This is a genomic window from Leptospira ognonensis (assembly GCF_004770745.1).
Taxonomy (GTDB): Bacteria; Spirochaetota; Leptospiria; order Leptospirales; family Leptospiraceae; genus Leptospira_A; species Leptospira_A ognonensis.
The window spans coordinates 1-57,671 of the sequence record NZ_RQGD01000009.1; the positions used below are offsets into that span (position 1 = coordinate 1).

Here is a 57,671-nt window from a genome sequence, read left to right on the forward strand (position 1 = left end):
CCCTAGCGAGGGCGACAGTCCCGAAGAGCAGCGATAATGCGTAGTTATGCGCCGTAATATTTACTCAAATTTATTCAATATTTTATCTAATTCAGCTTTTGTTAAAAGTTCAGATGGATCAATATTTTTAATTGATTTGGTAAGATTTAAATTTATTAAATCTGGTCCACATTCTTTTTCAAGTTCTTCGAACCATTCATTTTTCGGTATTTCATATTTGATCGACAGATTTTCTTTTACGAGGTACGGTAGTAAAAATGCTTTTACATTGATAATAGAGCAAGAGATCAATAGTATTTCAATGCTGTTTCTAAATGGATTCCAATGACTTGATGCAAAGTCTGTGTAGAAATTCAATTTTAAATCTTTATTATTGTTAAATGGTTTTACAACGGAATAATTTAGACCATATTTTCCTGGCTCAATTTCTTTATTTCCTATTTTAAGTTTAGTTGATCCAAACTTAGTTCTGTATCCATGTTTTAGAGAATTATATTCTAATATTGAATTTTTGTCTGTATGGAAAATTGCCCATTTTTTCCAAAACTCGAGCATTTTATCGATTTTAAGTGTATCTTCTTCTGAATGATATTCAATTCGGTGAATCAAATGACCTATTTTAGTCCAATCGATTTCATTTAGTTTATGAAAATTAAAGATTTTCTCTTTATCATTAATTTTGTTTATAAATGATCTCAATTCTTGGTTGGTATATTTTAATATCCACCCAATCGGATATTCGGTTGCTTGTAGTGCAGATGCAAGTAGTGATAAAAATGTTTCTAAGGCATGAAAGTATGTTTGTCTGATAGATATTGCTGCATTTAAATTTTCCGGATCTTTACGTAATTCTGCTAAAATGTACTCCATTTGATAGCGAAAGAGGTCTGTTTCTATATTTTCAATATAATTTAAACTTTCTTTTTTTAAATCATCTATGTCTCCCCAGACAGCAAATGGCATTTCATTTATTTTGAATGAATAATATCCTATTGGCATAAATTTATATTATGGCGCATAACTCTTTGTCTGCGTATTGCGTGATAATTGCTTTTTCCGATGACGTATAAATGTAATATAGCTAGTAGTTAACTCTGGGCAATCCCTTTTATCAACCATAAACAGGAGTTGATACGAATTGCGTATAAATCGTCATTCCAATCCGATTGGCGCATTTGTACTCCGAGTGTCTGTCCAGACTGCCAATTTCAATTCTTCAGGATTCGATCGAGAGGACTTTGAATTCTCTCCAATCGAGAAGTTGCGACTTTGGTGTAGATCTGTGTGGTTCTCACGTTCGTATGACCCAAAAGAGTTTGAATCATACGAAGATCGGTACCCTGCTCAAGTAGATGGGTTGCAAAAGCATGGCGAAGCGAGTGGAAAGAAACTTTTTTAAGAATCCCAGATTTTTGTTTTGCGATTTCAAAAATTTTTTCTGCCGTTCGAATGCTGATATGAGATTGGTCTCGACCAGGGAAAAGCCATGTATCGGTTACCTTCCCAAGATTTTGCGAGGACAGTCCAGCCAAAAGATTCACCTTACATTGAACGTCATATTGAAATTGAATCGATTCTAAAAGAGAATCCGCAAGCAAAGAATACCGATCTTTTTTACCTTTTCCTTGCTGGATGCGGATCATCTTACGATCAAAGTCTATATTTGCATATTTTAATTTGACAACTTCGCTCACTCGGAGACCGGAGGAATAGGCGAGTTTGAGCATAAGTTGGTGTTTGAGATTTGTGAGGCTTTCAAACAATTGCACTACTTCCTTTTCGGAGAGCACTTCTGGGAGATGGGCAGCCTTTTTCATTTTTGGAAACCGCAAAGTAGGCAATTGTTTCCGAATTTCTTTAAAGTAAAACAGATAGGCCTGTCTCAGCGTACGGATGCTAGATGCCTGCAGATTTCTTTCGGTTTGGCTGTTTTTTAAGAAGGAGTGAATGTCCTCTTCTACAATATCCTTGGGTAGCTTTCGAGAATGTATGCAAAGCCTTAAGATTGACGAGTAATAGGTTTTAGTGGTTTGAAGGGAATAATTGCGGCTTCGAGTTGCATCAAAAAAATCGGTAAACAGACTTACCTTTCGTGGAAAATCCGCAATGTTTAAGCGCAACTGCTCGCTTCCAAAGGAGTTAAGAATGAGTTCAATTGATTCCGCCTTAGGTGGGTAAGACCAAGCTCTCAACTTCCGATCAAAAAAGCCGCCAGGGATCTCACGCGCCTTTGCAATCAATCTTTCGTTATAGGGAAAAGACAAAATGTAGCGTTTCTCGTGCAGGTTAAATTCTAGAAAAAGCATCCAAGACACCTTCTTTCGATCTAAGTAGATCGAGGTTTGGTGCAAGTTTAATGCAATACTAAACAAATGTAAAGTAAAATATAGCTTCGCCCCTTCAGTCCCATCCCGAAAAATTAAGCTAATTCCAGTTATTCTTACAAATTGGGCAACGCTTTTTTCTGTTAAATTAAGGGGAGGGGGCGCCTCGCACTCGTTTCAAAGCCTCTATCTCCCTCAAGCACAATCGACCGGGCTCTCCGTTTCAATCTTCGCTTCGCTACGATTTCCTCTACGATCCCTGGCGCATGACGCATGATAAGCGTATTGCGTTATTTATAATCAAATGGTTGAAAAGGCGAACGGATTTACAGGTTACTTCTAAAAAGGGGAGGTAACGCGCAAATAGGCGAAGGTACGCAAGTGTTTGAGATCGTACATTCGATTTTGATCATTCGTTTCGATTCGTGCGGTGTGTTAGGTCTAAAAAAGATGGAGATTTGGGAATCGCCCTCTCTGCTGGTTCGCCATCCTGGCTCACCTGCGCTCCGAGGCACGGCTTTGTTAGACAACTCCCATTCGCAGCGACCATAGGAGCGAGAATGCTACCCCAGTGGAAACTGGGAGTAGATGACATCGCGTAGCGAAGTCAAAGGTCGGCTAGTCCAACGATTACTCCATACACCCTCTCGACTGATAGTCGAGCCGACGCTTCAACACCTCCCGCCGTTGGCTTCGGTGTTTCACGGGGTCGCGATATTTTGGCTCACACTGCTGTTCGATTCCGATTTGTTTGTGTTAGCTGGATATTGCCCCAGGAGGGAATCGCCCTCTCCGTTGGTTCGCCATCCTGGCTCACCGCACTCCGAGGCACGGTTTTGTTAGACAACTCCCATTCGCAGCGACCATAGGAGCGAGAACGCTACCCCAGTGGAAACTGGGAGTAGATGACATCGCGTAGCGAAGTCAAAGGTCGGCTTGTCAAATGATTGCTCCATCCACCCTCTCGACTGATAGTCGAGCCGACGCTTCAACACCTCCCGCCGTTGGCTTCGGTGTTTCACGGGGTCGCGATATTTTGGCTCACACTGCTGTTCGATTCCGATTTGTTTGTGTTAGCTGGATATTGCCCCAGGAGGGAATCGCCCTCTCCGTTGGTTCGCCATCCTGGCTCACCGCACTCCGAGGCACGGTTTTGTTCGTCGCCTCCCATCCGGGTCGGCTTGTCCAAAAATCGCTCCCTATTGGTCGCGATATTTTGGCTCACAAAACTGTTCGATTCCGATTTGTTTGTGTTAGCTGGATATTGCCCCAGGAGGGAATCGAACCCCCACTGTCGGTTCCGAAGACCGATGTTCTATCCGTTGAACTACCAGGGCAAAGAAGGTAAGGTCAGTTTGGAGGAAGGGATGCTTTCAGCAATTTCTTTTTTAGGAAGGGAAAGGTTGCCGTCAGAAACAGGTAGGACAAATAGACGGCCCAAAAATAGAGAAATACCCGTAAGCCGAATAGGGCATAATACAGCGGACGTGGAGTTCCTGGTATGAGAAAAAGTGTGAGATCGTTGATAGGTATCGTTTCGATATGAGGGATTTTTCGTTTGATGCTCTCGAATATCTTACGAAACTCTGTTGTCCGCATCGAGTGGTCCATAAGTGGATCATTGGTATAGCGGAGGGACCCATCATCACCAAACGCGAAGAATGTGGTTTCCCAGCCTAGGAATTGAAAATCAACGGGAAAATACCCACTCATATTCTTGATAAAAAAATAGAATTTGTCCTTTTCAAAGGAAAAATTAGAAATTTGACCCTCCTTTCGAATTTTCGAAACGCTGAGTCCATCTTCATAAAAATCACTCCAATCTCCCCATGAGAAGTATACCTGATCATTGGAATACCATAGAAATCCCCCCAAATTAGGAATCCCTTCCAATAGGGAAATGAGGTTAATTTTGCTCGATATTTCTCCTTTTTTAATCCTCGAGAAGGATTTTTCATTTTGCAAATGGAACTTTAAAGTGGTACGAATCCTTGCGATATCTTCTTGATTTTTTTCTTCGACTCTTTTCCGGATTTCGGAGATTTCTTTCTGGTGCGGTGAGAGAAAAACTTCCTCGGCAATCTGGTCAAAGAACGATGAGATCATTTCATTGGGATGGGCAGAGGCAGCCACTGGTAGTAAAAATAGAAAAAGAAAAAAAGGTAGTTTCAAAAAGTGGTTTCCTCTAGTCCTTAAAGTATCGGAGCATATCAATCAGATGATTACCTGTCCCATATGCGAAGCACATAAAATTGGCAAGGATATCATTGCCCAGACAGAACACTGGATCCTCCGCAAAGCCCCAGAAGACAAAAATCTAAACGGATACTGTTATTTAGAATCGAAAAAGCATGTGGAAAATTGGCAGCTACTTTCTCTTGAAGAATGCCAAGATTTTGGAAACATTTTACATAAAGGCCTAGAAGCCTCACTCGTTTTGCCATCCTCTCCCGATAAAGTTTACTTTGCTGCCATTGCGGAAGCCGTTCCTCATCTTCATATGCATTTAGTACCAAGGTATCAGAATCATTCGAAGGGCATTGGCCATTTGGAACAAGCACTTGGCCCAGGATTTTTAAAGGCTCTTTAAAAAATTCTTTTCAAGCCGTCTCCGATTCGATTTACTTTTGTGCATGATTCGTCTGAAAGATATTCAACCCTTGCCAAAAAGAGAATCGAGTGAAGATGAAATTGCCACATTACAAGAACAGATTTTCATACTTCAAAAAGAATCTTACGACAAACAGATTGGCCATATTTTCTTATTAGAAGGATGGTCCTCTAGCGGACGAGGTGAATTACTAAAGGCACTGACTGTCCGTTTAGATCCTAGAAAATTCAAAGTGTATTCACCTTTTGTTCACAAATCCGAAGATCGAGGCTACCCCTTTCTTTGGAATTTTTGGCAGTACTTACCTCGCTTTGGTGAATCCTTATTTTATTTAAATACTTATTATGGAAGGTTGATCTATTTATTGGCATTTGAAGGTTTGGATCCGAAAGAATACAGCCATCGCATGCTTTCGATTTTGAATACCGAACGAATTCTAACACGCGATAAAATTAGATTTCATAAATTTTTCCTGCATATTTCTGAAAAGGAACTGTCCAAGCGAATTGAAAAATCGAGAAAAGAAAAGAGAGATTGGGAACTTTCAGATATTGATAAAGACCAATCTAAGCACTATCACAAATATAGAAAACGATTCGAGGTTGTGCTTAACGAATCAAATACAGCTTCCTCGTCCTGGGAAATCATACCCTGCGATGATGTCGCAAGTGCAAAAATATATTTATTGAAATGCATCATCGAGAGAATGGAAGCGGAACTCAAAATAGATTCTGCCAAAGAACTAAGTCTCCTTGCAAAAGGCGGAGAATTATTGCCATGAAAAAAGTGAATCTATCCGACCGCATTCTGAAACTCGAAGAGGTAAACGTTTTTCCTGCAGTAGAAAGAAATGTATATAAAGCCGAAATGAAAAAACTCAAAACGCGCATCAATCGAGCCACTTTGTATGCTAAATACTTAGGCAGGCCGATTGTCTTTGTATTTGAAGGTTGGGACGCGGCAGGAAAGGGCGGTGCGATACGCAGATTGACACAAGAAATTGATCCGCGACTTTATGAGGTTCATAATATTGCCGCCCCTGATCCTCAGGAAAAGGTTAGACATTATTTATGGCGGTTCTGGAATCGAATCCCAAACAAGGGTTATGTGGGAATTTTTGACAGATCTTGGTATGGAAGGGTTCTTGTCGAAAGGGTGGAAGGTTTTTGTTCGGAAGAAGAGTGGTCCAGATCCTATGAGGAGATCGTACTTTTTGAAGAGCAGCTCGCAAACTTTGGAACGATCATCATTAAATTTTGGCTTCACATCACCTCGGAAGAACAATTGGCGCGATTCGAAGCCAGAAAAAATGACCCCCTGCGCAGATGGAAACTAACTGATGAAGATTGGCGCAATCGTGAAAAATGGGGAGAGTATGTCGAGGCGGCAAATGAAATGTTTTTGAGAACCGATACTCCTTTTGCACCCTGGAAGATTGTGCCTGCTCGAGATAAATACTTCGCACGCATTGACATTCTCTCGAAAGTAGTAGACACCTTAGAACGTGAATTAGCGATTCCAAAAAAGTTTCGTTAATCGACAGAATTTTAATTTGAGATTCGATACGGTTTTTGTTTGATTTGGAATATCTTTCGATCGGAGGATGTTGTGATTATCATTTGTGTTTGGAAACTTAAGGAAAGATATCTGAATTTGGATCGAAATATACTATAATCTTCATCAAATATTTCTTTTTTACAATTCGGATCTAAAGCTTGCAAACGGGATAGCTGAAGCGAGTGGTATAAAAAACCTTTAGAGTTCGCAGGAAACTTTTTTTCCTCCCATAAAAGAGGCTCTGAATAACAGAGAATCCCATCTTGTGTCAAAAGACGAAATTCTCCGCTCCATGTTTTGGCAGGAAGTTTTACATCCTCACTCGTATTGTTTTCTATAAATAGAAAATACCCTTGGTATTTTTCGTCCGGTTCCCTAGACAGAGAGAGATACATTGGGTATCCATCTACGATCTGTTTTGTGGAGATTGTGGGATCTTGGAAACTACCCGGATTTAAACTCCGAAATACCAGATAGGCGACAATAATGAGAAGAAAAATATCAATAAGAATGATGAACTGTCTCCACTTCTTTTTGGATTTTTCTTTTCCTATTGTTTTGAGATACTCTCGAAATTCCTCCGGTGACCTGGAGTGATAGCCCTTTGACACGATCAAACCTTCCCAACGAGAAATTGTAAGATAGCAGAAGCAGAAGGATATGTTTCGGGCATCTCACGAGTCCCTTCCAAAAACGAGAGAGTGTAGTAAACGGATTGGGGGATGGTATACCCAATCGATAAAAATCTGGCAAGAATTCCAACCAATAGATCGCCAGATCCCATCGTGGCAAGGGCTGCATTGGGTGCCTCCCAAACATAACATGCTCCCGTATCTGTCATAAGCATACTCACATGAGATTTAAACAGGACATGTACTTTCTGGTCTAAACAAAATTGCAAGCAGGCATCATAGGCGGACTGAACAGAGTTGCATTTGATTCCCGTAAGTCTTTGGAATTCTCCCGCATGCGGTGTCAGGATGAGATTCCCCTTTGGAAGTGGAGTGCCCTTTTCAGGAATGGCACCCGCATCCAAAACCAAGGTTTGGTCTGGTCTCAAAGTAAGTTGGGTTAGAAACTCAGGATACTTGGAGAGTCCGGGTCCCACTGCGATCACTTTTGCTTTTTGAAAGAAAGGATCAGAAGCAATCGCTTTCCCGGAATCCACCTGAATCATTCGGGACGGATCTGATTGTAAAATGAGGTCTCTGGTACTTGTGACAGGAGTAAAGAGTTTTGAAATTCCTCCGCCTAAACTATGAAATGCGGAACTAGAAAGCATAAGAGCTCCTGCCATCGACTCATCGCCACCAAAAAAAATCGCAGAACCAGCACTGTACTTATGATCCGTATGTTTGCGTTTTACCAGTGGCAGGACTTCCTCAAATTCCATTTTTTCAAAATAATAACGATTCGAAAAAGAATCTTTGCTCTTATGCGACCGGGTCGGGAAGCCGATGCTTTCATAGTATCTGGGAACGATTTTGTCACCTAACGTAAATCCCACATTTTCCCATTTTCGGGTTCCCAATTCTTCGATGGAGTCGGCTTCCACATAATTGGTCGGCTGATCGATTACAAAGCCAGAGGCGCTATCCAAGGATAGTTTATAAAAAAATAAGTTAGAAGCATTGATCCATTGGATGAGCTTCGTTAGCTCTATGGATAGCTCATCTTTAAACCCAGTTCCGAGTATAGCATCCACAAGCAGAAGAGAACCCGACTCTGCATGCTTTCCGAACTCATCGATTTCCGAAAGGGAATGCATTGGGATTTCCGCTGTTTCGCACAGAGTGGCAAAAAATAGGGCATCGTTTCGTTTCGGTCTGCCTGTTTGAAAGACTCTTACAGGCACTCCTTCTTCAAAAAGGATATTGGCGAGTGCGTATCCATCTCCGCCATTTCCTCCCGTTCCTGCAAAGATCCAGATCTCCTCGGCTGTAGACCAAAGGTCTTCGTTAGCATGAAACACGGCAAGTGCTGCCATACCCATGAGAGTTGTCTCCGGATAGCCAAGTTTTTCATGAGCAAGCAGGTCGAGGGCTCTTGCTTCTTCATTCGTATAGAGTGGGTAAACTTTCATCTAAATCCAGCGGTACACTTCGAGTGCACCCGCACGAATGCGAATCGAATAGATATTATCATCAGCGTCAGTATAGGTTTCACGCCACTGCCCACGAGGAGGTTCAAACGGAAGGCGTTTGTTGTTGATGTGATTTCCTTCGCGATCGTGAACTTGTAACCGAATCGAAGTGCCTTGGTCTTCTGTTTCCCAAACATAAAATTCGTTATTGGATCTTATCGAAAATAAAATCTCCGAAGGGTCCTGGATTTCTTTGACAAATTCATCCTCAGGGCCACCAAACGTATAACGAAAGATCTTTCGGTATTTGAATCGTTTGTCTTTTTTGGAAAAGAAACTAAAAGAGGCGAGCACATACTCTCCTTCTGGATGTGGCAGGATGCGATCGAGTGTAATGTCAAAGTCCTTTGCTTCAGGGCTTGTGAATACAGGCAGAGCTGATTCACGGATGTTTCCTTTCAATTCCCCTTCATCAAAATACGATAGTCGCATTTCCTCTGCAATACGATGGTAAACAAACAACTTATCACCTTCGCCTGCAATGATGGATTCAATATAACGGAAAGGCTCCGAATTTTTCCCCGAAGCCCCGAGCATAAATTTAACCACACCTTTCTGTGAAATTTGGACCAGAAAGGAGGGCAGGACCGCTGCACCCGAAGTGGAAAAGGTGCCGCTATAAGATTTATACAAGTTTTCCTGTCCTGGGGGGACTTCGAGTCCCTTGGAGGAGATTCGATTTTGTACAACCAAATCTCCATCTTCCGTGAGTGCCACAATCCCAATCCCGCCAAAACGAAATGGGTAATGCGGAATCCCAGAAATCGACTTAAAATCTGGATTCCCAAGGCTTGCTTCGAGTCGTCCATTGCGGTCAAAGAGTTTGATGATGGATTGTCTGGTATCTGCCAGGGCAATCACATTGCCTGTGACAGGAAGGGTGAGGGGAACATTGGTCAAGACCTGATTGACAACGACTCCTTCCCAGGTATCGGGTGTGGAACCTAGGGGGATTCGAAAAAGGAGATCATTTTTTAGGTTGTCCACGCGGAACCGGAGACAGGCAGTGAGGGTGAGAGGCAGTAAAAGGAGGATGATGAGTCGCATAGACAACCTTCCATTCCCTATTTTTTTATTTACAGCACAACTCGGTTTTCCTAACTTGACAGGTGTCGTGTTATTTTTTAACATGAGTTGGGTCTCTCACTAAGAATCCTGCACAGGGATACTTTTGGATATGGTTTGGTATACACCGAGGAAAACATCAGAGAAGTTTTAAATAAAATTCTCGAACCACCTCTTGCGCTTTTTTCGCTCCAAGTACAGAATCGGAAAAACCACGCCCTCATTGAGATTTCACTGGATCACCTTGAACAGAAAACTGGCGCTGTCAGTTTGTTTGATTGCGAGGAAGTATCCAAGAGACTCAAAGAGGAGTTGGACAATTGGGGAGAAGAGTTTGACTTCACTCTCCAAGTCTCATCTAGTGGGGCTGAGCGTATGCTTCGCCTACCTGAGGACTTTGGTCGTTTTCAGGGACTTTTAGCAAAACTAGAAGTTCTCTTGGATAACGGAACATGGGACAAGCGAGTCTATCGTCTTGGGCCACGAACGGGGGACACTATCGAGCTTACACCTTATGAAAAACGAGGTCCGAGACGAAAGGTAGTGAAACCCATTCAAAAACCTTTAAGTGAAATTCGAAAAGGAAATCTATTTTTAGAATTATAAACCTATGGCTACAAAACAAGTAACGAAAGAAATCGGCCTCTTTGAAGCCATCCAACAATTTTGCGCAGACAAATCGTTGGATCGCGATCTCGTACTCGGTGTGATTCGAGACTCCCTTCTTACCGCTTACCGTAAAAAAGTAGGTTTAGAGGTCGACGCAGAAGAGCGTTGCCAAGTAGAGTTCGGACAAGAAAACAAGAACGAGATTGTCGTCAGTGTCCTGAAAGATGTGGTGGCGGGTGAACCTCAGTCCCTTGTCGAAATTTCTTTGGCAGACGCAAAGGCACTCGATCCCAATGCCGAGGCCGGCGAAAAGATTCGCATCTTTGAAAAGCCGCAAGACCTCTCCCGAGTCCTTTCCAGCCAAGCCAAGCAGATGGTCTTCCAAAGACTCCGCGACATTGAAAAAGAAATTTTATTCGAAGAATATAAATCCAAAGAAGGGGAGTTAACACATGGTTACTTCCAACGATGGAAAAAAGATGCGATGAGCATCGATCTGGGTAAGGTTGAGGGCATTATGCTCAAAAAAGACCAGAACCCCGGCGAAAAATACCGCCAAGGGGATCGTTTGAAAGCGATCATTTCCCGCGTGGAAATACGTCCGAGAGAGCCGATGCCGGTCATCACGCTTTCCCGCGCCTCAGGTGATTTTGTGAAAAAATTATTCGAAATGGAAATCCCAGAAGTATATGATGGGATTGTGGAAATTCGGGATGTCGCACGCATTCCTTCTTTTCGGACCAAAGTGGTCGTCTTCACCACGAAACAAGATGTGGATCCAGTCGGAGCTTGTGTAGGGATGAAAGGGGTTCGGATCCAAGCCATCGTCAGAGAGCTTGGAAATGAAAGGATCGATATTGTTTTACATTCTGAAGAACCTAGTGTTTTTATTGCCAACGCGATTTCGCCGGCAAAACCGGTTGAGGTGCATGTTGACAGAAAACGGGGAGATGCCTTGGTCATTGTCCCTGACGAATCCTTATCGCTCGCGATCGGGATCAATGGGTCCAACGTAAAGCTTGTCTCCCAACTTTCTGGTTACAAGATTGACATAAAGACAGTTTCGCAATACAATCAAGAACTAGCTTCCCCTGAAGCAAGAGAGAAATTGGATCGTCTCTTCAATGCCCAACAAGAGGCAATGGAAGGCGAAGAAGAAACACAAACGAGTGAAGTAGAAGAGGAAGACGATGCACTGACCCCTCTCACAGAAATTCCTGGTCTCACACCAAGGATCGTTGGCCTCCTAGAAGCCGGCGGAGTCAAAAACGTCGAGACTCTTTTGGATTTCAGTCCAGAAGAATTGTCAGCCATCTCCGGAATTGGCCGAACAACAGCAGATCAAATTTTAAGGTTACTGCGCGAGTCGATTGAATGGGTGGAAGAGGGCTAGGTTAAGCAAGTAATATATGGAAGAACAAAAATCGATCAAAGAAACGCTCCAACAAGGAGCAGCTGGTGACAAGTCCAAGAAAAAGCTTGTCATCAAGAAAAAACCTGGTTCCCCCGAACCGAAAACGACCGCTTCGGCACCAGAGGTAAAAGCGAGTTCTTCTCCCTCTTCTGAAAAGAAAAAAGATTTAAATGAACTAATCCGCGAGGAAGCAAAACGCCAGGGCGGCCTTGGAGCTGGCTCAGGCTCAGGCCCACAAGCACCATCTCAAGCATCGCCGATTGTTTCTCGTCCCGAACGAAAACGGGATGAGTCCATCGAGCAGGCAAGACCGATCGATCGGAAACCAGAATCGATCCTCTCTGGAGATACAGCATCTCCGGGGTATAGAAGCGCAGAAAATAAAAACCAAGCACAAACAGTTCCTGGCTTTTTCCGTAAGGAAGACAGAAACCCGATCGTTTCCAGACCTATTTCCAGACCTCCAGAAAACCGAGGACCAGGACAGGGTGGCGGCGGTGGTGGTTACCAGGGCAATCGCGGTCCAGGACAGGGCGGTGGTGGGTACCAAGGCAACCGAGGTCCAGGACAAGGCGGTGGTGGGTACCAAGGCAATCGTGGCCCAGGACAAGGCGGACCGGGTGGATACCAAGGCAATCGTGGCCCAGGACAAGGCGGACCGGGTGGATACCAAGGCAATCGTGGCCCGGGTGGACCGGGACAAGGTGGTCCTGGTGGGTACCAAGGTGGCCAAAGACCTGCGGGAAGTCGCGGCGCTCGGCCGATTGGTCAGGGTGGTCCAGGACAAGGTGGTGGTGGCCAAGGCGGCGGGATGGGAGGATCTCCTTTCGGAGGGGCTCCTGGAGCTGGTGGCGGAAATGCTTCTGGTAAAAAGAAGGCTTTTGAAAAAGACAAAGGCGGCAGAGAAGAGAAAGACGAGAACACTAAGTTTTTCAAGCAGAGCTTTCGTAAACAAAAAGCTCAGGCCGCGGCACTTGCAGCGGTTCCTAAAGAAATCTCCATTTTGGAAAACATCCAAGTGGGAGAGATTGCAAAGAAATTAAATTTAAAACCTGGTGAGATCATTTCAAAACTCATGAAAATGGGTATGATGGTAACCATTAACAATGTGATTGATGCCGAAACGGCTTCGATTCTTGCAGATGATTACGGCTGTAAGGTGAAAATTGTTTCGCTTTATGACGAAACCGTCATCGAAGAAGAAAAAGACGCACCAGAAGATTATATCACAAGGCCACCTGTAGTTACCATCATGGGTCACGTTGACCATGGTAAAACAAAACTCCTTGATACGATCCGCGTTTCGCGTGTCGCAGAAGGCGAGTCAGGCGGAATCACACAGCACATTGGTGCCTACCAAGTTGAGACGAGCCGCGGCCGTATCGCATTCTTGGATACACCAGGTCACGAAGCGTTTACCTCTATGAGAGCACGTGGTGCCTCAGTAACAGACATCGTAGTTCTTGTGGTAGCAGCAGATGATGGTGTGATGCCTCAAACGATAGAAGCGATCAATCACGCCAAAGAAGCGGAAGTTCCGATCATTGTGGCAATAAACAAAATTGATTTACCCGCAGCAAACGCTGAAAAGGTGAGACAAGAACTTTCAAATTATGGTCTGCAACCAGAAGAGTGGGGTGGAACGACCATTTTCTGTGAGATTTCAGCCAAAAACAATATCGGTATCGATAAATTACTTGAGATGATTCTCATCCAAGCAGAACTTCTAGACCACAAAGCCAATCCGAAACGCCGTGCCAAAGGAACCATTGTGGAAGCCAAACTCGATCCAGGTCGTGGTCCTGTGGCAACGGTCCTCATCCAAAACGGAACCCTCCGTGTGGGAGATGCCTTTGTCGCAGGTGTACACTCTGGTCGCGTAAGAGCACTTTATAACGATCTTGGCCAGGCCATTCGCGAAGCAGGTCCATCCTTTCCAGCCCTTGTGACTGGTCTTGATGGGGTTCCTGATGCAGGAGCACCGTTTGATGTGGTGATGGAAGACAAAGAGGCTCGGGAGATTTCTCATAGCCGTCAGGAATACGAAAGGCTAGGACAGTCGAAAAATGCGGCAACTCGCGTAACACTTGATAATATGAGTGAGATCATCAAACAAGGTGCACTCAAAGAGCTCAAGGTCATCATCAAAGCTGACGTTCGGGGATCTACGGAAGCAGTCAAAGAAGCGCTTGAAAAACTTTCTACTGCTGATGTTAGATTGCACGTAATCCATGCAGGAACAGGTGCGATTGTTGATTCTGATATCATTCTAGCATCTGCTTCGAATGCGATAGTCATCGGGTTTCATACTCGTGCCAATCCGAAGACCGTTCAACTTGCTGAAAAAGAAAAAGTAGAAATCAAATACTATAGCATCATCTACGATGTAGTGAATGAAGTGAAAGCTTCTATGGAAGGTATGCTCGAACCAGAAAAGGTCGAAAATATCATCGGTAAGGTGGAAATTCGCGATGTATTCAAAATCTCCAAAGTGGGTAACATTGCAGGATGTATGGTTAAGTCTGGTAAGGTGACAAAAGTCGCTAGCGTTCGTGTGATCTCAAGCAAATCGGGAGAGATTATGTGGGAAGGGAAACTCAAAAACCTCAAACGCGTGAAAGACGATGTGGCTGATGTGCTTACAGGTTTCGAGTGCGGGATCTTACTCGATGGTTTCAATGATTTTGAAGTCGGAGATGAGATCGAAGTATTCGAGATTCGCGAGATTGCTCGTAAGCTCTAGGATTAGATACCAATGAATCCGATTCGAAAAAAAAAGCTCGAAGCGGAAATCCTTCGCATCCTTTCCATGGCGATCCTGGAAGGTAAAGTAAAAGACCCAAGGGTGTTTTTACCAACCTTCCATCGCATCGAAATTACAGACGATTTAAAGAAAGCTGATATTTATTTTACGGCTCTTTGCAATAACAACGAACGTAAAAAACTGATGGCAGGACTATCAAGTTCTGCTGGTTTTTTGTCTTCCCTTGTTGGCAAACAACTCCATTTGCACACCAACCCCAGATTCTTTTTTGCTTGGGACAATAACTACATCAAATCCCTGGAAGTGATTCAGCTCATTGAAGAAGCAAAGCCAAAAACGTTATATGAGGAACTTCATCCAGGCGAAGGACAGGTCAGTTCCGCAAACGCAGAAGTGGCTTCCGATCAAGCCGCCAATGAAGAACCTGAAGATGAGCCGCCCGCTTCTTAGAAAAGTTTAAATCTTAATCGTATATCCGATCGAAAAAAAATAGATCGCATGTACGATGTGTTGTTGTTGGTAGTGTTGCGTAAGAGTCCGTTTCACAAATTCATTGGGAGAATTCGCGGCAATCTGATTTAGAATGAAAGCGTTTTCATACCCGAATACCTTAGAAGGATCAGTGACCCTTCCATCATTGGCATTCGTATCTGCGTAAACTCCATCGCTTGGAGTGTAAGTAACATTGTCCACGAGAGCAGGTGTGGCGCGGTACATCATATTGGCCGCGAAAAAAAACTTCGTATAATCAAATTGGAGTCTCGGACTAATATCACTAATTCCTTTTCTTCGATCCACATTATCGTTCACATCCGCGTAGCCCATCACAATGCTCGGTGTGATTCGAAAAGCCTCTCCTTTAAAAAACTCATGACTGAGTGATAAACGGTAGTTATGTCCACCTTGGAATGCTCCATTATATTCACTAAGCATGCGATTGTTTATCGAGAACTGGGGGTTTAACCAAGAGAGAAACGGAGGTCTCCACGCAATGACCCAAAGTCCTCGCATTACATAATTTGGGTCATTGGTGTTGATAAAAATAAATCCTGCTGAAAAGGTTCCCATTCTCGTTTCATGGTCGTACATTGCCCTCGAGAATAAGTAGTCATTTAAACCGTTTTTTTCTTTCCGCAGTTTCACGGAATTGGGATCAAATGCGAGAGTACCACTTGCGAGTGTTGCATTCACGACATTACTTTGATCCGCACCTCCAGCAGCTGTTTGAAATCTAAAATCTGCATCTGTATTAGATCTGTCAACTAACGGATTCATTACGGTAAGACCAAATTTAAAGGCTTTTGGTAAACCCAAAAGTTCAATACTCGTGGACATAAAATAAGCTTCGTATGTATCCTTATAGGCAGTCTTATTTCGTCTTGCTTGGCGTTCTCCGAATAGATCCGAACCTTGAAATGCTCCGTCGTTAGAAACAGATTGAGATAATAAAAAAGAATCCTGCGGGACTGCACTTTTTTCGGTTGGATTTTTCATCGCACCCGTAGGTATACTTTCATCCAGCGTCAGTTCGAGAGTAGGCTCACCAGGATCAGAGACAATTTTTAAAACCTTGTCTTTTTTGATGCGTGTATAGATGCCATTTTCATCTACGAATTCGATATCGAGTTCTGTACTCCTTTCAATTGATACTTTTTCAAAAGACTTTCCGGTTTTTGTAATTACAGTAACAGAAAAAAGAGCTGAATTCGTTAGAAGCAGAAAGAAAGCTCCGATGAGAAACCGAACCAGTTTGGGAATCATTACCATCATTACCCTTTAGACAGTTTTTTTGGCAAGTTGCATTGGGCAATTGTGGGGAATGCGATTTCTTAAGGTTGCTTTTTTGGCTTTCAAATTCTAGCATTCTTTTATACTCAATCGACTGTATGCCCTCACAAAAGCCCAGCTCAGGATATCTGTTTGTCAATAAAACACCCGGACTCACTTCTTCGGATGTGGTCATTCGTTTGAAGAAGAAATTTCATTTAGATTCCATCGGGCATACAGGAACTTTGGACCGGTTTGCCGAAGGTTTACTCATACTCCCATTTGGTGATTATACCGCCTTTTCTCAGTTATTCCTTGGAGAAGACAAGACCTATTATGCAGAAGTAGAGCTGGGAAAAAAAACGGATTCGGGAGACCTCGATGGAGTAGTGAGTGAGAAGTGGACAGAAGAGCAAACTAGCAATCGGAAAAAAGAACTCCACTGGTCGGCACAATTTTTGGTTCAGGAACTTGCAGAGCTTTTAGGCTGGAAAGTCCAAAAAGCTCCAAAGATCTCCGCGTTAAAAGTCGACGGAAAACGCCAATCTGACCAAGTGCGTAGCGGTAAGGATGTAAAGGAAAAAGAAAGACCGATACGCATCGAGAGGGTTTGGGATGTGAGTTTCAGCGAAGATCGGTTTTGCTTCCGCATCCATGTCAGCTCGGGCACGTACATTCGAAAAATCGTTCTCGATTTGGCAGAAAAATGGGGACTGCCGCTGGTCTTAACCAGACTTGTCCGAGAATCGATAGGAAAGTGGACCCTTCTCGGTGCAAAGACGTATATGGAAACAGAGATCCAGGATGCAAAGAGATGGCAGGATGTGCTTGTACTTCCCGCCAGGCGGGTGAACGCTGATGAGAAAAAGGCAGTGATCCATGGAGGGTATGTTTGGGATAAGCTGCCGAAAGCCGATGAAACAGGGTTTTACTTTTTGGAAGAAGGAACAGACGAAATCGTTGCTTGGTGTGTCTACCAGGGTAGGTCGTCTCATTTGCCTTACCGGTACAGCAAAGTATTTTTTAATCCTACCGCAAAAATTATGTTTTCTATTTGAAGCCTTCACAGATTTTGGAAGAAATATGGTCACAAAAGAACAAAAACAGCAGATCATTGCTACTTACGGTAGCAAGCCAAACGATACTGGATCTGCAGAAGTACAAATTGCTATCCTTGACACTCGCATCAAGGACCTTACTGAACATTTTAAAGTCAATAAAAAAGATTTCCATTCTCGCAGAGGTCTCATAGCGCTTGTTAACGCAAGGAAACGTATGCTTGAGTATCTTAAAAAAAGTAATATCGACAGTTATAGAAAGCTAATAGAAAAACTCGGTCTTAGGAAGTAACTCCTATGGCTACAGAGTTTACTGGTTCTTGGGGTAGAGATTCTATCACCATCGAAACAGGCAAGTGGGCGAAACAAGCCCACGGTTCTGTTGTCTATAAGACGGGGAACCTTGTTCTCCTAGCAACTGTTTGCGCTACAGATGAACCGAAAGAAGGACAAGACTTCTTTCCTCTTACCTGTGAATACTCTGAGAAAATGTATTCTGTTGGTCGTTTCCCAGGTGGATACTTCAAACGTGAATCCAAACCTCCAGAACACGAAGTTCTACTCTCTCGTATCATCGATAGACCCATTCGCCCTATGTTTCCAGAAGGTTACTTCTCGGAAGTTCAGCTCATGGTACAAGTTTTATCTGCGGATAAACAAGTCTCTGTTGCTGGTCACGCTATCAGTGCAGCTTCTGCCGCTCTAGCAGTGTCTCCGATTCCATTTGCAGGCCCAATTGCAGGGGCACGCATCGGACGTATTGGTTCCGAATTCATTCTCAATCCGACAAACGAAGAAATGACGAGATCAGACTTAGATCTCATTGTTGCGGGAACCAAAGATGCGATCGTGATGATCGAAGGTGAAGCCTCTGAAATCTCGAAAGACGATATGATGGCCGCTCTTCGTTTTGCTCAGGATGCTTTAAAAGTTGCGGTTGAGATGCAAGAAGCTCTTGCGGCAAAACATGGTATGCCCAAAAAACAAGTCGTTTTGAAGGCTCCTGACAAAGATCTTCATGCAAAAATCCGAGAGTTTGCTTTCAGTAGGTTGACGGCTGCGAATAAAAATGCGGACAAAGCGAAACGAAATGAAGACATCAAACTCATTAATAGTGAAACCGTAGCACATTTTAAAGAGTTACTGGCACCTGTTGATAAAACAAAAGACATCAAACATTACTTACACGAATTGGAATATGAAGTCGTCCGTGAACTTGTACTTGGTGAAGGCATTCGTTTTGATGGGCGTAAAACCGATGAAATCCGTCAAATTTCTTGTGAGATTGACGTGCTTCCTGGTCCTCACGGATCTGCGGTTTTCACACGTGGCCAAACTCAAAGTTTAGGTGTTATGACTCTGGGAACCACAAATGATAACCAGCGTTATGAGACACTCGAAGGCCAAAAAGAAAAGAACTTCATGTTGCATTATAATTTTCCCGCATTTTCTGTGGGGGAAGTCAGACGGAATTCAGGTCCTGGCCGTCGTGAGATTGGACATGGTAACTTAGCGGAAAGAGCGATCAAAAAGGTACTCCCGTCACAGACAGAATTTCCTTATGTGATCAGGCTCGTTTCCGAAATCTTAGAATCTAACGGCTCATCTTCTATGGCATCTGTTTGTTCGGGCACTCTGGCACTTATGGCAGGCGGTGTTCCGATCAAGGCTCCTGTTTCTGGGATTGCCATGGGTCTTTTCAGTGATGAAAAGGGTAGGTTTGCAGTTCTTTCTGACATCGCAGGAATCGAAGATCACTTTGGTGATATGGACTTTAAACTCGCAGGGACCAAAAAAGGCATCACAGCTTTCCAAATGGATCTAAAAGTCAACGGTCTTGGTTTAGAAGTTTTACAAAAAGCCATCGAACAGGCGCAAGTCGGCAGGGACCACATCCTTGGAGAAATGAACAAAGCCATTTCTTCTGTGAAGGGTGACCTTTCTGCTACGGCTCCACGGATCACACAAAAACAAATTCCAAAAGATCGGATTGGCGAGCTCATTGGTCCTGGCGGTAAAATGATCCGCGCCATCACAGAACAATCTGGTGCTGAAATTTCTGTGGATGACACAGGTAAGGTGACGATTGCCTCTCCAAGTGAAGAATCCAAACAAAAAGCCATTGCCATGATTGATGGAATCTTTGAAGAAATCGAGATCGGTCGGGTCTATGATGGCGTTGTCAAACGCATTGCTGATTTTGGAGCTTTCGTTGAGATTTTGCCAGGGAAAGAAGGCCTTTGCCATATCTCCAAACTCGACGTGAAACGTGTCCAATCTGTAAGAGACGTGGTGACAGAAGGCCAAAAGGTCCAAGTCAAAGTGATTTCCGTAGATAAAACGGGAAAGATTGATCTATCCAGAAAAGACGTCCTTACTGACAATTAAGACATTACCCTCGGGACCTAATGGGTTCAGAGGGGAGGTAGAGCTCTTTGCCATCTGATGAATTCAAACGTATTGTCCTTGCAAACGGACTCACCATCTTATTCCAACCTATGAAACATGCTGCCTCTATGGCAGTAGGTTTGTTTTTAAAAGAAGGATCACTTGCTGAATCTAACCGTGAGCTAGGATATTTCCACTTCCTTGAGCATATGCTCTTTAAAGACTCGGAAACAAGAACCTCCAAGGAAATAGCATCCGAAATCGAAAGAGTTGGCGGAGTGCTCAATGGTTCTACCAGTAGAGAGTATACACAGTATTATGTAGTAGCTATTAAAGACAAGGCAGAGCTTGCCTTTGACATCCTATCTGATATGATCTTTCGTCCTCTTTTTCGTGAGGAAGACATCAAAATCGAAAAGGGTGTGGTCATCGAGGAGATGCGATCGTATGAAGATGCACCCGATGATTTTGTTTACGATTATTATTTTAGAAATATTTTCAAAAAATCGCCTTACGGTCGTGATATCATCGGCACCAAGGAATCGGTAACAGGTATTACACGAAAGTCGATCCGAAAATTTTACGAAAAACACTATTTCCCTGCAAATATGGTTTTATCGGTCTCAGGAAATTTGAAATGGGAAGAAGTGATCAAACTTGCAGAGAAGTATTTTTTCTTTGAGAATCCTAAAGGCAAAGTCAGCAGTCCTGTCGTCATCAAAGCTCCTAAAAAAAGTTTTACGAAACATTTAGAAAAAAGGAAAATCGAGCAGTTTAATGTCATGCTCGGTGCGAGCGGAGTTCCGCGTGACTTCCGTTCGGTGACAGTAATTCAATTGCTCTCAACAATCCTTGGTGGGGGAATGGCTTCTAGGCTTTTCCAAAACATACGTGAAAAAGAGGGTCTTTGTTATTCTATCTATTGTTTTCCTTCCTTCTATCGCACGACAGGCCTTTTTTCCATTTCCTGCGCCACCTCTCGCGAAAAAGCCAATCGGTGTATCACTCTGGTCCTAGAAGAACTCCGTGCCATAGTTCGTGACGGTTTTCTAGCAAAAGAGCTCGAAGACGCCAAGTCAAATCAGTTAGGTGGGATGGCAATTGGCTATGAATTGCCGGAAAATCGCATGAACAACATCGGCCTCCAAGACATTTACTTTGGTAAATACTACCCCTTGCAAGCGCGTATGGATGCCCTCAAAAGTGTGACTCTTCCTGAACTGAATGCCATGGCAAAAAAGATCTTTAGCGTTCCCAACCTACATCTTTCTTGTGTAGGCGATATGAAGGACTCCGAATTTCAAAAAATTCCGACGAAACTATGATCCAGGTCCAAATCCAGAAGACGCGGGAGGGCGCTGAGCTCCCCGAGAGAAAGACGAATGGGGCCGCCGGCTACGACCTTTCTGCCTGTCTAGAGGCAGACCTCATCCTACCCTTGGGAAAAGTTACTTTTGTTCCGACGGGGCTTTCCTTGGCGATTCCTTTGGGATTTGAAGGACAAATTCGGCCTAGGTCTGGCTTTTCTACCAAACACAGGATTCTCATGCCAAATGCGCCGGGGACCATCGACTCTGATTACAGGGGGGAGATCCTTGTGCCGCTTCTCAATTTAGGAGAAGAGGATTTTGTTCTGAGTCATGGAACCCGCATTGCCCAAATCCTCATCAAACGCTACGAGGTCGTAAATTTCCAACTCGTTGACGTCCTGGATGAAACGGAGCGAGGAAGTGGTGGATTTGGGAGCACCGGGAAATAAGACATAAAACAGAAAAAAGACACTTCAGCACTTTTTAAATCTAACCGATAGGTTTCAAAAGAGGTGCATTTATATGATGAGGTCACTTTGGACCGGCGCTACCGGAATGATTGCTCAGCAATTTCATATTGATACAGTTGCCAACAACCTAGCAAACGTAAATACAACAGGTTTCAAAAAGAACCGTGTCGATTTCGAAGATTTGGTATACCAACACCAAGTCCTTGCGGGCACACCTGCATCCTCTGTTTCTGAAATTCCAACCGGAGTCAACGTGGGTCATGGGGTTAAAACTGCCGCCACACAGAAGTTATTCGAAATCGGATCTTTTCAAGCCACTGGAAATAAATTAGACCTAGCGCTTACTGGTGAAATGGGATTTTTCAAAATCCAAATGCCTGATGGCACTTTCTCCTATAGCAGGGATGGATCTTTTAAAATCGATTCCAACCAGCAAGTGGTAACCTCCAATGGATATCTTTTAGAACCACCAATCATCCTCCCTGAAAATGCGATATTAAATACGCTTATGGTTGCCGAAGAAGGCGAAGTCACAGTAAAGATTGGTAATGACATCCGACCTACGACGATTGGACAGATCGAACTTTATCGTTTTGTGAACCCGGCTGGACTTCAGGCAGTGGGGAAAAACTTATTTCGTGAGACAGTGGCCTCCGGACCCGAGATTCCAGGAATGCCTGGACAAGAAGGTTATGGTGGGGTTTTGCAAGGTTTCTTAGAAATGAGTAACGTAAAGATCGTAGAGGAAATGGTAAATATGATCGTTGCCCAAAGAGCTTACGAATCAAATTCAAAAACGATCCAAACCTCAGATAACATGCTATCGACGGCGATTGGGTTAAAACGTTAATTCGGGGATATTAGATTAACTTAAAAAAATGAAAGCACTTGCACTCCTACTCATTATGTTTGTTTCGATCCCGTATGATGCGGAACAAAACCAAAAAGGAATCTCACTCTATTTGAAACCTCGCGCAGTTTTGAAGTCGGGAGAGGTGAGAGCAAGTGACATTCTAAATTGGAAATCAAACACGGATCCGATTTTATATTCCGACTTAAAATCTCCTATGGTTGTAAGTGCCATTGAGATTGCAGAGCGCCTTTTAGAGGTAACCAAAAAATCTGGCGGGGACGATGCAACATATGAAATTGGTGGTACCACTTCTAATATCGTCCCTCTGACTTCTGTTTGGGGAAAAGAAAAACTCGAAAACTTTTTACGTAACGAACTCGGCAAAAATATCTATTTTACTCCTGAGAATTTTAAAATCTACTACGAAGGTCCCGGTGTCGCATTACCAGAAAAGAATGTAACCTTTGTTTGGAGAAAATTTGGTCAGAATATCCACGGCGGGAAACGAATTTTTCCTTTAGATGTAATGTACGAAGATAAACTCATTTACTCGACACCTGTGAGTTTTATCATCGAAGAAAAAAAAGAAGCCTGGTTTACGAAACGAAATATTGAACCAAAGGAAATTTTACAATCTTATGATATAGAAAAACGTTCTTTTTTCACCTCTGATCACAATACGGAATACGACCTGGAAAATCCTGTTGGAAAAACGGCACTCAATGCAATTCCAGAAGGAATGCCATTGCAGAGAAAACAAACTAGAAGGTTGCATCTTGTCGAACGCGGGAGTGAAGTAAGTCTTATCTATACATCTGGTAACATCATGGTGAAGGTAAGAACCCGTGCTCTTGTATCGGGCAATGAAGGTGAAATGATAGATCTACTCAATCTATCTTCCAATAAAAAATTAAAAGGAAAAATCCAATCAGCAGGCATATGTTTGCTAGGTGGTGTATAAATGATCGGATTCCTTAGATACTTTTTTCGGATTAAGCTTTCTTTTCTAATTCTTGCAAGTCTTGTTACGTTTTTCCCAGATCTATTTGATGGATTTCGTTTAAAAAAGACATCGGATCATAGTTCTAACTTATCAGCCGAATCACTTTGGCGAGATAAGGATCCCTATTCCTATCCGCGAGTTGTTTCTCCAGGCACAGTCGTGAAGGTAATTCTCAAATCAAGTTTGAAAATTGAATATGAGTCAGAATATAAAGCGACCTTCGAGAATGATATTCGCACAGTACCTGACAAAAAAATAATTTCAGATCTTCCGAGTTTCACGACCAATAATACGTATATGCGATCCAAAGTCGGAAAATCCAAGACAAACGGTAAAATTTTAGGAACGATGGCAGTTATTGTGACTAGTATTGATCCAGGATCTGGAAACTTGGAACTAGAGGGGTCGAAGACTTACTCTTATGGTGAAGAGCGCATTAATCTACGTTTGTCGGGAACCATCTCTCCTGGTGACTTAGACAAAAATAAGAATATTTCCAGTGATAGTGTGGCCAATTTGAGAGTGGAATTCCAGGGAACACTCAGCCCGAAAGAGCTATCGGATCCAAATGTTCAATTGAAAACAATCACTAATCCCGACGGAACCGTAACAAGAAAAGCAGAACTTTCTGATACAGAAAAGCAGGAATTGATCATGAAGAACATAAAACGAGTTCTAGGTGAGAGCAACCAATGAAATTACTATACCACAATTTAAAGTCGTTTTGTGTTCTATTACTATTCTTTCTCATCTATTTGTTGCTATCTGCGGATGCAATCTTTGCCGTAGAAATCCGATTGAAAGATGTAGCCCGAATCAATGCCATCCGTGAAAACCAGGTCACTGGTTTTGGGCTCGTTGTTGGACTGAATGGAACCGGTGATACAAAAAATCCGCTTACCGAAGAAGCCTTACAGAATTATCTCTCAGGTCTTGGAGTAAATACCAAACGTTCCATGCGCGAAGCCAGAAATACGGCAAGTGTAATGATCTCTGCTAACGTACCTGTCAATTTAAAGGAAGGAGACAGAATTGATGTGCTGGTTTCCTCACTCGGAGATGCTCGTTCACTGGAGGGTGGTGTACTACTCCAATCTCCCTTAAAGGCAGGGAATGGTGACACCATCGCCGTTGCCTCCGGTGTGATGGTGTTTGGTGGAAAGGATAAAAAGGGCAGAGGTTTATCTGAAAAGAAAGGCGGTTCCAATACAGGACTTATACCTGGTGGTGCCATTTTAGAGCGGGCACTTGTTAGTCCACCGATTGTAAAGTCGGTAAAGGTATCCTTACTTGAGCGTGATTATTCTACGTTAAATAGCATTGTCGAGGCAATTACGACAACATTGGGTGTGACTCCTGAAGTGGTTTCGGGAACAGAGATCTTGGTTCCCGTCCCGCAATCGTTGCCGGAGGGTGCGGAAGTGCAAAATGCTCCGAAGCTCGATTTAGCGTTTTTGGCAAAATTGGAAAATCTAACCATTACGCCTGAAGTGTCAGCGAGAGTGGTCATCAATGAAAGGACAGGTACCATTGTTATGGGTGCCAATATTGCCATTGATGAGGTGGCAATTTCTCAAACCGGACTGACCATACAAGTTGCAAACAACAGTAAGATGAGGTATTTTTTTCCGATGCCTGAACAAGAAAAAGGAGAATCAGCCTTTGTTCTAAAGGAAGCGACACAAGTGTCCGATGTTGTAGATGCATTGAATAAAGTAGGGGCATCCACGAAAGATATTATCTCGATTTTGGAAGCCTTAAAAAAACAAGGCGCTTTAAGAGCTGAGCTCATCATTCAATAAGGTAAAGACATGGATATTTTTTCTGTACAAGATTATAGCTCTAGAATTTCAAGATCGAGAGATGAACAAGTCCTCGGAAAGATGGAAGCGTTAAAAAAGGCTGAGAGAGAAAGCGGGTCAGAGAAAAAACAATCTGATTTTGAGAAGTTGATGTCAGACCGACCAGAGCTGCAAGGAAAGGTGAGTAGTTCTGGCTTAAGTGTTCCGCAAAATATAAAGGCTGAAATCGCCGCGGATCCTTACCGAAAAAAACTATTTGATGCAAGTGTGGAATTTGAATCCGTTTTCGTTAAAATGATGCTCAAAGAAATGAAAAATTCCGTACATAAAGAAAAGCTTATTGATGGCGGTTATGCGGAAGAAATTTTCGAAGATATGTTATACGATGAGTACTCGAAAGATATTTCAAAAAATGAATCACTAGGTATGGCGGAGCAAATTTACAAACAAATGTCTGCACTGCTTCCGCCAGTAAAATCAAATTTCTATCAATAATTAAGCAATCAAGTCACTCATTTTGAGCACCTTTAGTTGTGCTTTAAACTTAGCCTCAATCTCCTGCAATTCTAAGACTGTTTTATCAGATGTTTTACCTAGTTCCGTTGGTGCACCAAAGGAAGATTTTGACGTTTTTTCATAAATTTCCAGTAGGGTGACTTGATCCTTTAATTTAAACGGTGATATATTCCCCTTTTCAGAAACGGAGATTAAGTCTGCAGACTCCAGGTTTGTCTGGATTTGGTTGATATCTTTTTCTGGGATCAATAATTTTTCCTTAATTTCCCCAACAGTAATTAGCTTTCCATTTTTAATCTGGCTTTCATACACCGTCGATAGAAACTGAATCGTATAATAAAATTCATGTTTCACGTAACTATCAATATCTTCAAACGGGTGGCGCGGCAGAAGGTATCTATCTGGAAATTGTAAAGTTGCTGTGACTTCGGCTCCAAATAAGACGATCGCTCCAACTGAGTAGATCGTTAACAAAAAGATCGGAATGGCCGCGAGTGCTTTGTAGATGATCATCGTTTTTTCAGTGAAGGAAGTTAGATAAATATTTAAAAATCCCCAGAAAAAAAGAATAAGAATAACTCCTGTTATGGCAGATCCAATCACGGCAGCTCGAACTGGAACTTTAGTGTTCGGTATAATGGTGTAGAGTAAAACGAAAAAGATCCAAACTGATAATAGGGGCAGTATTAAATGTAAAATCATATAGAGAGAAATGATTTTTAGTCCACCTTGGTATTTTTTCCAGGTAGGCTTGCCTTGCTCATCATTTTCGATCCGGATGACTTTATTGTACTCACCGACTCCCAATATACCTAACATATCAGAGTTTAATTTATTTACAGTACCCTCTTCTTTATGCTCTAGATCTTGGGTTTCAGGAATGTCGCTAGTTGAGCCTACGCCAGTTAAGGATTGGCTAGGATTTAAATGAATCAAATCTAAAATGGCTCCACCTCTGGGTTTGTAAGTGATAGACCAGGTTTCTCCTTCGTCTTCGGAAAGAAGGATCTCACCTAATCCATTTAGCACGAAAAGATCAAAATCTTGTTTTTTGGGTGATAAGAATGCCCAAACTTTTTCGTAAGAGAATTTTTTATGGCTGATATCTTTCCAAGAAACCCCTCCATCTTTTGAAATAAAGATGGAACCGTTATCCCCAACAATAAAACCTAAATTCTCAGAGAGGAAATAGATATCATTTAAGGCTTTCGTAGAAATGACCTGGTAATTAAAATTTACTCCTCCATCTTTCGTTTTCCACAATCTTCCTTCTCGATCTAAAATAAAACCTACTTTTTCACCGAAAAAACGTACTTTAATGGGAGTTATACCTTTTTCGCTAAATCGTTTCATCTCAAAGAGGGGTTTACCAAGTTCATATTTTAATGTTCGCGTATCAGTGGTTAGGATAAAGACAGTAGAGTCATTTGATACACCGAAGTCAGTAACCGAGATATTTTTTAGACTATGTACTTTCCATGAATTCCCTTCATCGTTTGAATGGAGTAGAGTGCCTTCTTCTGAAATGGCAAAGAGAGTTTCCCCATTGGCACGGATACGGAAAAAGTTTTCTTTAGAAATATTTGGATTTTTACACGTGCCTGTTTCTACAATCGTCAGATCGACACAAAGCATATTCTCAAAGTCGATCGATTCTTTGGGAATGAATTTTACCTTCGATTTGAGATCGGTGAGAATTCCAATGTTTCCATTTTCACCTGCTACCCAAATTTGACCTGCGCTGGTTTTGACAATGGATTTCAGATGGGGGATTCGCACGGCATCGATTAACTTATCAGAAATGCCTTTGCCTACGACAAAGAGTAAAGGACCAAACGTGATTAAAAAGAAGTAAAAAACAAATTTATTGATAAAAGTTCTATGGAGATCGATTTTCCATATGGAGTGAAACGTTTTTTCAAGCGATCTCAAAACTGCTGTCGCAGAAAAAATAAATACGATAAAACCCACGCCACCGATTTGGGAGGCAGTATTTATGATATCACTCAAGGTTTCCCAATACGGAGTGATATCGAATTGGATGTTGTTTTTTAAGAGAAAACTGTTTACCTCTTGGTAAATCTCATCCTGTCTACCTTGTATACCAGATGCAACTGTTAACAAGGCAAAGGCTACCGTTAGAGTAGGAACTAGAGTTACTATGGTCGTGTATGCAAGCCCAGAAGCTTTCATCAGGCAATCATCTGCATTAAATCTATGGATAGAAACAAGGAGGACGCGCAGGGCTAAAATCAATTTTCGTTTCCAGCCAGGAGATTCTGGGATTTGTGTGAGTCTGATCATAAGGGAATTGTTGGTTTCTGAGATCATAAATACCTACCTAGATTTAAAAGCATATAGAACATAACTTGATGTTAGCGGAAAACCGGCTTTCGAGAGCTTAGATTTAAAATGATAATAGGAGATTCGAAACCAGTGTCTATAATCATACCAATGTTTGAAATTTCCTCTGGACTTTCTTAGTTTTGAGAGTAAAGAAAAGTCCACACCAAAGTAGCAAATAAATCTATTAAATCCGAGCGGGGTCAATATCTTTTTTAAAACGGAATCAGAATAGTAATACACGTGCCCTGGCATATAATAATGGTATTTTTCTCTTTCCTCTTTTGCCTGCCAACCTTCAAAATTTGCAGTCTGGAGAAGGAGGAGCCCACCTGGTTTAAGAATTCTTCCCAATTCAGAAAAGATGATTTTTGGATTTTCTAAGTGTTCTATGACTTCGACAAGTGTAATGACATCAAAAGAAGCATCTGGGAAGTGCGCATCTAAGAGAGAGCCCTGAAAGGTTGGAATCTCGTTTTCATTGGCATGTTTGCTTGCATAACTCGAAATTTCGACACCTTGGACAGCAAAACCTTTTTCTTTTGCTGATTTTAAGAATCCACCGAATGAGGATCCTACATCAAGTAACTTTCCGCTAGAAATGTATTTTTGAATGTTATCTAGGCGTGCATTCCATACATAACGATGAAACGTTTCTGTTTCCCTTTCATCTATATAAGTATATTCTGCTTTTCCTTTATAGTAGTCTGCATCATACAGGTTAGTTTGGTTTTGGCGCGGATACTGAGATTGTAAACCGCAAGTTTTACATTCATAAATGGAAATACCCTTGTAGATACCTTGTGATGTATATAGGAATTGCCAGTCGCATTCGGGAGGATCCGAATTGAGAGGACACTCACGTCTAAGTTGGTCCATCGGTTTATGTTTTTTTAGCGAGAAAGAACCAGTGACAGATCCTTTCCTCAAGAGACCCCAGCGGAGTCCGTTCCGTATATCCGATTTGGACATCGGAAAAAACTCGCAAGAGATCTTGTAACTCTTCCAGAGAGTAAGTCTCTGCATACCCACCTTTTAGGTCACTTAAGTTCATCTGGCCTGCTTGAATGCCAAGGTGTGTGTCCCGATCTGCTCGGATCGATCCAAGCAAATATCCACCAGGTGCGATTGCCTGGTGAAGTTCTACGACAATGGAACGGGCGATATCCCTTTCATTATAATGAAATACTCCCCAAGAGACAATGAGTCCAAAGTGGTTTTTGGGAAAAGAATAGGGCAATTCGTTGGTCAAGTAAATGGGAATATTCAAATCTAACGTCTGCAATTGGCTCACCGATTCGGAGGAAGAATCAGATGCCGAAACTGCAAAGCCTCGTTCTATCAATAATTGGATATGGCGGCCGCTCCCGCTTCCAAAATCCAGAGAGCGATTGTTTGGCGGCGAAATTCGAGAAAGCAACCGAACTAAATTTTCATCGGGATACTGTAATTTTGATTTTTCTTTTTTGTAATGGGAATCCCAGACATTGGACATACGTTTTAGGATGGAAGTCTCTCGAGTAGAGAAACAATCCAGTCCTCCCTGGATATCTTTGAGGTGGTAGAGATACCATAGACGAAAGTCCTTCTGGCATTTCCTTCTCTTCCAACTAAGTTGGTTCCAACCGGTAACAGTTCTTCATTAAAAAAGAGAGTTTCGTTTGGTAGTAGTGTAAACTGGGTATGTTCAGTTACCACCTTTTCTCTGTCAGATGGAAGGGCAAATAGAATTGCACTCATTTTACCAGGAATCGTCTCTTTCAAGAGGAATTTGGGTTTTGGTTTGTCGCCGATGTAAAGAGAAAGAAGATCAGGGAAATATGGATAGGAATATAATTCTTTTAGAAGCGAGTCTGCTAAGTATTCACCTCCAACTTCAGGCGATGCTTCCAGTAGATAACATTCGCCGCGTTCATTGATTTTAAACTCAGCAACAAAAGGGCCATTTTCTAAACCCGAAGCATGAACTACTGCCTGGCAAATCATTTTGATTTCCCCAGTCATTTCGAGGTTTGCCGATGGAACGATGTGAATTCTTTCGATAAAAGGTGGTTCTGTCGTGGTGATCTTGTCTGAGACGGAAATGATATGAAATTTTTTCGAAATCACCATGCCAAGGACCGTCACTTCTTTTCCCTCTATCACAGGTTCAACGATCCATGAATCAAGTTTTAACCCTTTGGACCATTTTTTCCAATCCGCTTCGTCTTTGATGATCCGAATCCCTTTTTTTGCATAACCGGCAGCTGGTTTCACAAGCACAGGAAACGGAAGGGATTTTTTAGTTTTTGATTTTTCAGACGGAAGGTTGAGAATCCCTGGTACAAGGATTCCATGTTTCTCTAACATCTGTTTCATTTTCTTTTTGTTAGAGAAAAGGGCAATGGAAGCAGCCGAATTTCCGACTAGTTTATACTTTTCTGCTAGATAGGCGGCAGAATGAACAGCACTGCCAAACGACCGTGAGCCAACACCCTTAAGGATGTGGGTATAAGGAACTCGGCTCATCGCATGCAATATCTTTCGGTATTCACTGGTCGATTCGAGAATGCGGATGTCACTATCCTTAAACCCGGGTGCACTCGAGTTCTTATCCACAGAGATTACATGTAATCCTCGTGCTTTCGCCGCCTGGATCAATGGGAGTTGGTTTTTGCCTGCTCCGATCGAAAGAAAGCACCCTTCTACAGATTTCATCTAGGAGCCGCGCTGTCCGCCTCGTCTCTGTACGCCAGTGCTTGCCCCAGACGTAGAGGGAGCCTTACCAAATGGACTTTTCTGGTTCATAGGCGACGACTTAGCCGTGTTTGCATTAGAATGTTGGTTTGCGAGATCTTCTTGTTTTACGAGAACGATTTTTTTGCCTTCAATCTCTTTCCCATTAATGGCTTCGATCGCTTTGAGTGCGGATGCCTCATCCATTTCGGCACTTCCAAATCCGAGAGATACCTTCGTGATTTTATCACGTTTGATGGTCACGGAACTAACCGTTCCAAAAGGAGAGAGCAAGGCCTTAAGCTGGTCTTCTGTTTGTGTTTGCGGTAGATTGCCTATAGATATCTTCATAGATAGAATATCGTCCGTTTTACAAAAAAAAACTTCAACTCTTTTTTGACTATGTCACATTTTCTATATTGGAATTTCCTTTCTTTGCCGAAAGGAAATGTAGGGGAACTGCATATGATACGAGGACTTTATACTGGCGCAAATGGAATGATCTCACAACAGGTTCGAATGGATGTCATTGCCAATAACTTAGCAAACGTCGATAAGACTGCCTTTAAAAGAGATACCACTGTCTTCAAGACATTCCCAGAAATGCTCTTACATAGATTCTCGGAAGATGGCATTGGCAAAACTCCGATGGGATCATTTGATACGGCTCCTGTTGTCGGTAAACTCGGGTTTGGTGCCGAGGTAAATGAAGTATACACTCGTTTTGAGCAAGGGTCTGTAAAAAAAACGGACAATCATTTTGATATGATGATCCAGGATCAGCCAGGTAGTGAAAATCCAGCATTTTTTACAGTGCTTACCAACAGAGGGGAGCGATTGACCCGAAGTGGAAATTTTGTTTTAGATAAAAATGGTTTTGTTGTGACGCCGCAAGGTTTTCCCTTGCTTGGCGAAAAAGGACCTATCCGAGTCAACCAAGGTAATTTCCTTGTCAAAGAAAATGGAGAAGTTTATATCAATGGTCGAATTGGAACTGAACCAAAAAATGGAACCAATATCAGTGAAAATAGATACGACGAACCGCAGTTTGTTGATAAGCTTAAGATTCGTACAGTTGAAAACCCTCGTCATTTAGATAAGGAAGGTGATTCCTTTTATTCCGATACGCCAGAATCTGGTGAACCCACTGCGTTTCCGGAATTGAAATCCCCTCAAATATTACAAGGTTTTTTAGAAGCCTCCAATGTTTCTGTCGTGACAGAAATGGTAGACATGATTGAAGTCAACAGGGCGTATGAGGCAAATTCAAAAACAATGCAAACACAAGATAGTTTACTTGGCCGATTGTTTGAAGTGATTCGTTAATTTGAATATCCAAGATACATTTAGCTGATATCAATCGTCTTATCAGGTGGTCTTTTTTTGAAGCGAAAGACTAGGTAAAGTTTGGCGCTCTAGTTTGTTCTGTCTTTATATCTAAGTCAAATTCTTGCTTTCGAAAACTTTTCTTAAAGAGTCTTTTTGTAGTTACAAAATATTCTCCAATGAATTTATGGAAGGAGAATATTTGTATATTGAGGAGTATTGATGAACTTAGAACAGATTCACATTGAACAGGCAGGAGTTGATAAGCTTGATGCAATGGTTGATTTATTTAATGAGTACCGCATTTTTTACGGAAAGACATCTGACCTAGATGGCTGTCGCAGTTTTTTATTTGATCGGATAGTAAACCGTCAATCCATCATCTTCCTTGCAAAAACAATTGACCACAGCTATATTGGCTTTACACAACTCTATCCTATTTTCTCCTCAGTTTCAATGCAAAGAACTCTTATCCTGAACGATTTGTACGTAAAGGAAAATGCGAGACGGAAGGGAGTCGCAGAGAAATTAATGCAAACGGTGATAGGGTATGGTAAAGCCACGGGAAATAAAGGACTCCAATTAGAGACGGCAAAGGAAAATGCCACGGCCCAGGCTTTGTATCAAAAATTTGGTTTTCAAATTGAAGATACTTACCTAAGCATGCATCTCACTTTTTGAATCATTCCATTTTGTTCTATTTATAATTTGGAAATATTTCTTTCACGAAAAAAAAAGCGCTAGTAAAGCAGAAAATTTATTTTCGAATCAAACGCATTCCCAAGATAACAAATCAATTGTATATACTTCAGTGAATGACAATCATGCAAAATAAAACTTTGCTTTTAGTGGAAGATGAAATGCTCCTTGCAGCCAGCCAAAAAAGAGGTTTGGAAGCGTTTGGATATCAAGTTTTACATGCCCCCACTGGAGAAATCGCCATTCATATGGCTCGGACCATACCTGAAATCAATTTGATCCTAATGGACATTGATTTAGGAAATGGCATCGATGGCACGGTTGCGGCAGAAATCATTCTAAAAGAGAACCAGATTCCGATTGTTTTTCTCTCAAGCCATGTGGAACCAGAAATCGTCGCAAAAACGGAAAAGATCACCTCGTATGGTTACGTTGTGAAACATACAATGAATACGGTTTTGGATGCCTCAATCAAAATGGCATTCAAATTATTCGAATCCAAGCGCATGCTCGAGAAGACCACTCAACTGCTCGAATCTACTGGAAAATTGGCAAAAGTGGGAGGCTGGCAGGTAGATTTAGCGACTATGAAATTGTCTTGGACCTTACAGACATTTGAGATTGCCGAAATGGAGCCACCGATAGAACCTCCTCTCGATGAAGGCATCAATTTATTTGCACCCATTGCTAGACCTGTCATTACACAAGCATTAGATGAAGCAATCAAAAATGGAACTTCTTATGACTTAGAACTTCCCATCATCACAGCAAAGGGTCGAAATGCTTGGGTACAAACCCAAGGTTTTGTCGAAATGAAGCAGGGAAAAGCGGTTAGACTCTTCGGAACATTTCAAGACATTACCGAACGCAAAACCATCGAATTGGAATTAGACATTGTTCGAAAAAATAGCGAAACCATCATCAATAGTAGCAAAGATACGATGTGGAGCTTAAATCCAGATTATTCTCTGATACTCGCCAATTCTATCTTTATCGAAGGTTTTTTGAATACAACGGGTGTTCGACTGAATGCAGGCGATAGTCTTCTCATGCAGGATCTATTTCCGGCAGAGTATTTGGCATTCTGGAAATCGCAGTATGACAGGGGCTTATCGGGGGAAACGTTTGAAATAGAGATCGAAATTCCAACGCCAGTAGAAGATGTTAAGGATATTTTTCTTGTTAGTTTTCGACCTATAGTTTCAGGAGAAAAGACCGTAGGACTCTGTTGTTACGGAAGGAATATTACAGAAAAAAGACAGACAGAAGAACGGATAAAGTCGTTGTTACGTGAGAAAGAATTGATTTTACGTGAGGTACATCATAGAATCAAAAACAATTTTGCAATGATTACTTCTTTTCTTAAATTACAAGCTCTGTCCCTTACGGAAAAAACAGGTAGAGATGCTCTTGAGGATGCGAGTGGTCGTGTGCAAAGTATGGCATTGCTTTATAATAAATTGTATAAGTCTGATGACTATGGGAAGCTTTCCTTTAAAGACTATTTAGAGCAATTGGTAACCGAAATCCTCTCGAATTTTTACACCCAAGATTTTTTGCACTCAGAGATAATAGTTGATGATTTTATGCTCGATACGAAAAAAATTCAAATTCTCGGTATCATCACAAATGAAATACTTACGAATATTATGAAATACGCATTTGTTGGCAGAGATCATGGACAGGTTTCTATATGTGCTGGTTTGAAAAATGGATGGGCCTATTTTGAGGTCAAAGACAATGGGGTTGGCATATCTGAAAGCGCTTTAAATGGTGGTGACAATACTTTTGGACTGATGCTCATTCGCGAACTTACGGTTCAGCTAAAAGGAACAGTAAGTATCAAAAATGAAAATGGAACGTCTGTCCAGATCAATTTTCCGCTTTAGGGTTTTCATTTTTTAACGCTGCTTCTGCCTGTTCGTAATGTTCCTCTTTTAGTTGCGTTTTAATCAAAAGGAGCGTCGTTGCGATGATTCCTATATCGTCAGTAAAACCAAGTGCAGCAATAAAATCAGGAATGGCATCTATCGGAGAAATAAAATATACGAGTGCCAAGGTTATGGACGCTTTTGCTTTGAGTGGGGTTTTTTCATCCAGAAGGCAATAGTACATCGCCACTACATCTTTTAAAAAAGGGATCTTCTCCCCAAATTTTTTTACTTTTCCCCAAAAGTTTTCTTTCACAAACGAATCTTTCTCGGCTGGTTCCATATGTAGAAAACTAACATATATTACAGAAAAGTCAAGTTCATTAAACTTGACTTTTCAATTGTAGGGAATCTTAGTTGTTTATCAAATCTTCTCGCTATGGCAAAAGTATTTCAAAATGACAAATCGTTCCGAAATTGAATCCCAAGTAAAAAAGTATCTTCAAAATCCAGCTTTAATTCAGAAATCACACGAAAGCCTGATCTTTTATTTGTTTCATACTCCTATGGGTTCACTTATCCCCAAATTCACGGAGCTACCTCCTTCCACGGTGTATCAAATCCTTAGTAAAAAGAATGATCGAGTAAAGACAGCCATGGAATTCGATTTGGGATCCGCGTTTCCTTATGCGACACTGGCGGAGGGAATGGAAAAGGAGACTGGTGAGGCCATTGCAAATTTTGTTTCCTCAATTGAAGTCTATCCGTCCAAAAAATTGTTAGTTGATCTTTTGGGTCAAAAAGCCATCCAAGATATCATCGCAAACATTATAGAAAGCGGAATCATCGAGTTCAATAAAAAGACAAATCCTCTTTTTGGAATGATACAGGCAACAGGCCTCGACAAACAAATCAAATCTTTTATCAATCTCTTCTTGCCAAATTTTTTGCCAAAGATTGCTGATTTTCTCCATACAACAAGTTTTGGTCCGAGTAGTACGCTTTCAAAAGATATTGCATACATCATCTTAAACGCCCCCTTTTCGGAATTGTGTCTTCCCGATGAAGTTCAATTGCAAATAGCGGAAGATAAGTTAGGTGAGCTCTTAGATCAGGCTAATCAAGATAAAAAATTGGACGAGACAATTAAGAATTTTTCCAATCAATTGCATTCAAAATTCATTGAAAAATATGGAAGTATCACATTGATAGATTTTTTGAATGCAACCGAATCCGATTTTTCGCAGTTTAATTCGACCCTTTCTCAATATTTAACAACTGAGTTTATGAATTATAACAAAAACAATGCGATTGATGGCATCTTGACTGAAATCGTTTCGGATATCATGAATGCCTGAGCTAAATGATTCGACTCTCGCCGTTGTATCTTTGCTTTACTTTACGATTCTATTTGTAGTCTACTACTTTCATAAGGTAGTAAGCAAACCTGCGGTTCATTTTCAACGTAATGAAATAAATTGTTCTCTGTTATCGAATTTTTCTATATTAAAGGAAAACTATTTTCCGACTCTTTGGTGCTTCAATCGGCATCTGATGTTGATCCTACTTCTTTATCGTGATTACCGATCGAAACCATATATCTACGACAAAATCGAAGAGTTGCGGATGAAAGATGGAGGAATAACGGGGCTTGTTTGGACAGGGCTAGCTCCCGAGGATTCAAAACTTGCGAAACCGATTGTTGTCATATTTCATACAATCAGCGGAGATGAGCAAGATGTGAAAAATACCTTACATCATATTAAAACAACTCTCGATTGCATCGTAGTTGTTTGTATTAGAAGGGGACATGGTCATCTTCCGTTATCCACACCCGTGATCAATACAATGGGTTCTACCTCCGATTTGAAAGAACAACTTGCACATATCCGAAAGAGATTTCCAAATTCGATTCTTTTTGGCGTCGGGATTTCGGCGGGATCTGGACTCCTTGCCCGTTACTTAGGAGAGTCCGGAAGCAGTAGCGTTTTTCGTGCAGCGGTGGCCATTTCTCCAGCCTACGATATAGAAAAGGCATTTCATCGAATCCATCCTATGTACAGCAAGCTCATGGGACAAAGGTTGATTGATTATTTTCTGGAAAGACATTATGAAAGTCTCTCTCAGCTTCCAGGTTACTTACATGTTTCCGAATCAAAATCGATAGGCGAATTTCAGGACCGACTGCACTTATTAGCTGGGTTTGAATCTCGAAAAGAATATTATGCGGAGAGTAACCCTATCAATGTGGTTAAAAATATCGAAACATCTCTTTTGATATTAAATTCTAAAGATGATCCCATATGTGTGGATTTGAATGTCATTGAAAACTTACATTGGTTGGAAAGTTTGCCAAACACAATTTTAGTAAGAACGAAAAGGGGCAGCCACATTGCCTTTTATGAAGGAATCAAAGCAAGATCCTGGTCAGACCGCCTAATCTGTGAATACTTCTCACTCTTTCTTGCTTAAATCAATTTTCCAAATTCTGTTATAATTGTTTGATCAAAGCCTTTAGGTCACTGATGAGTGAAAAGGGAACGGGTTTGATGTCTTCGGCGAGTTTTATCGCGTCCTCAATGGTTCTTGTTAAAACTTGCTTTTCTGCAGTGTAATTGGTCGTATGCATGCGACTTTTGTTCTGTTTAAAGGTAGTTACTTTGGTATCAATGATTTCAATGATTTGATTTAAATACTGAACTTTATTATCCATTTGCTAAAATTTTTTCATAGTTTTAATATGCATCAACCAATTTTCTGTATTCCAAAAATCAAATCAGAAAGAATTTAGAAATTAAAGGAAACGAGTGAAAAAGAGAAATCACAAAAAATTCTGGATTTTTGATATGGATGGAACGCTTACCAATGCCTTGCATGATTTTCCTGCGATCAAACGTGAGTTAGGACTTCCATTAGATTTAGATATACTTTCAGGCATAGACCTGTTAGAAGATGGAGCGCGCAGGGATAAGCATAAAAAGCTGAATGAGATCGAAATGGAGATCGCAAGGAAGGCAACTCCGGCACCAGGCGTGACTAAACTGCTCCACATCTTGACAGAAAACCAAATTCGAATGGGAATTCTCACCCGAAACAATCTTCAAAATACGCTCGCAACGCTAGAAGCGTCAGGGCTATTGCATTTTTTTAATCGTGATCATATCATAACACGTGATAGTGCGGCACCTAAACCTGATCCCGAAGGCCTATTCATTTTACAGTCGACTTGGCGTTGTCCCTCAGAAGAAATGATTATGATAGGCGATTATATTTACGATCTCCAAGTAGGAAAAGCAGCCAATACGGAAACAATCTATATCGATCCATCAGGCGAGTTTATTTATAGGGAACAGGCTACCTACTGTGTACAGCAAATGGATCACATCCTTGCACTTGATCTCCATTGATCTAAGAATCAAACTATGAGTTTATTCTCAAAGAAGAAGGAAGAATCTTTTAACTCCCTTAGTATTGATACTCTAACCTATAAAATTCAAAAAAAAATACAGATTACTGATGCTGACTTCGATTCTTTGTATCCAGAAAAGATCCAACAGTTATCGGCCGTTCAATGGACTCCTGTGGATGTAATTCTACAGATCCATAGGCATATGAAGTTTACAAAGCAGGATCGCATACTAGATATCGGTTCTGGAGTTGGCAAATTTTGTCTTGTCTCTAGTTTGCTATCTGATGCTCTTTTTTTCGGTATTGAAAGAAGGAAACATTTATTCGAAATTGCGGAATCGGTTCAGAAGGATTTGAAGACGAAAAATGTAAAATTCAAATTAGGAGAGATGATTTCTTTAGATTGGTCAAATTACAATGTTTTATATTTTTATAATCCATTCTACGAGAGCCTCACGGCAAAAAACGAAATCGATGACCAAATGGAAAAAGGACTCCAGAAATTCACTCTGGATTTGATTCGCGTTAAGAACCGACTGTCCTTGCTTCCAAGGGGGACAAAAGTAATCACCTACCATTCCTTTGGTGGAAAAATGCCAAACAGTTTCCAGCAAACAAAAAAGATTTCCCTGGTGACGGGAGATATTGAGTTCTATGAAAAAATAGAATAAATCCCCTCGATTTGAAGCTGGTTTTTAAAACTCCGTAGTAAATTTAGCAAATGAGCTATTGGCTCCTCCGTTCGTTTTCGCAAGTACACCATAGATAACTGCTTGTTTTACGGCATGGAAATCCTCGTTTTTACAAAATAGATAAAGGGAAATTTTAAGTTGTTTTTTATCTCCGATCAGCAACAATTCATGATCGTTCAAAATGATTTCTTCTAGGTCACTATAGGAAATAAATTCCTTTCTCTCAAAAATACCCTCATTTGTCATTAGGATGCTTTTGTGACGGTGTCCATGATAGTAGACAAATCCAAAAGGAATCAAGGATAGGATTGTGACGACACCAAAGAAAATGATCTCTGCGATTGTTGGCGGAAAGGTTTCCCAACAAAAGATACCTAAATTTGTGGCCTCACCGAGCGCCAGATGGAGGAATAAGAAAAGTGCCACTGAGAGACAGATGCCCACAATTCTAAAAAGCAAGGGATTATAACTTGAGATGATTTCGTAGGCAGTCCCACTGTCCTTCCAAACTAGATCACTTTCGGATGTAAAGTTAGGTTGGGTAAATTGATCATATTCTGGATGAGACCGCTTATGGAAAGGTAAGTCTAATTCATGAAATTCCCGTTTTTCCCCTTGCTCACTAAGGATTGGAATTTCAAGTAATTTGGCAATGGATTCTCCCTGTATACGAGCAAGATAAAAATCAGTCGATTCGGCTATTATATGTTCAGGTAGCTGTGGTGAGATGATTGTAAAGACGACAACGGTTCTTGATCCATTTTTAGTTTTTACCGTGTAGGAATAGCGAGATTGGTTGAGTGAGGCAATGCCTCCAAAGTCATATTCTGTGATTAGTTTTTTCCCTTCAAAAAATTGAACTTTATTTTCTTTAGGAAGGAATATAGTTTGTTTTGATTTACCAAGTGTTAGCTTAACGAGGAGAAGCGGAAGTAGTGCAAACGCAAGAAATACAGGTATCAGAATGAAAGTTACAATTGGTTCCCCGTTTTCTTCGGTGTACAAGGAATACACGAAAGGAATAAAAATCGCAATCGAAACAAGTGAGAAGAATACCAGTATGAATCTTGCGACCTGGCTACTTTTTTGTTTATGGTCCTGAAACTCTAATTTTTCGTTCATTTGGCCTTTCTTTTGTTACGTTGACGATTGCACTTCGCTGTTTGCCGAATCGAATGTTTTTGTCGTTTTGGCTTTTTGCAAGAAATATTTGCAGTTGACATATTTTCAAAATCGGTTTTACTCTAGCCGTTCCATTCTGAAAGGGAAGTGGAATTTTATTTACGAGGCTCGGATGATTTCTAAAAAAATTTATGTAGGTAATCTTAAATTTACCCTAAAAGAAGAAAATATACGACAGATATTCTCTGTTTATGGCGCGATACAAGATCTAAAAATGATCCATGACCGTGAAACGGGTAATTTCCGAGGATTTGCCTTCATAACCTATGCGACAGACGAGGCTGCCTCGGACGCCGTAACCCAAATGAATGGCCAAGAAGTGGATGGTCGCAGCCTTAAAGTAACCTTTGCCGAGGACAAAAGAAAAGAAAGGCAACAGTAAAATTCTCTTTTCTGATTTCACTCCTATGAGATAGAGGGAGGATGAATTCTTCCGATATCTCTTCCAAGGTCCATCGCCTAGAGGATTATGCTCCCCCTGTTTGGACCACTCCTGAAATAGCCCTTCGGTTTGACCTGGATATAGAGAGAACACTTGTTAGAGCAGAATACAAGGTGCATTTCAATGAGATTGGTTTTGTTCCAGAACTCCCGTCTCTTTTTTTAAATGGCGTATCCCTTCATCTCATTTCTGTTCGCGTGAATGGTCTACTTTGTGAGCCAAATCAATACCGAATTACCAGTCTGGGTTTGGAACTTTTTAAACCTCCCGCTAAGGATTTTACTCTTCTCATCGAAAATTCCATATCCCCAAAATCGAATACAGCCTTGGAAGGATTGTATCATTCAGGTAAAATGTTATGTACGCAGAATGAGCCCGAGGGATTTCGTAAGATCATCTATTGCATCGACCGACCAGACAATCTTTCGATCTTTACTGTGACGTTATGTGGTGATCAGTCAAGCTATCCAATCCTGTTGTCCAATGGAAATTTGATCTCAACAAGGGTATTAGAAAATGGAAAACATGAGGCGGTTTGGTTTGATCCATTCCCTAAACCAAGTTATCTATTTGCCTTGGTCGCTGGAAATTTAGCGCATGTCAGTGATAGGTTTGTAACATCATCAGGAAGAGCAATTGAGCTACGTATCTTTGTAGATGAAAAGAATATTGAAAAGACCGAATTTGCGATGACTTCCTTGAAAGAAGCCATGCGTTGGGATGAAGAAACCTTTGGACTTGAGTATGATCTCGATCTTTTTATGATCGTCGCCGTTGATGATTTTAATATGGGGGCCATGGAAAATAAAGGCTTAAACTTATTTAATTCAAAACTCGTCTTGGCGGATAAAAAATCCGCAACCGATGAGACATTTGAATCCATTCTCGGTGTTGTTGCGCATGAATATTTTCATAATTGGACAGGCAATCGTGTAACACTTAGAAACTGGTTCAATCTAACGCTTAAAGAAGGACTCACAGTTTTTCGGGATCAGTGGTTTACAGAGGATAAAACAGATGCCAGTGTAAAGAGAATTGCAGACGTTTTGTTTTTAAAAGAGCATCAATTTGCTGAAGATGCGGGGCCGATTTCTCATCCAATCCTTCCAAAATTTTATGTAGAAATGAATAATTTTTATACGGTCACTGTATACGAAAAAGGGGCTGAGGTGATTCGGATGCTTAGCCTTCTCATCGGAAGAGAAACTTTTAAAAAAGGGCTAAGCCATTATTTAAAAGAATACGATGGCCAGGGTGTTACTTATGAAGAGTTCATCTCTGCAATGGAATTCGTGAGCAAAAAAAATCTAGATTTGTTTCGAAACTGGTACCATCGCAAAGGTACTCCAAATTTTAAAATCAATGAAATCTGGAATGATACGACAGGTGATTATTCTCTAGAATTTATTGATATGGATGCTGAGGCATTGAGTCTCAGCTTTCCGATGTCCGTGGCACTTTTCACGGAAGAAGGGAAAATAAAACACGAAGAAATACTTGAAGTAAAAGGAAAATCATTCCAAAGGAATTGGAAAAATTTTAGTTCAAAACCAATCATTTCTTTGCAAAGAAGTTTTTCTGCACCCATTAAGATCCACATTGATCGCAACATTCGTGAATATAGTTTTTTAGCCAAGTATGAATCAGAGGGTGTTTCCCGTTTTTTCGCCTTACAAGAAGTTATATTTGAAACCCTCAGGAAACAATTTCAAAATGACTCTCCTGGTGCTACCCTGGATCTTTTTTCAATTTTGGACGAGATTTTCCGCGAGAAAGAAAAAATCGCAAAAGACTTCTTAAGCTATCTGCTCAATGTCCCAAGTTTGACGCAGATAGCGGATGTACTGAAATGTTATGATTATGAGATCATTTTTTCGTTGAGAGAAAAATTAATAAGTCTGATTGCTATGCGTTATCAAGACCAATTCCAAGCACTCTATGATGAAAATTCTGAGACAATTCCCATCCAGTCCAGACTCGAAATCGGTAAACGAAGACTAAAAAATCTCTCTCTATCCTATTTATTGCACATTGGAAATATCAGAGATGAGATGTCTGAGAAGGCTCTGATCCAACAAAGGAATGCTAAACATATGAGTGAAGAGTTGTCCTCACTTCGATTTTTATGCGAAGGCGAAGGCTCAAATCGGGAAAGGAGTGTTGCAGATTTTTATGAAAAATGGAAAGCTGATCCCTTGGTCTTGGATTATTGGTTTTCAGCTCAAGTATCTTACGGCAAAAATGCGCGTGAACGGGCAGAATCGCTGTCAAAGCTACCAGAGTTTCGCTTCGAGAATCCGAATCGGGTCCGTGCTTTGCTGGGTGCATTTGCTAGAAATCCGAGATCCTTTCATCATTTGGATGGAAGCGGGTATTTATTTATGGGAGCGGCCCTTGAGAAATTAAATTATATCAATCCACAAATCGCTGCGAATCTAGGAAAATTATTCCAATCCATCAGGCTACAACCTGAAAAACCGAAAGAAATCGCAAAATTAGAAATCGAACGACTTCTAAAAATAAAAGACCTTTCAAATGATCTTGAAGAAGTACTCTCTAAGATATTGAAAGGCCTTTGAGCTTTTATTTATACATGGAAGCAATTAAGTCTTTGTATTTATCATGGATGACATTTCGTTTCATTTTGAAAAGGTTAGTGATCTCATCTCCAACTTCCATAGCTTTCGGTAAAAATCTAAAATCAGTCAATCTTTCAAAAGATTTGAAACCATTCTCAGATGATACTTGCTGTTTGATGATGTTTTGAAAGTAAGTTTTGACTTCTTTATTTTGGTTTAGATCTTCTCCTTCTTTGAAGATTAATCCAGCTTCTTTCATACGTTCCATGTCTGGCCATATAAGAGATGTTAAAGATTTTTGATCCTGACCAACAACGATTACCTGATTGATCATGGCATTCTCAAGTAATAGATTTTCGATGGGAACTGGTTCGACGTTTTCTCCGCCAAGTAGCACGATGGTATCTTTGACTCGACCACGTACAGAAAGAGTGTCGTTAAACGAAATGAAACCCAAATCGCCTGTATTCATCCAGCCATCTTTTAATGTTTTGGCCGTGGCCTCTTCGTTTTTATAATAGCCTTTCATCACCTGTGGTCCCTTGATATGAATCACGCCCATCTTTCCTTTTGGTACTGGTTCTCCCTGTTCATTTAAAACTTTAACAGAGGTTCCATCTGGCCAGAAGCCTACACTTCCTTGGATGACCTTGCCGACAGAACGAACCGAGATGATCGGGGAGCATTCTGTCATGCCATATCCCTCATAAACAGGAATGCCTATGACATTAAAGAATTCATCCACATGAGAAGGGAGCGCACCACCCCCAGAGATTGTACCGTGCAGGGCACCACCGAGAACATCGCGGATCTTGGAGAATACGAGACCGTCTAAGATCTTGGCCGGCAGAAACAAATTGATAGAATTAGCAAGGGCGATGGCAGTGTTGCGGGCTCTTTCAAAAGGGTTTTCTTCTACTGTCATTAGTTTATTGCCCGAAAGATAATCTGTACCATCTTTCCATCGTTTGCAAACGTCATAGGCAAATTCAAAAAGTTTTCTACGCGTCTCAGGCGCCTTTTCTAACTTCTGTTTGATTCCAAGATATAAATTTTCCCAAAGTCTCGGAGCGGAAGCCATAAACGTAGGTTTGATTTTTCCAAAATCGTCCCTTAGATCACGAATGTTCGTATAAGCAATGCTGGCACCTTCAGATAACAAAGAATAATCGATGGCTCGTTCAAATATATGCCAAACAGGTAGGATGGAGAGAGCTCTGTCGCCTGGCATCAGACCCACTTTCGGTGGAACTTTGAGGATATTGTATACCATATTTTGGTGTGTTAGCATCACTCCTTTTGGCATTCCTGTTGTGCCTGAAGTATAAATGATGGTAAATAGATCATCTGGTTTCACTTGTTTTGCTCTAAGTTCGAGAGACGGTAGATTTTTTCTGTATTCCTCTCCCATTTTGATCAAATCTAGAAGAGGGTAGACATTGTCTTTAGCGGTTTTGAAATTAGGATCGAGTATAAATACTTTTTCTACTTTCGTTTGGGGCAGAATCGGTTTGAGAGCATCGTATAGTTTTTCATGCTCCACAAAACAATATTTACTCTCAGAATGTTCAAGTATGTATTGAATCTCTTGCGGAGTGGAGTCTGATCCTCTCGGAACGTCAACGGCACCGTTCAAAAGAACGGCCATATCAGCTATCGCCCATTCGGTGCGGTTGTCTGCCATAAGACCGACTTTGTCACCAGGCTTAAGTCCAAACTGCAATAAGGCGAGTCCTACGTTTTCTGCACTGCGGAAGGCATTTCCAAACGAAGTACCAACAAATTGTTTATTATTATCTTTTGCTAAGAATAGATCCTTTGATGCATAATGGTTTTTCGCATAATAAAATACATCGTTCAGTGTCGTAAAATTTTTCATTCCGGGCTTTGCTCCATACCAATTTTTAGCGTTTCTTACTTTTGTTTTTGGTTCAAGTAATATTTTGAAACGAACTGTTTGCCAGTGGTGGAATCAAAAAAATCTGAGTAAAGAGGATCATTCTGAATCAGGGAGATCAAATTCAAATTTTTCTGAAGAGCTTGGATTAGGAGGGGAGTTCCTTCTGATTTTTTATCGAGATGAAAATACGCATTTGCTATTTTGAATTGGATCAAGGGATGGTATTCATCACTCGTGGATTTAACCAATGCCTTTTTGAAATCTTCAATGGACTCTTCGTACTTAAAAAGCATTTGATTGCAGGAAGCCCTGTAATAAAAAAAATAGAACCGCGCAAAATGCAGCATTCGTCTTTCTCGTAACCTTTCTAGACTTGCGATACAGGAGAGCGGGTCTTTATCGGAATATTCTGCAAAGGAGAGGTTCAAGATCAGTTCTGGATTCTCTTCTCCATTAGCTTTGAAATATTCTTCGGAAGCTTTGCGATAGATATGTTTTGCTTCCTTGTAATTTTTTGACAAATATAGTAAATAATAACCCTTATAAATTAGAATGTCGAGAGAGGATTTCTCACATTGAGGGATACTTAGAAATTCATCAAGATCTCGAGCAAAGGAGGAAAAATCTTTTTTCTGAAATTCAAGACTGATCATCTCTTGGAGGAAAATGCAAGATTTAAAGGAAGGTTTATCAAATTCCTTTTTGATTTCTGCATTTGCCTTCGTAAAATGAAGTAGGGCACTGTCTGTATCGCCGAGTGCTAGTGCCAGACGTGCATTCTTTTCCTCAACTTCGCCGACACCATTGCAAGAGAGTAACTTTCCTCCATCATACAGGCAGGTTCTTTCTTTAAATCCATTCTCGTTTTCATCGTATTCGATTCGTACAAGATTACATCGATCAAATAGCCACCATTCATCAATCCCTCCATATCCGTTCCGATCTTTCCTTACTTCCTTTTTACAATTGGCATTTGCATAAAGCGTAACTGAATCCACCCTACCATTTCTTTGTTCTGCCTCTTCTGATAGATAAAGGAGTCCTTCTTTATTTGTATAATCCCATTTATACGGGATAAATATCTTTCGATCCGAATAGAAATCGATTTTGATAAATCCATTCTCATCCAAAAGATTTGAATGACAAGTAATCGAAGTTTTTCCTAATAAATTCTGAAATGTTTGTTCCCCATAAAAATCATTCAAGGATTGCCGGATGTGGTTTCGATGTCTTACGGATGTATAAGTAGGATGATACTTTTCTAAATATTTAAAACAAAACTGAAAAACTTCATGGCTTACCGCTTCTTTCGTAACAGTCTGCGGACCCTCAAAACCAAATATAAAGTTAGGTGAAGTGGGGGATTTGTCCTTTAATTGGTATTCTTCCTTTGATCTTTGGAGAAGTGTCCAGATTTCCTCTAATGTGAGTCCAAAACATGGGGAACTCACAACTAGAAGTATAAGAAAGAGGAAATTATTTTTTTTTGTAAAGATCAAAGAGAATCGGATTTTCGTATGGATTCCCCACCTTTCGAATGGAAAAGAGTTGAGCAAGAGGGAGTCCGTTCTGAATGTAAAAGGCCGCATGCTCATTGTTATAATAAATCACGCCAACTTCCTGGGTTAAGTTTCCGCCCTTTGCAATCGTGTGCTCGATGACATCTTCCTCATACAATTCTTTGTCGTATTTATCTTTGAGTCCTGTAAAAGCATGTAAAACGTAATTGTCTTCATTCTGAACTGGTTGCCCAAGGCGAAGAAGCTTTCCATCAAGGGTCAGCGAATACCCTTTGGTACTAAATTCCTTTGTCGATTTATCCCAAACTCTAAATTTAACCTTATAAGCCATATTGTATGTCATAGATTTATGAATCGTAAAGGAAGACCAAGGAAAATTCAAAAAAAAATTCTTGGTAATTCTCCTAAACCGAGTAAAATAAGACGGAATGAAAGTCATTACTGTTTCCAATATCAAAGGAGGAAGTGCCAAATCCACAACAGCCATACATCTTGCAGAAGCACTGTCTCGCAGAGGCAAGACCTTAGTCATCGACATGGATATGCAGGCTGATTTAACGGACTTTTTTCTTCCAAATGAATCTTTGGATCAGTTAGAAATTCATAACATCATGACTCTCCTCTTGGGTCGGTCAAAAATTGAGGAAGTGATCATTCGAAAGACTCCGATTGACATTATCCCAGCAACTCTTAGCCTCTCAAAGCTGGTGCGTATCACACAAGATCCTTTGTTTTTATCTGAGTCATTGAAGCGTGGGCTCGACTCAGTAAAAAATCAATATGCATACGTAGTTATCGATACTCCTGGTTCGGCGAAGTTTGAACTAACGAGTGCTCTCTATTCTGCAAATCTAGTCCTGATTCCCGTAACCCCTAGCAAATGGGCGATACGTGCCGTTAATCTCTTGTTAGATGAAATTACGGAAACGGAAACACTTTTTACGGCTCGGAAACAGACCTCCTTTTTACCTTGTCTTTTTGGAGCTTCCAAAAAACACCGAGAAATTTTGGAAAAATTGAAAGCCATCGAAGAAATTCCGACTTTAAACGAAATCCCAAAATCGGAATCGATTAAGACAAAAACGGAAAAAAATGAATTCTTAAAAAAAGGTACGAATACCTGGCATGCCTTTGACCAACTTGCCGATGAAGTCATCAGGTTGGTTGATCCAGAAAATCGTTTTCCGTTCCTTTAGTCAGTCTAAGCTCGCCTTTTAACTTTATAATTTTTGAGTTTCATCTTGCTTTCGATTTTTCTAAGTCGTGCCATTTCTTTCACGGACCTGGCAAAAGAAGGATGGTGCTGTAATACGAGTTCAAAGCTATCTTTTGCCAAAGTATAGAGATCACAAAAACTAGCAGCACGAGCTGAGGCGGTTCTTAAGCCGTCGTCGACAAGAGCCATCTCTCCAAAGAAGCTTCCCTCCCGTAGAGTGGTAAGTGTTTTTCCCGACTCCTCGTTAATGATATCTACGCGGCCTTTTGCAATGAAATACATGTTATGTGGAACGTCACCCTCTCGAAAAATGAGATCTCCTTTCATAAATGCCATTGGTTTCAATTCCTGGACAACTTCTCGTTTTAATTCCTCAGTTGCTTCTCGGAAGAAGGGAACCACGGAGATCAATCTCTCATGTAAAAATAAGGAGATATCTATTTTTATCGCTGTAGGCAATTCCTGCCAGATATCTTTTTCATCAATTCCATGACGATATTCCCAAAGGTTTATGTAATAGGCTCTGATTCGATTGGATAGATGGTTCGGAATTTTTTTATATTTTAGAAAGGCATTGATGGTATCTAATTTTTCCTGAAACTTGACTCTACCTATATCTACGTTGGATAAGATGCTAGAAATATTACCAATCACATAACCGTAGATGCCTACACCAACAATCATCACACACATGGTATATACCGTCTGAATATTGGTAGTTGGAACAATATCACCATAACCTATTGTTGTGAGTGTCGTCACGGACCAATAAAGAGATCGAATGTATCTGGTTGTCCCATCTTTGTCCGCGAGAAACATAGGATTGAGCTTGATCCAACCACACGCCACCCAATGTGCAAAAAGCCCTGTCCAATAGATAAAAAACGTTAGACGAAAGGTGATGGGATTGATGACTTCCAAGGCTTTATATTGGTATTCCTCATTGCCACCCATAGCGAGAAGGCGTAAGGATCTAAAAAGTTCAAATACCTTGATTGCTCTGAGGAGTCGAAGGATTCGCAGTGTATCTGTTAGTCCAAAGTATTGATAAAAAAAACCTCCAAAAAGATCAAACGGAAATGCTGAAAGGAAATCGATTAGAAACCAAGAGGAAAGATAACGGATGGCAACCTTCCTTTCTTGGGTGATGAGGACACGTTCTTGAAAATAGCTGGTTCGAAAATTTAAAACCACATCGGCCATAAAGAAGAGCTGGATGATCCTCTCATAAAGAGCAACTTCCGCACCAATTTTATAATGCAGAACGATACGAAGCGGAACTTCGATGGCAAAGTAGGTGATCGCGAAAAAGATGAGCAAATCCCAAATTCGTTTCCAGGGGGCATCAGGATGGATCATATAGTAAGTATCGGCTAGGGAAGGTGGGCAATTGACCGAAGCTATTTTTCAATTGCCAACTAGGCCTCTAAAATTAGTTTGAATGGTAATTCCGTGAATTAGAGGTATTTATGTTCGGTGGAGCCGGTGGCAATAAATTTGAAATGTTAAAGAAGATGAAAAAGATGCGGTCGCAAGTGAAAACAATGGAAAAGGAACTTGCCAATCTAAATTTCGTCGGAATAGCGAAGAACAAGCTATTATCAGTTACTTTGGACGGAAAGTTCACTATGAAATCGATTCAGATCGAAGATGAACTGATCGAGAAAAAAGATAAAAACCTACTGGAAAAATCAATCCAAGAGGCCTATACCAAAGCCTTACAGGAAGCACAAGCTGGTGCCGCAAAGCAGATGCAGGCAATGGGTGGGTTTCCAGGACTTGGAATGTAAAAAAAAAGCCAGAATTCGATTTTGAATTCTGGCTCCTATACCTTTCGTGTTAACGATTATGCCGCAGGGACAATCTCTACTTCCACACGTCTGTTCGCACCATCTTCTGGCTTTAATTCCTTTCCACCAACGATTGCTGGTTTAGTCGATCCGTAACCTTTAACAGAAGAAATTCGTGTGCCTTCTACGCCTGCACCAACGATTTCTTTTTTAGCAGTCTCCGCGCGACCTTGAGATAGTTTTACATTTACATCTTCTGCACCAGTTTTGTTTGCATGACCAGAAATGTTTACTTTGGTTTCTGGATAGGCAGCAAGTGCTTCAGCTAACTTATCAATGTTTTCTTTTCCTTTTCCTTTCAGATCGGCTTTCCCATCTTCGAAGGAAATGCCACCATCCATTTTTACAAGAAGGGCTTCTGTTTCGCCATTGGAACCAACTTGTTTTTCAAGCGCAATGCCGTCTTTGGATAGCTGTTCGTTCATGTTATCATACATTGTATTTAAATAAAAACCAGCTCCCACTCCAGCAAGACATCCGGCACCAAGACCAACGATCTTACCTTTGTTTTGCGGTTTTTTCTTTTCTCGAGTGAGTGATTCTTTAATTTGTCTTTGGAAATCGTTACTTTTGTTTTTCGTATCTTTTTTACGTTGAGACTCGTCATACACGGCACCGACGGCAAGTCCAACGGCACAGCCAACGGAAATACTAGCGATCATTCGCTTTGTATTATCAGAAAGGCCACAAGCAAGGGATGAAAATAAAGAAATAGTCGCTATTATAGCTGTAATTTGTTTCACGAGATAAACTCCTAAGGTTTTTTGCAGTTTGCGAAAGGATTCTCTCCCAGGCAAGAGGAATTCAAGGAAAACAGGGGATAAAAATACCCCCTGCCTTTGCTTAGTATCTGTCTGTTAGTAATTTTACGACAGATTCTGGTCTCACATTTGCCTGAGCGAGCATTGCTACACCTGATTTGGTGAGTATTTGATTTCTTGAATACTCTACCATCTCCATAGCCATATCCGCATCACGCACTTGTGATTCCGAAGAAACAAGATTCACATAGTTATTACTAAGTGATTTCATAGTTAAATCCAAGCGATTGTAATAAGCTCCTAGATCCGAACGCAATCGATTCACTTTTGTAATCGCCTCGTCTAGCACTTTCAAAGAGCCGCTTGCTTTGTCGGGAGTAGATAGCGTTAGTCGATCCGTACCACCGCTTATTTTTAGCGATGATCCGCTCATCGTATTGATGTAGACATCAATACGTTCGCCAGCATTCCCTCCAACTTGAAACGACATAGGGTTTTTAGATGCACGAGAAAAACGACCATCTAATGGACGAATGCTGTTGAACTCGGCAGTCTTACCTATGCGATCCACTTCTTCTACAAGCTGAGAGACTTCCAATTGAACCAAATTACGGTCATCGTTTGAATAGATACCGTTAGATGATTGGACGGAAAGCTCTCTTAATCTTTGTAAGATGGAGTTGACTTGTTCTAGAGATCCTTCAGTCACCTGAAGAAATGACAAACCATCTTGTGCATTTCTTTCTGCTTGACCGAGTCCTCTGATTTGACTTCTTAATTTTTCCGAAACTGCAAAACCAGGAGCATCATCTCCGGGACGGTTTAAACGCATGCCCGTAGAAAGACGCTCCATGGATTTGTCCATGTCCCGACTGGTATTTTGAAGTGCCCGTTTCGCTATGAGCGCACTCACGTTGTGATTGATAATCATAGTCACACCCTCCTGTGTGTACATGACCCGTCTGTTTCCCTACAGACGGAAAAAAGCAAAGGATCAAGTCTACCTCTGTTGTCAGTTAAGGATGGGGTAGGAGTTGCCTTTCCTAGGATCCCATATGAATTTTGCCTTTCCCTTTGAATCTATCATTTGGAATCTAACACTGTAAAGAAAATTTGTGAATTGAAGGTATATTTTTGAAGATCTACACGAAGACGGGAGATGCCGGACAGACCTATCTTGCCTCCGGAAAACAGGTGTCCAAAACAGATGGCAGAGTGGAATTATATGGAACTTGTGATGAATTGAATTCAGTCATAGGATTTATCATGACATTCTCCGAGAAAAACGATGCACCCTTTACCGAATTTTTAGGAAGGATCCAACATTTACTTTTTGAGATTGGATCGGAACTCGCAGGCTACAAGCCGAAAGGCCAAACGGATTCTATTATTTTGGAATCTGACATAGAAAATTTGGAAAAAGAAATCGACCGATTGACCGAATCTCTCGCTGCCTTAAAAAGCTTTATTTTACCCGGAGGAACGACCTTTGCGGCCGGCTTACACATTGCACGAACGGTCTCTCGGCGGCTAGAACGGGAAACCTTGTCCTATGTAGAAGCAGGAGGAGATATATCCTCACCTTTACGGATCTATTTGAACAGGCTTTCGGATTATTTTTTTACTGCTGCACGTTATATCAATGCGCGAGATGGAAAAACGGAAATCGAATGGAAAAGTCGCACGAAGAATTAACGAAACACCCCTCAGGTTTGCCTACCTTGTTTTTCACAGAGATGTGGGAAAGAATGAGTTATTATGGCATGCGAGCACTTTTGGTTCTGTATCTCGTAAAAGAGCTAGCATTTACGGATGAAAAAGCGGGGCAGGTCTATGGACTTTATACGAGCCTTGTCTATCTCACACCCATTCTAGGTGGCTTTCTTGCCGATCGCTATTTGGGCTACAAACGATCGATTTTTATCGGCTCGCTACTTATGTTATGTGGTCATTTTTCTCTAGCATTTCCCCACATTGAATCTTTTTATCTCGGACTAGGCCTTTTGATTTTAGGAAATGGTTTTTTCAAACCAAATATGTCAACGATTGTCGGAAGGTTGTATGAAACAAAGCCAAGCTTACGCGATAGCGGATATACGATTTTTTATATGGGCATTAACCTTGGTGGACTCATAGGCCCCATTGTCTGCGGGAGTCTAGGTGAGAAAGTGAATTGGCATTATGGATTTGGAGCAGCAGGCATCGGAATGGCAATTGGTATCTGTGTATTTTACATTGGCAGTCAAAAGCTTCCTGCACACATCTGGGCGAATGAACGCAACAACGAATCAAAAGTACTGAGTGAAAAGGAAGGTGTAGGAGAACGGTATTCTATCTTACTCATTCTCATCCTTTCGTTCTTTAGCATTCTTTTTTGGATGGCATTCGAGCAAATGGGTTCCTCTATGAATTTATTTGCAGATCGCAATACGGACCGTTTTCTTTTGGGAAAGGAGATACCAGCCTCCTTTTTCCAATCGATCAATCCGCTCTTTATCCTCTTACTTAGTCCCGTTCTCGCAACCGCTTGGAATCGTCTCTCGGTTTACAAAATGAATCCCGATCCTATCCTCAAATTTGTTTTCAGTTTGGTCCTACTCGGAATCGGTTTTTTAGTCATGGTTTGGGCGTGTCAGGCAAAAAACAGTCTTGGACTGGTAAGCGTTTGGTTCTTGTTTGGTGCTTACTTTTTTAATACTTTGAGTGAGCTTTTGTTATCTCCTGTTGGACTCTCATTCGTGAGTGCTACAGCACCAAAAAAATCTGCTGGCATGTTAATGGGAATTTGGTTTTTATCAACAGCGTTTGGACATTACTTGGCGGGGTATTTATCCGGTTTTTTAAGTGGGTTTACCGATCAGGCAGATTTTTTTTCCTTCTTTGTTGTCACCTCATGGCTTGGAGCTCTGCTATTATTTATACTCTGGTTTAGAATTCGGTTTTGGTTGAAGGTTCGTTAACCGATCGTTTGGTTCACAAGGCTTTCGATTTCTGTATACCTTTCTTCGGCAGCCAAATCAATTACTTGTTCCGCGAGAAGTTTAGACTTCCAAGTCGAGCATTCTTTCACTTTTGATCTTACTTTTTTCAAAAGGGGGAGAGCACAGGAAAGGTCACGGTATCCAAGACCTATGAGAACGGACGTGAACATAGGATCACTGCCGATCTCTCCGCATATCGATACTGGTCTTTTCTGGGACTTTGCTACCTCAGCAATATTTTTTAATAAGAGTAAAAACACCACCTGCCAAGGGTTATATAGATCGTTGACCGTATGGTTGTTTCTTTCGACAGCCAAAAGATATTGGAGTAGGTCATTCGTTCCTACGCTATAAAAATCGATATGTTTGCCAATAAAAGGAAGATTTAAGGCACAAGCAGGAGTTTCGACCATGATTCCAAAGGGTATGCTTTTATTGATTTCAAGTCCTTGTTCTTTCAATTCTTCAATGCATTGGTTCCATAATACTTTGGTTTGTAAAATTTCAGCAAGGGTCGTAATCATTGGCAGCATAACAGACATCGTACCATATTCACTGGCTCGAAGCAGGGCTCTGATTTGTTCCTTAAAAAAATGAGGATGTCTGAGGAGGTAGCGTATGCCCCTGTTCCCTAAAAATGGATTGGACTCTTCGTATCCATTTTCCATTTTATCTGCTCCAATATCCCAGACTCTGAAGTTCACCGGTTTACTTTCCATGCGCAGTAGGATCTGTTTATAAATCTGGAACTGTTCCTCTTCGGTTGGTTTTTGGTCCTTATGTTGAATGAATAGAATTTCAGTGCGAACAAGTCCGATCCCATCCGCACCTTTCTCTGCTGCTAAGGCTACCTCTTCTAAAGAATCGATATTCACTTTTAAGAGAAAGGGATGGCCATCCTTGGTCAAAAGTTGTTTTAGCGTATCTTCAGTCGGGAGAGGAGTTTTGAATTCGGATTGGACTCCATACAACTTGATATCATCAAATTTAGGAAATCGATTGATTTCACCCTTAACAGAATCTAATAATACGTAATCGTCGTCGTCCACATGTGAGGTGATGTTTTTAAGTCCGACAATAGTTGGGATTCCAAAATTTCTGGCAATGATAGCCATATGGCCCGTTTTACCACCGTAGTCAGTGGCGATGCCGATGATCCTTGTTTTATCCAGAGTGATCATCTCAGACGGGGTGATTTCTTTTGCGACGAGTATATACGATAAAGGCAAATTTTGATTGGGATCTGCCGGTTCGCTTGCACTTAGATTTTTTTCTAATCGTTTGCCGATATCGAGCAAATGATCGGCACGCTCTCGAAAGTAGGGATCTTCAATGCTTTGAAATTCTTCATAGAGTGAACTAACGGCTGTTTCCAGTGCCAGATTGGCGCTTTCAAAACTAAGTTGCATCCTTTCCACCACTCGGGCGCGAAAGATTGGGTCATTTAAAAAAACGATCTGAGACTCCAAAATTTCCGTAAGCTCTTTTTGGTTCGGATCATGGGAGCAGACTTGGATGAAGGAGGAGAGTTCTAGTTCTGTTTTTTTAAGGGAGGCTTTAAAAAGTTCGAGTTCCGCGCGCGTTTCAGCGGGGGAAAGCCCAGTACGAGCCTCACGTTTCTTTTTATGGGGCTTCCATTTATATACCTGGCCGTAGACAACCCCAGGGTAGGCAGAGATGCCTTTAAAGATGATTTTCTCTTCAACCATGGGAACCCATGGCAAGGAGTGTTTACAGAGAACTCAGGATTGAAAAGTAAAAAATTACCTAAGAATTCGCTTCTCTTTTGGAGAAAAGAGGGATTCTTTTGCTTTTGAAGTGCGTCAATTCGTCTCCCGTGACTTTACTCATAATGCATTTCGCTAAAGAGATGTCGAGAGCATGCCCGGCCTTGGAAGCGATGAGGTGGCCATAAAAAGGGCGTCCCATGACAGCCAAATCCCCAACGAGATCGAGGATTTTATGTCTGACACACTCATTTTCAAAACGAAGGCTTTCGTTGAGATAGCCATCGTCTGTCAAAACGACAGCATTGTCCAAGGACCCACCGAGAGCGAGGCCCCTAGCTTGTAAGGCTTCCACATCCTTTAGAAAGCCAAAGGTCCGAGCGGGAAGGATATCATTGGTTAGGATGGATTCGTCTAGTTTCGTAGTGTAAGATTGGCCTTTGAGGAGAGGGTGGTTAAAATCAATATTATAAGTGACTTTCAATTCGTCCGAGGGAAGCATCACTAGGTATTTATCGCCATCGACCACCCACATAGGTGAATTGATGCGGATGGGTTCGATCGTTTCTTTGAGCTCGGTGATGCCCACACTGCGAATCCCGTCCAAAAAGGGACCAGCAGATCCATCCATAATGGGAACTTCCACGGAATCAATTTCTAAAATGCAATCTGTGATTCCTAATGTGTATACAGCTGCAAGCAAGTGTTCTATGGTTTGCACGCGGTTCGAGCCACCGTCGCCAATCGTAGTCGCATTGCTTGTATCGACTACATGGTCTAGAGAGATTGGGATCCTGACTTTTTGGCCCGCACGATAAAGAAAGAAGATCAGTCCCGTACCAGCTTCTGCCGGATGCAATTTCAGTGTGACGGTTTTCCCCGAGTGGAGACCGATTCCCTTGAGTGGGAGTGAATCTTTGATCGTCTTTCTATGTATAATTTTCATTTCTATCTTTTCCAATGAGCCAATTGCACTCTGAACCTTACACTGCAATCTTCGTGCCAGGTATCCGTAAAGATCGAAAATAAGAGAAAAAAAGGAAATTGGTGGCAAACCGCAGTGGAAGGAGGCCTCTTGGCAATCTGAACAGCATTCAAATTCGATTCTTCTTTCGAAAATGGGAAAAAAACCAGCAAAAGTGTCTCCTTTTTACAACAGTGTCTCTTTTGTGCAACACATCAAAAGGCGGAAAGGGCAGAGCGAATGAAGCTTGTAACAGGTGCTTGTTCCCTGGTGTCTTCCAATCCTTCGCGGATTTCTTTTAAGACTACCTGTGCATCACCTAAGGTGGTATTTACGGACTTATGCACGTCACTTTCATTGATCAACTTTCCAAGCGTTCCCTTGCCTTGGTTGATCTTACCCGTGATGTCGGCAAAATTTTGGATCGTCTTTCTAATATCTGCGCGGTTCTCGGCTATGAGTTCGGAAAGAGAAACGAGTGGGTCCTGTGTGACTTTTCCTTGTATCGGGACCATCTTTCCACCACTGGGAGAGAGAATGACTTGTTTTACGATTTGGCCATCCATTTGGTATTGTTTTGAACTCGGATCGATGGGGTACTTGGAACCAGGATCTAGAGCGACAACACGTCCTGAAAGTAAACTCTCGTTTTTGATGGTAATTTGGTAGTTATCGTAGAGGTTGACTGGGCTTTTGAGGAGGAGGGTCAATTCCACCTTCGTTCCAATGCCTACCTCTCCCTCGGGCAAAATTTCGCCTGACTCGCTGATTTGGACCAGACGAATTTTCGATACGTAGCCAAACGGAACGCCATGAATGGTAACCTTTCCACCCACTTTGATCCCCTCGGCATCTGGAAAATAGACCGAAAGACGGAAGCCTTCTTTCTGAAATGGTCCCCCTTCCGTGATGATCGTAAAATAGCCTACGGCCAAAGCAGCAAAGAGAAAGAGAAAACCGACGATTAGACTTCGTCCCAGTGCGTTCATCTGTGCTGATTATCGGTATTTGGGAATGGAAACGTCAATGTGATTTTACCACTTTTAATTCGGAGTGATCTAGGATCATGGGTCCTTCCGTTCGACCATGGATGAACTGTTGGATGATGGGATTGTTTGCGTTTTGAAGTTCTTCTGATGTACCACAAAAGAGAACCTGACCTTCATAAAGAAAACTAATGCGATCGGCAATGCGGTAGGCCGAACTCATATCGTGTGTGACAACGATGCTTGTGAGTCCAAGCTCCTTTTGCATCCGAATGACAAGATCGTTGATGACATTCGACATGACAGGATCAAGGCCTGAGGTCGGTTCATCATACATTACGATTTCTGGTTGGGATGTTAGGGCGCGCGCGAGTCCGACCCTTTTTTTCATACCACCCGATATGTTTCCAGGAAGGGTATCTTTCGCAGGTACCAAATCTAGCCATTTTAATTTTTCCATCACGATTCGGTCTAGTTCTTGTCCCTCGGCAATTTTATGTTCTCTGAGTGGTAAGGCAACGTTCTCATAAACTGTGAGCCAATTGATCAATGCTCCCGATTGAAACAATACACCCAACCGAGAGCGCAATCGTTCCTTAGTTTTCTCATTGCAATAGCTGATGGATTCACCAAAAATAAAACATTCACCCTCGTCAGGATCTAAAAGTCCTGTTAGGTGCTTTAAGCTAACGGATTTTCCCGTACCAGAGGGCCCAACGATGACCATGGTCTCACCTTTTTTGACTTTGATATTCATTCCTTTTAGGATCTTACGATCTCCAAAGGCTTTATGAACATTTCTCATTTCGACTGCGATCGTATCCATCTTGTCCTTATTTATAAAAAATAGCCGTG

Annotated in this window: 56 protein-coding genes and 1 tRNA gene (1 of these 57 running past the window's edge); 30 read left to right on the forward strand and 27 right to left on the reverse strand. The window is 41.4% G+C overall.

Annotated features, from left to right (window positions below; genetic code table 11):
- Nucleotides 1-60: 60 nt before the first annotated feature.
- From EHQ58_RS02090 to EHQ58_RS02105, 4 genes are all read right to left on the reverse strand, one after another.
- Entirely contained in the window at nt 61-999 is a 939-nt protein-coding gene (locus tag EHQ58_RS02090) for a hypothetical protein (protein WP_135621689.1), read from the reverse strand.
- Nucleotides 1,000-1,208: 209 nt separating this feature from the next.
- Complete coding sequence (locus EHQ58_RS02095) at nt 1,209-2,372, reverse strand: tyrosine-type recombinase/integrase (protein WP_246047050.1); 1,164 nt, start codon at nt 2,370-2,372, stop codon at nt 1,209-1,211.
- A 1,217-nt stretch (nt 2,373-3,589) separates the two neighbouring features.
- Nucleotides 3,590-3,661: transfer RNA gene (locus EHQ58_RS02100), tRNA-Arg, on the reverse strand.
- A 13-nt stretch (nt 3,662-3,674) separates the two neighbouring features.
- On the reverse strand, nt 3,675-4,496 hold the full coding sequence (locus tag EHQ58_RS02105; RefSeq protein WP_135621691.1) for a hypothetical protein: 822 nt from the start codon (nt 4,494-4,496) through the stop codon (nt 3,675-3,677).
- Nucleotides 4,497-4,542: 46 nt separating this feature from the next.
- Between EHQ58_RS02105 and EHQ58_RS02110 the strand changes: the two genes are divergently transcribed.
- From EHQ58_RS02110 to EHQ58_RS02120, 3 genes are all read left to right on the forward strand, one after another.
- Entirely contained in the window at nt 4,543-4,914 is a 372-nt protein-coding gene (locus tag EHQ58_RS02110) for an HIT family protein (RefSeq protein ID WP_246047052.1), read from the forward strand.
- Between the two features lie 70 nt (nt 4,915-4,984).
- Nucleotides 4,985-5,716, forward strand: a complete 732-nt coding sequence (locus tag EHQ58_RS02115) for a polyphosphate kinase 2 family protein (RefSeq protein WP_246047054.1) — start codon at nt 4,985-4,987, stop codon at nt 5,714-5,716.
- On the forward strand, nt 5,713-6,471 hold the full coding sequence (locus EHQ58_RS02120; RefSeq protein ID WP_135621693.1) for a UDP-galactose-lipid carrier transferase: 759 nt from the start codon (nt 5,713-5,715) through the stop codon (nt 6,469-6,471). Before EHQ58_RS02115 ends, EHQ58_RS02120 begins: the two co-directional genes overlap by 4 nt.
- An 11-nt stretch (nt 6,472-6,482) precedes the next feature.
- On the opposite strand, the gene EHQ58_RS02125 is transcribed toward EHQ58_RS02120, so the two are convergent.
- From EHQ58_RS02125 to EHQ58_RS02135, 3 genes are read right to left on the reverse strand one after another with little or no spacing between them, the layout of a single operon-like run.
- Entirely contained in the window at nt 6,483-7,103 is a 621-nt protein-coding gene (locus EHQ58_RS02125) for a hypothetical protein (RefSeq protein WP_135621758.1), read from the reverse strand.
- Between the two features lie 2 nt (nt 7,104-7,105).
- Nucleotides 7,106-8,575 (reverse strand): bifunctional ADP-dependent NAD(P)H-hydrate dehydratase/NAD(P)H-hydrate epimerase, encoded by a 1,470-nt coding sequence (locus EHQ58_RS02130; RefSeq protein WP_135621694.1) that lies wholly within the window; start codon nt 8,573-8,575, stop codon nt 7,106-7,108.
- Nucleotides 8,576-9,766 (reverse strand): LIC_12708 family protein, encoded by a 1,191-nt coding sequence (locus EHQ58_RS02135; protein WP_246047056.1) that lies wholly within the window; start codon nt 9,764-9,766, stop codon nt 8,576-8,578.
- Nucleotides 9,767-9,817: 51 nt separating this feature from the next.
- On the opposite strand from EHQ58_RS02135, the gene rimP reads away from it, so the two are divergent.
- The 4 genes from rimP to rbfA are packed head-to-tail and all read left to right on the forward strand — an operon-like array spanning nt 9,818 to nt 14,937.
- Nucleotides 9,818-10,306, forward strand: coding sequence for a ribosome maturation factor RimP (gene rimP / locus EHQ58_RS02140; RefSeq protein ID WP_135621695.1), 489 nt, complete (start codon nt 9,818-9,820; stop codon nt 10,304-10,306).
- 4 nt (nt 10,307-10,310) lie between these two features.
- On the forward strand, nt 10,311-11,702 hold the full coding sequence (nusA, locus tag EHQ58_RS02145) for a transcription termination factor NusA (protein WP_135621696.1): 1,392 nt from the start codon (nt 10,311-10,313) through the stop codon (nt 11,700-11,702).
- A 16-nt stretch (nt 11,703-11,718) separates the two neighbouring features.
- Complete coding sequence (infB, locus tag EHQ58_RS02150) at nt 11,719-14,466, forward strand: translation initiation factor IF-2 (protein ID WP_135621697.1); 2,748 nt, start codon at nt 11,719-11,721, stop codon at nt 14,464-14,466.
- 12 nt (nt 14,467-14,478) lie between these two features.
- Nucleotides 14,479-14,937: a 30S ribosome-binding factor RbfA gene (gene rbfA / locus EHQ58_RS02155; RefSeq protein ID WP_135621698.1), complete on the forward strand. Its 459-nt coding sequence runs from the start codon at nt 14,479-14,481 to the stop codon at nt 14,935-14,937.
- A 6-nt stretch (nt 14,938-14,943) separates the two neighbouring features.
- Here rbfA and EHQ58_RS02160 read toward each other — a convergent pair whose 3' ends face one another.
- Nucleotides 14,944-16,248 carry a hypothetical protein gene (locus EHQ58_RS02160; protein WP_135621699.1) on the reverse strand — a complete coding sequence of 435 codons (1,305 nt, stop codon included), beginning with the start codon at nt 16,246-16,248 and terminating at the stop codon, nt 14,944-14,946.
- 125 nt (nt 16,249-16,373) lie between these two features.
- Here EHQ58_RS02160 and truB point away from each other — a divergent pair, with 125 nt between their 5' ends.
- From truB to EHQ58_RS02210, 10 genes are all read left to right on the forward strand, one after another.
- Nucleotides 16,374-17,312 carry a tRNA pseudouridine(55) synthase TruB gene (gene truB / locus EHQ58_RS02165; RefSeq protein WP_135621700.1) on the forward strand — a complete coding sequence of 313 codons (939 nt, stop codon included), beginning with the start codon at nt 16,374-16,376 and terminating at the stop codon, nt 17,310-17,312.
- A 25-nt stretch (nt 17,313-17,337) separates the two neighbouring features.
- Nucleotides 17,338-17,604, forward strand: a complete 267-nt coding sequence (gene rpsO, locus EHQ58_RS02170) for a 30S ribosomal protein S15 (RefSeq protein ID WP_135621701.1) — start codon at nt 17,338-17,340, stop codon at nt 17,602-17,604.
- 5 nt (nt 17,605-17,609) lie between these two features.
- Nucleotides 17,610-19,700: a polyribonucleotide nucleotidyltransferase gene (gene pnp / locus EHQ58_RS02175; protein WP_135621702.1), complete on the forward strand. Its 2,091-nt coding sequence runs from the start codon at nt 17,610-17,612 to the stop codon at nt 19,698-19,700.
- 47 nt (nt 19,701-19,747) lie between these two features.
- Complete coding sequence (locus tag EHQ58_RS02180) at nt 19,748-21,025, forward strand: M16 family metallopeptidase (protein WP_246047058.1); 1,278 nt, start codon at nt 19,748-19,750, stop codon at nt 21,023-21,025.
- Nucleotides 21,025-21,459, forward strand: a complete 435-nt coding sequence (dut, locus tag EHQ58_RS02185; protein WP_167883510.1) for a dUTP diphosphatase — start codon at nt 21,025-21,027, stop codon at nt 21,457-21,459. The genes EHQ58_RS02180 and dut overlap by 1 nt, the downstream gene beginning before the upstream one ends.
- A gap of 73 nt (nt 21,460-21,532) precedes the next feature.
- Nucleotides 21,533-22,330, forward strand: coding sequence for a flagellar basal-body rod protein FlgG (gene flgG, locus EHQ58_RS02190; RefSeq protein ID WP_135621704.1), 798 nt, complete (start codon nt 21,533-21,535; stop codon nt 22,328-22,330).
- A 28-nt stretch (nt 22,331-22,358) separates the two neighbouring features.
- Nucleotides 22,359-23,294 carry a flagellar basal body P-ring formation chaperone FlgA gene (flgA, locus tag EHQ58_RS02195; RefSeq protein WP_135621705.1) on the forward strand — a complete coding sequence of 312 codons (936 nt, stop codon included), beginning with the start codon at nt 22,359-22,361 and terminating at the stop codon, nt 23,292-23,294.
- The gene (locus tag EHQ58_RS02200; protein WP_135621706.1) at nt 23,295-24,032 is read left to right on the forward strand and encodes a flagellar basal body L-ring protein FlgH; all 738 of its coding nucleotides are present in this window, start codon (nt 23,295-23,297) and stop codon (nt 24,030-24,032) included.
- A complete protein-coding gene (locus EHQ58_RS02205) occupies nt 24,029-25,138 on the forward strand; it encodes a flagellar basal body P-ring protein FlgI (RefSeq protein ID WP_135621707.1) in 1,110 nt (369 codons plus the stop codon). The genes EHQ58_RS02200 and EHQ58_RS02205 overlap by 4 nt, the downstream gene beginning before the upstream one ends.
- Nucleotides 25,139-25,147: 9 nt before the next feature.
- Nucleotides 25,148-25,633 carry a rod-binding protein gene (locus EHQ58_RS02210; protein WP_135621708.1) on the forward strand — a complete coding sequence of 162 codons (486 nt, stop codon included), beginning with the start codon at nt 25,148-25,150 and terminating at the stop codon, nt 25,631-25,633.
- Here the strand turns inward: EHQ58_RS02210 and EHQ58_RS02215 are convergent, their stop codons facing one another.
- From EHQ58_RS02215 to EHQ58_RS02235, 5 genes are read right to left on the reverse strand one after another with little or no spacing between them, the layout of a single operon-like run.
- Nucleotides 25,634-27,985 (reverse strand): YhjD/YihY/BrkB family envelope integrity protein, encoded by a 2,352-nt coding sequence (locus tag EHQ58_RS02215; protein ID WP_135621709.1) that lies wholly within the window; start codon nt 27,983-27,985, stop codon nt 25,634-25,636.
- Between the two features lie 6 nt (nt 27,986-27,991).
- On the reverse strand, nt 27,992-28,876 hold the full coding sequence (locus tag EHQ58_RS02220) for a class I SAM-dependent methyltransferase (RefSeq protein WP_135621710.1): 885 nt from the start codon (nt 28,874-28,876) through the stop codon (nt 27,992-27,994).
- A 4-nt stretch (nt 28,877-28,880) separates the two neighbouring features.
- On the reverse strand, nt 28,881-29,492 hold the full coding sequence (locus EHQ58_RS02225; protein ID WP_135621711.1) for a class I SAM-dependent methyltransferase: 612 nt from the start codon (nt 29,490-29,492) through the stop codon (nt 28,881-28,883).
- Between the two features lie 5 nt (nt 29,493-29,497).
- Nucleotides 29,498-30,694, reverse strand: a complete 1,197-nt coding sequence (locus EHQ58_RS02230) for an ATP-grasp domain-containing protein (protein ID WP_135621712.1) — start codon at nt 30,692-30,694, stop codon at nt 29,498-29,500.
- Nucleotides 30,695-31,063 (reverse strand): RNA recognition motif domain-containing protein, encoded by a 369-nt coding sequence (locus EHQ58_RS02235; RefSeq protein WP_135621713.1) that lies wholly within the window; start codon nt 31,061-31,063, stop codon nt 30,695-30,697. It lies immediately after the preceding gene.
- Between the two features lie 114 nt (nt 31,064-31,177).
- Between EHQ58_RS02235 and EHQ58_RS02240 the strand changes: the two genes are divergently transcribed.
- The 3 genes from EHQ58_RS02240 to EHQ58_RS02250 all read left to right on the forward strand — a co-directional run bounded on the left by EHQ58_RS02240 (nt 31,178) and on the right by EHQ58_RS02250 (nt 34,626).
- Nucleotides 31,178-32,038, forward strand: a complete 861-nt coding sequence (locus EHQ58_RS02240) for a flagellar hook-basal body protein (RefSeq protein ID WP_135621714.1) — start codon at nt 31,178-31,180, stop codon at nt 32,036-32,038.
- 222 nt (nt 32,039-32,260) lie between these two features.
- Nucleotides 32,261-32,719 (forward strand): GNAT family N-acetyltransferase, encoded by a 459-nt coding sequence (locus EHQ58_RS02245; protein ID WP_246047060.1) that lies wholly within the window; start codon nt 32,261-32,263, stop codon nt 32,717-32,719.
- A gap of 143 nt (nt 32,720-32,862) precedes the next feature.
- Nucleotides 32,863-34,626 carry a histidine kinase dimerization/phosphoacceptor domain -containing protein gene (locus tag EHQ58_RS02250; RefSeq protein ID WP_246047062.1) on the forward strand — a complete coding sequence of 588 codons (1,764 nt, stop codon included), beginning with the start codon at nt 32,863-32,865 and terminating at the stop codon, nt 34,624-34,626.
- On the opposite strand, the gene EHQ58_RS02255 is transcribed toward EHQ58_RS02250, so the two are convergent.
- Nucleotides 34,610-34,951, reverse strand: a complete 342-nt coding sequence (locus EHQ58_RS02255; RefSeq protein ID WP_135621716.1) for a YkvA family protein — start codon at nt 34,949-34,951, stop codon at nt 34,610-34,612. The genes EHQ58_RS02250 and EHQ58_RS02255 overlap by 17 nt on opposite strands.
- Nucleotides 34,952-35,066: 115 nt before the next feature.
- Between EHQ58_RS02255 and EHQ58_RS02260 the strand changes: the two genes are divergently transcribed.
- A complete protein-coding gene (locus EHQ58_RS02260; protein ID WP_135621717.1) occupies nt 35,067-35,966 on the forward strand; it encodes a hypothetical protein in 900 nt (299 codons plus the stop codon).
- On the forward strand, nt 35,959-37,080 hold the full coding sequence (locus EHQ58_RS02265) for a YheT family hydrolase (protein WP_135621718.1): 1,122 nt from the start codon (nt 35,959-35,961) through the stop codon (nt 37,078-37,080). The genes EHQ58_RS02260 and EHQ58_RS02265 overlap by 8 nt, the downstream gene beginning before the upstream one ends.
- A 19-nt stretch (nt 37,081-37,099) precedes the next feature.
- Here the strand turns inward: EHQ58_RS02265 and EHQ58_RS02270 are convergent, their stop codons facing one another.
- Nucleotides 37,100-37,321: a hypothetical protein gene (locus EHQ58_RS02270; protein WP_135621719.1), complete on the reverse strand. Its 222-nt coding sequence runs from the start codon at nt 37,319-37,321 to the stop codon at nt 37,100-37,102.
- Nucleotides 37,322-37,415: 94 nt separating this feature from the next.
- Here EHQ58_RS02270 and EHQ58_RS02275 point away from each other — a divergent pair, with 94 nt between their 5' ends.
- Nucleotides 37,416-38,015: an HAD family hydrolase gene (locus tag EHQ58_RS02275; protein ID WP_246047064.1), complete on the forward strand. Its 600-nt coding sequence runs from the start codon at nt 37,416-37,418 to the stop codon at nt 38,013-38,015.
- 15 nt (nt 38,016-38,030) lie between these two features.
- Nucleotides 38,031-38,687, forward strand: coding sequence for a methyltransferase domain-containing protein (locus EHQ58_RS02280; RefSeq protein ID WP_135621720.1), 657 nt, complete (start codon nt 38,031-38,033; stop codon nt 38,685-38,687).
- Nucleotides 38,688-38,711: 24 nt separating this feature from the next.
- On the opposite strand, the gene EHQ58_RS02285 is transcribed toward EHQ58_RS02280, so the two are convergent.
- Nucleotides 38,712-39,830, reverse strand: a complete 1,119-nt coding sequence (locus EHQ58_RS02285; protein WP_135621721.1) for a hypothetical protein — start codon at nt 39,828-39,830, stop codon at nt 38,712-38,714.
- A 172-nt stretch (nt 39,831-40,002) separates the two neighbouring features.
- Here EHQ58_RS02285 and EHQ58_RS02290 point away from each other — a divergent pair, with 172 nt between their 5' ends.
- Together EHQ58_RS02290 and pepN are read left to right on the forward strand one after the other, a co-directional pair.
- The gene (locus tag EHQ58_RS02290) at nt 40,003-40,272 is read left to right on the forward strand and encodes an RNA recognition motif domain-containing protein (RefSeq protein WP_135621722.1); all 270 of its coding nucleotides are present in this window, start codon (nt 40,003-40,005) and stop codon (nt 40,270-40,272) included.
- A 41-nt stretch (nt 40,273-40,313) separates the two neighbouring features.
- Nucleotides 40,314-42,911, forward strand: coding sequence for an aminopeptidase N (gene pepN, locus EHQ58_RS02295; RefSeq protein WP_135621723.1), 2,598 nt, complete (start codon nt 40,314-40,316; stop codon nt 42,909-42,911).
- 4 nt (nt 42,912-42,915) lie between these two features.
- On the opposite strand, the gene EHQ58_RS02300 is transcribed toward pepN, so the two are convergent.
- From EHQ58_RS02300 to EHQ58_RS02310, 3 genes are read right to left on the reverse strand one after another with little or no spacing between them, the layout of a single operon-like run.
- Nucleotides 42,916-44,790, reverse strand: a complete 1,875-nt coding sequence (locus tag EHQ58_RS02300) for an AMP-dependent synthetase/ligase (protein WP_135621724.1) — start codon at nt 44,788-44,790, stop codon at nt 42,916-42,918.
- Between the two features lie 35 nt (nt 44,791-44,825).
- Nucleotides 44,826-46,262 carry a tetratricopeptide repeat protein gene (locus EHQ58_RS02305; RefSeq protein WP_135621725.1) on the reverse strand — a complete coding sequence of 479 codons (1,437 nt, stop codon included), beginning with the start codon at nt 46,260-46,262 and terminating at the stop codon, nt 44,826-44,828.
- 25 nt (nt 46,263-46,287) lie between these two features.
- Entirely contained in the window at nt 46,288-46,713 is a 426-nt protein-coding gene (locus EHQ58_RS02310; protein WP_246047065.1) for a YopX family protein, read from the reverse strand.
- A gap of 46 nt (nt 46,714-46,759) precedes the next feature.
- Here EHQ58_RS02310 and EHQ58_RS02315 point away from each other — a divergent pair, with 46 nt between their 5' ends.
- A complete protein-coding gene (locus tag EHQ58_RS02315) occupies nt 46,760-47,527 on the forward strand; it encodes a ParA family protein (protein ID WP_135621726.1) in 768 nt (255 codons plus the stop codon).
- 5 nt (nt 47,528-47,532) lie between these two features.
- Here the strand turns inward: EHQ58_RS02315 and EHQ58_RS02320 are convergent, their stop codons facing one another.
- Nucleotides 47,533-48,906, reverse strand: coding sequence for a cyclic nucleotide-binding domain-containing protein (locus EHQ58_RS02320; RefSeq protein ID WP_135621727.1), 1,374 nt, complete (start codon nt 48,904-48,906; stop codon nt 47,533-47,535).
- A gap of 110 nt (nt 48,907-49,016) precedes the next feature.
- Between EHQ58_RS02320 and EHQ58_RS02325 the strand changes: the two genes are divergently transcribed.
- Entirely contained in the window at nt 49,017-49,337 is a 321-nt protein-coding gene (locus EHQ58_RS02325) for a YbaB/EbfC family nucleoid-associated protein (protein WP_135621728.1), read from the forward strand.
- Nucleotides 49,338-49,393: 56 nt separating this feature from the next.
- Here EHQ58_RS02325 and EHQ58_RS02330 read toward each other — a convergent pair whose 3' ends face one another.
- Entirely contained in the window at nt 49,394-50,140 is a 747-nt protein-coding gene (locus EHQ58_RS02330; RefSeq protein WP_135621729.1) for an OmpA family protein, read from the reverse strand.
- A gap of 100 nt (nt 50,141-50,240) precedes the next feature.
- Nucleotides 50,241-51,089 (reverse strand): flagellin N-terminal helical domain-containing protein, encoded by an 849-nt coding sequence (locus EHQ58_RS02335; protein WP_135621730.1) that lies wholly within the window; start codon nt 51,087-51,089, stop codon nt 50,241-50,243.
- Nucleotides 51,090-51,292: 203 nt separating this feature from the next.
- Between EHQ58_RS02335 and EHQ58_RS02340 the strand changes: the two genes are divergently transcribed.
- Both EHQ58_RS02340 and EHQ58_RS02345 read left to right on the forward strand, forming a co-directional pair.
- Nucleotides 51,293-51,853, forward strand: coding sequence for a cob(I)yrinic acid a,c-diamide adenosyltransferase (locus tag EHQ58_RS02340; RefSeq protein ID WP_135621731.1), 561 nt, complete (start codon nt 51,293-51,295; stop codon nt 51,851-51,853).
- The gene (locus EHQ58_RS02345) at nt 51,829-53,118 is read left to right on the forward strand and encodes a peptide MFS transporter (protein ID WP_135621732.1); all 1,290 of its coding nucleotides are present in this window, start codon (nt 51,829-51,831) and stop codon (nt 53,116-53,118) included. The genes EHQ58_RS02340 and EHQ58_RS02345 overlap by 25 nt, the downstream gene beginning before the upstream one ends.
- Here EHQ58_RS02345 and ptsP read toward each other — a convergent pair.
- The 5 genes from ptsP to EHQ58_RS02370 form a co-directional block, all read right to left on the reverse strand.
- Nucleotides 53,115-54,848, reverse strand: coding sequence for a phosphoenolpyruvate--protein phosphotransferase (gene ptsP / locus EHQ58_RS02350; RefSeq protein WP_135621733.1), 1,734 nt, complete (start codon nt 54,846-54,848; stop codon nt 53,115-53,117). The two genes, EHQ58_RS02345 and ptsP, sit on opposite strands and share 4 nt — an antisense overlap.
- A gap of 58 nt (nt 54,849-54,906) precedes the next feature.
- Nucleotides 54,907-55,812, reverse strand: coding sequence for a UDP-3-O-acyl-N-acetylglucosamine deacetylase (lpxC, locus tag EHQ58_RS02355; RefSeq protein WP_135621734.1), 906 nt, complete (start codon nt 55,810-55,812; stop codon nt 54,907-54,909).
- Between the two features lie 233 nt (nt 55,813-56,045).
- Entirely contained in the window at nt 56,046-56,819 is a 774-nt protein-coding gene (gene mce / locus EHQ58_RS02360; RefSeq protein ID WP_135621735.1) for a mammalian cell entry protein Mce, read from the reverse strand.
- A 34-nt stretch (nt 56,820-56,853) separates the two neighbouring features.
- A complete protein-coding gene (locus EHQ58_RS02365; protein ID WP_135621736.1) occupies nt 56,854-57,642 on the reverse strand; it encodes an ABC transporter ATP-binding protein in 789 nt (262 codons plus the stop codon).
- Nucleotides 57,643-57,649: 7 nt separating this feature from the next.
- Nucleotides 57,650-57,671 carry the 3' portion of an MlaE family ABC transporter permease gene (locus tag EHQ58_RS02370; RefSeq protein WP_135621737.1) on the reverse strand. It continues 755 nt past the right edge of the window, so 22 of the gene's 777 nt are visible here — the last part of the coding sequence; the start codon falls outside the window, past its right edge; its stop codon occupies nt 57,650-57,652.

Bases quoted from the DNA above. Each gene is read 5' to 3' on its own strand.
- EHQ58_RS02120 (WP_135621693.1), top strand. From the start codon at position 5,713: ATGAAAAAAGTGAATCTATCCGACCGCATTCTGAAACTCGAAGAGGTA.
- EHQ58_RS02200 (WP_135621706.1), top strand. From the start codon at position 23,295: ATGATCGGATTCCTTAGATACTTTTTTCGGATTAAGCTTTCTTTTCTA.
- EHQ58_RS02090 (WP_135621689.1), bottom strand. From the start codon at position 999: ATGCCAATAGGATATTATTCATTCAAAATAAATGAAATGCCATTTGCT.
- EHQ58_RS02255 (WP_135621716.1), bottom strand. From the start codon at position 34,951: ATGGAACCAGCCGAGAAAGATTCGTTTGTGAAAGAAAACTTTTGGGGA.
- flgA (WP_135621705.1), top strand. From the start codon at position 22,359: ATGAAAGCACTTGCACTCCTACTCATTATGTTTGTTTCGATCCCGTAT.
- flgG (WP_135621704.1), top strand. From the start codon at position 21,533: ATGATGAGGTCACTTTGGACCGGCGCTACCGGAATGATTGCTCAGCAA.
- infB (WP_135621697.1), top strand. From the start codon at position 11,719: ATGGAAGAACAAAAATCGATCAAAGAAACGCTCCAACAAGGAGCAGCT.
- EHQ58_RS02160 (WP_135621699.1), bottom strand. From the start codon at position 16,248: ATGATTCCCAAACTGGTTCGGTTTCTCATCGGAGCTTTCTTTCTGCTT.
- EHQ58_RS02315 (WP_135621726.1), top strand. From the start codon at position 46,760: ATGAAAGTCATTACTGTTTCCAATATCAAAGGAGGAAGTGCCAAATCC.
- rbfA (WP_135621698.1), top strand. From the start codon at position 14,479: ATGAATCCGATTCGAAAAAAAAAGCTCGAAGCGGAAATCCTTCGCATC.
- nusA (WP_135621696.1), top strand. From the start codon at position 10,311: ATGGCTACAAAACAAGTAACGAAAGAAATCGGCCTCTTTGAAGCCATC.
- EHQ58_RS02320 (WP_135621727.1), bottom strand. From the start codon at position 48,906: ATGATCCATCCTGATGCCCCCTGGAAACGAATTTGGGATTTGCTCATC.
- EHQ58_RS02280 (WP_135621720.1), top strand. From the start codon at position 38,031: ATGAGTTTATTCTCAAAGAAGAAGGAAGAATCTTTTAACTCCCTTAGT.
- truB (WP_135621700.1), top strand. From the start codon at position 16,374: ATGCCCTCACAAAAGCCCAGCTCAGGATATCTGTTTGTCAATAAAACA.
- EHQ58_RS02265 (WP_135621718.1), top strand. From the start codon at position 35,959: ATGCCTGAGCTAAATGATTCGACTCTCGCCGTTGTATCTTTGCTTTAC.
- EHQ58_RS02300 (WP_135621724.1), bottom strand. From the start codon at position 44,790: ATGAAAAATTTTACGACACTGAACGATGTATTTTATTATGCGAAAAAC.
- EHQ58_RS02240 (WP_135621714.1), top strand. From the start codon at position 31,178: ATGATACGAGGACTTTATACTGGCGCAAATGGAATGATCTCACAACAG.
- EHQ58_RS02245 (WP_246047060.1), top strand. From the start codon at position 32,261: ATGAACTTAGAACAGATTCACATTGAACAGGCAGGAGTTGATAAGCTT.
- pepN (WP_135621723.1), top strand. From the start codon at position 40,314: ATGAATTCTTCCGATATCTCTTCCAAGGTCCATCGCCTAGAGGATTAT.
- ptsP (WP_135621733.1), bottom strand. From the start codon at position 54,848: ATGGTTGAAGAGAAAATCATCTTTAAAGGCATCTCTGCCTACCCTGGG.
- rpsO (WP_135621701.1), top strand. From the start codon at position 17,338: ATGGTCACAAAAGAACAAAAACAGCAGATCATTGCTACTTACGGTAGC.
- EHQ58_RS02215 (WP_135621709.1), bottom strand. From the start codon at position 27,985: ATGATCTCAGAAACCAACAATTCCCTTATGATCAGACTCACACAAATC.
- EHQ58_RS02365 (WP_135621736.1), bottom strand. From the start codon at position 57,642: ATGGATACGATCGCAGTCGAAATGAGAAATGTTCATAAAGCCTTTGGA.
- EHQ58_RS02345 (WP_135621732.1), top strand. From the start codon at position 51,829: ATGGAAAAGTCGCACGAAGAATTAACGAAACACCCCTCAGGTTTGCCT.
- mce (WP_135621735.1), bottom strand. From the start codon at position 56,819: ATGAACGCACTGGGACGAAGTCTAATCGTCGGTTTTCTCTTTCTCTTT.
- EHQ58_RS02325 (WP_135621728.1), top strand. From the start codon at position 49,017: ATGTTCGGTGGAGCCGGTGGCAATAAATTTGAAATGTTAAAGAAGATG.
- EHQ58_RS02205 (WP_135621707.1), top strand. From the start codon at position 24,029: ATGAAATTACTATACCACAATTTAAAGTCGTTTTGTGTTCTATTACTA.
- EHQ58_RS02130 (WP_135621694.1), bottom strand. From the start codon at position 8,575: ATGAAAGTTTACCCACTCTATACGAATGAAGAAGCAAGAGCCCTCGAC.
- EHQ58_RS02210 (WP_135621708.1), top strand. From the start codon at position 25,148: ATGGATATTTTTTCTGTACAAGATTATAGCTCTAGAATTTCAAGATCG.
- EHQ58_RS02225 (WP_135621711.1), bottom strand. From the start codon at position 29,492: ATGTCCAATGTCTGGGATTCCCATTACAAAAAAGAAAAATCAAAATTA.
- EHQ58_RS02290 (WP_135621722.1), top strand. From the start codon at position 40,003: ATGATTTCTAAAAAAATTTATGTAGGTAATCTTAAATTTACCCTAAAA.
- EHQ58_RS02250 (WP_246047062.1), top strand. From the start codon at position 32,863: ATGCAAAATAAAACTTTGCTTTTAGTGGAAGATGAAATGCTCCTTGCA.
- EHQ58_RS02260 (WP_135621717.1), top strand. From the start codon at position 35,067: ATGACAAATCGTTCCGAAATTGAATCCCAAGTAAAAAAGTATCTTCAA.
- lpxC (WP_135621734.1), bottom strand. From the start codon at position 55,812: ATGAAAATTATACATAGAAAGACGATCAAAGATTCACTCCCACTCAAG.
- EHQ58_RS02110 (WP_246047052.1), top strand. From the start codon at position 4,543: ATGATTACCTGTCCCATATGCGAAGCACATAAAATTGGCAAGGATATC.
- EHQ58_RS02220 (WP_135621710.1), bottom strand. From the start codon at position 28,876: ATGGACCAACTTAGACGTGAGTGTCCTCTCAATTCGGATCCTCCCGAA.
- EHQ58_RS02135 (WP_246047056.1), bottom strand. From the start codon at position 9,766: ATGTTAAAAAATAACACGACACCTGTCAAGTTAGGAAAACCGAGTTGT.
- EHQ58_RS02335 (WP_135621730.1), bottom strand. From the start codon at position 51,089: ATGATTATCAATCACAACGTGAGTGCGCTCATAGCGAAACGGGCACTT.
- pnp (WP_135621702.1), top strand. From the start codon at position 17,610: ATGGCTACAGAGTTTACTGGTTCTTGGGGTAGAGATTCTATCACCATC.
- EHQ58_RS02235 (WP_135621713.1), bottom strand. From the start codon at position 31,063: ATGAAGATATCTATAGGCAATCTACCGCAAACACAAACAGAAGACCAG.
- EHQ58_RS02270 (WP_135621719.1), bottom strand. From the start codon at position 37,321: ATGGATAATAAAGTTCAGTATTTAAATCAAATCATTGAAATCATTGAT.
- EHQ58_RS02230 (WP_135621712.1), bottom strand. From the start codon at position 30,694: ATGAAATCTGTAGAAGGGTGCTTTCTTTCGATCGGAGCAGGCAAAAAC.
- EHQ58_RS02285 (WP_135621721.1), bottom strand. From the start codon at position 39,830: ATGAACGAAAAATTAGAGTTTCAGGACCATAAACAAAAAAGTAGCCAG.